The sequence below is a fragment of the Chryseobacterium flavum genome (assembly GCF_003385595.1).
In the GTDB taxonomy this organism is placed as follows: Bacteria; Bacteroidota; Bacteroidia; order Flavobacteriales; family Weeksellaceae; genus Chryseobacterium; species Chryseobacterium flavum.
In genome coordinates, this window is the sequence record NZ_QNUE01000022.1 from 1 (window position 1) to 54,892 (window position 54,892).

The following is a 54,892-nucleotide window of genomic DNA, read 5'->3' on the forward strand; positions in this document are numbered from 1 at the left end:
CTTAAACTGTAATCCTTCTGGGTACGTTTAATGTACGTGGATGTTAATGTTTCTGCCATAACGATTCTTTTTTGTGTATCGCTATTTCAGGACGAGACAGGATAAAGAATAAAAAAGCTGTCTCATTATGAGGCAGCTTTTTTATTTATTCTACGGAAATACTTTCAATACCTTTCTGTAATGCGGTTTCCTGGATACCCGGTACAGCAAGTCCTTCCGCCCGGACTACTGAGATATCTGTCATTCCCATAAATCCTAGTGTCTGTGTAAGGTAGGGAATTACAAAATCATAAGCCTGCCGTTCACCTTCTGAGTAAACTCCCCCGCTCGAAAAGGCAAGATACACTTTCTTGTTTTTGATCAGACCTTCAGGGCCGTTTTCACTGTAGCGAAAGGTAGCGCCTGCTCTTGCAATATGATCAAGCCAGGATTTCAGCGTAGAGGTTATACCAAAGTTATACAACGGAGCTTCAATCACAATGATATCTGCTTCCTTTAGTTCTGTAATAACCGTATCTGAAAGAACTACAGATTTTAATTGTTCAGGAGTACGGTGTTCAGCAGGAGTAAAAAATGCATGGATTTGTGCTTCTTCCAGGTGTGGGAAAAGGGGGTTCGTTAAATCACGCTTTTTCAATATACTTCCCGGGTATTTTGCTGTAATTTTCTCTACAACTGCATTTCCCAGCTGTTTGCTGACCGATGCTTCGCTTCTTGGACTTGAACTGATATGAAGTATCTGTTTCATTTTTTTATTTTTTTTAATTGGTGCTTCAAAATTATCTATATTTACTAAAAAAAAGATAGCAGTTACTAAAAGGTTAGTAATAACTTTTAGGTTAGTATCCTGAAAATAAGTACAATGAAAGAAGATAAATTAGCTTATTCACAGCCACAGTGTACCACTCATTTATCTGCCACTGAAGATGCTTTATATGTTCTCGGAGGAAGGTGGACCATACGGGTGATGATTGCCATTTTGGGAGGACATACCCGATTCAATGAATTACAGCGGACCATACAGGGAATTTCGGCAAGGGTATTATCCGGTGAGCTGAAAAAACTGGAGATGAATCATCTCGTAGAAAGAACCGTTCTGGCTGACCAGAAGCCGGTGCTGGTAGAATATATACCCACAGATTACAGTAAATCTTTAAAAGATGTTATTGCTGCCCTGGCTGAATGGGGGGCAAACCATAAAAAGAAAATTACAGCTTCATAAAGATATCAGATTTATATCATTTACAGGTGCATGGTTATTGCATTCGCCTGCATCTGTCAAAAGCTGTTTTTGTGGTATTTTATTAGTTGTATCATTTCCCATACTTTAACTATTTTTACTCAAAATTATAATGATAAGATGATCATATGCGAAGACCTGTTATTTTCTCACGGTGCTCAGGTGGAAAAATATAGTGCTGCAGACTATATTTTTGAAGAGGGTACATCCGCCAAATTTTATATGCAGATAAAGTATGGTACCGTAAAGCTGAATACCTTTCTAGAAGATGGAAAAGAATTTGTTCACGGATTTCCTTTTGAAGGTCATTGCATTGGAGAAAGTTATTTGTTTACCGGGCATCATTATGCTGTAAATGCCATAGCTGTTACAAGCTGTGAAATTATCAGGGTACCAAAAAATAAGCTGTTAAATATCTTACTTGAAAAGCCTTCACTGATGTTAGCCCTGAATAAATACACGGCTGACCGGTTGCATTTCAGATATCTGGTTTCCAGTTTTCTGGCTATTTCTGATCCTATGATCAAACTTGAAAAACTATTTGACCACATTAAGAGTTATTTCGGTTATGAAGAAGCATATTCCTTTTTAATTCCCTACACCAGGCAGCAGATCGCTACGTTAACAGGTCTGAGGGTGGAAACGGTCATCAGAAATATAAAAAAAATGCACAAGCATAAACTTGTTAAACTTGACAGTACCAGAATTTATTATTGATCTCGGGATATTGACTGATTTATTTAACCCGATGGCTGGCGTCTGCATTATTTCAATACCAGAACAGGCTGGGCTGTATTTTCATAGATAGCTTCAGAAATACTTTTGCTTGCCAGATAATAAAGGAAACTGTGTCTGCCGGGCAGTGCAATAATGAGATCAGTTTCATGTGAAGAAGCAAAAGACAGGATTCCGCTAATCACATTTTTATCATGTGAATAATGGATCTTGCTTGGAATTTCCGTTAAATGTCGGTGAATATATTCTTCAAGTTTTTCCTTTTTATCTGTACTGACCTTATCATCTTCCCCGGTATTGATATGCAGAAAGGATAAACGAACATCCTGCTTTTCAATAACCGATTTATGGTGAAATAATCTTTCCAGATTTTTTATTTCATTAATATCGCACGGAATAAGTATATTTTTAACCGTATGATAGTGATAGTTATGGGGAACAATTAATGTTTTAACAGGACTGGTTCTTGCAATACTGACAATATTATCTGAAACATAACTGTCATTGCCTGAAGAAGCATCGCTTCCTAAAATAATCAGTTCTATAGAAGGCTGGTTCTTTAAAATCTTATGGATACTCCGTGTAACCGCCCAGTCACTTAATACTTTTGAAACTTTAATTTCCGGGGATTTTTCAGTGATGCTGCTGCTTAGCTGATCCAGTAATAATTCTGTTCTCTCCAGAAGCTTGTTGACACTTTCTTCATTTACAAATGAATGACCTTCAGCAATATGGAGGAAGTCAAATTCTGATTCTCCGGCGGTTTTTAAAAGAATAATATGCTGATATTCATATTTGCCGGCCCATTCCACGGCAAATTTCACTGCATTTTCCGTTGTGGGAGTGAAGTCAACAGGTACAAGAATTGTTTTCATATTGCTATATTTTTAAATCCTGTTCATTAAGGTTTGCTGTCATTTTTTTTACCAGATGAAGTGCTTTCCGGATTTCTTCCTCAGAAAGATCGTCAGCTGCTTTTTCATAGAGTTCCAATGCCCACGGGTAAATGGTTTTTACCACCTGATTCCCTTTGGTAGTTAGAAAGATCTGTTTATTTCTCCGGTCATTTTCATTGGCTGTTCTTTCAACCAGCTCCCGCTTTACAAGGCTGTTAATAAGATAGGTAATACTGGATTTATCTTTGCTTATCGTATTACTGATTTCCTGTTGGTTAATACCGTTGTTACGGGATAAGAGACCCAAAATTTCAACCAGTTCGAAAGAAAGATCCGGATCATATTCATTAATTTTAGCCTGGATTTTTTGCCGTAAAGAAGTTTTCATTTCGTTCATTGCCAGACCTAATTCCAAAGCCAGTTCTGAAATATTATTTTTCCTTTTAGACATTTTATAAAATTATATCCGTAAACTACGACCTGCAAAAGGCCCTGTACTCTACACAAATATACGAAAAATTAGTTTTAATTAAAACTAATTTTTAGAAAAAAACAACTGAATGCGCTTGATAATTCTGGTGTTTCAATAAAAGTACAACTCTCAGTAGAAATGAAGACAGACTTTCCGGGATACTCAAAACATCAGGGAATGAAAAATAGAAATACACTGCAGCAGTTACAGTTTGCCTGAGTGTTACAAGATGAGTCTGTCCGACCTGTTGAAAAAGATAAAAAAAGAACTGTCAATGTAAACAGGATATGGAAGGGGTTATTTTCCGGCAATGCTTTCCAATACAACATTTTTAATAGCAGCTTCTTTGTAGCTCCAGTATTCCCTGTTTTCCGGCATCTGATTTTCAAGAATGATCAGACTGGTATCAACGGTAGGGAAATACACATTAAGACAGGTAAAACCATCTCCTAATCCGGTAACTCCAAAATAATCCAGGCCTTTCTCCTTAATAATCCGGACATTGTACCCAAATCCCGTTTTATCCTTTCCGAAAACATTATGCTGGGATTGTGCAGAAGCAGTCAGCATAGCTTTCTGAAACCGGGGAGACAGTAGTTTTCCTTTATACAGGGCCTGATTCCATTTTGCCAGATCTTCAGCAGTGGAAATAATTCCTGCAGCAGATAGTATAGAGTCGTCTAAGAACGAATCTTCCACTTTTGTAAAATGGTTTTCATTATTCATAAAACCGCAAACCAAGGCCTGATTATTTTGTTTGCTGTAACAGAAGGTTCTTTCCATTTTCAGCTTTTTAAAAAGGTTGCCGGCAAGTTCTGAAAAGCTTTTTCCGCTTGTATTCTGAAGAATTTTTCCCAGCAGTATGTAAGAAAGATTTCCATATTTGAAGTCTGATCCGGGTTTGAAAAGCAATGGCTTTTTCAAATCTGTAATACCGTGGGTATGGTTAAGCAGATAATGAATGGTAACCGTATCTGCCCAGGGTTGTGTCAATTCAGGGAGGTAGTTCCTGACAGGAGTCTGTAGATCCAGATTTCCCTTTTCTGCTTCCTGGAGGATCAAAACAGCAGTTATTTGTTTTGAATTGGACATAATTTCGAACTGATCATTGACTTTCAAAGGTATTTTGTGTTCAAAATCTTTATAGCCGTTTGCTTTTATATACTTTGTTTTTCCTCCCTGGGATATCAGGATGACTCCATTGAATGAAACCGGAGAAGATGCCGCTGCAATACTGTCTATCTTCTTTATATATGGATCAGCAGATTGCGCATTGATGATCATGGGGCACAGGACTGATATAACGGATAAAAAAAATGTTTTGAAAATCATGTTTCTGAGTGGATTAGTTTTTTATATATTCATAAATTTTCTGGGTCATAAATTTTCTTTCTTCATCATTGGCATCATTATCCATATTATTGTGATTAATACCAGTAATTTCCGCAGTGATTTCGTATTCCTTTTTTTCTTCGTCAGCAGGAAGATCGTTGGAACGAAGCGTGTAAATATGGGGTGTTTTTGTTCTGGGAAGTGGCATTATGCGATTATATGCTAATTTAATTAAAAAATAGGAAGGGCATTATATATTTATTGTATAAAACAAGAAATCCCCGGCAAAATCTGTCGGGGATCGTTTTTCTGCTATATGTCTTTATTTGTATTGTCCGGGTGCATAGTGTTTAGCTGATTTGGAACCTGTTACTTTTTTTACCTGCCCTGGAGGAAGTCCATGATTTCCGTTGGGTTTCAATCTCGGGGCACAAGAAATAACAAAGGATCCGAGGAGAACAATAAGGCCTAATTTTTTTATTGTATTCATAATGTATTTTTATAGTAATCAATAAAAAAGCATGCCAAACTGATCTGATAAAATAGTGTAAGGAATATATTCATTGTTTAAAGGATTTACCTCAATAGCCGGTCTTTTTTGAAGGAATGAATTTTGCAGTCATCATCACAATGATGTAAAATAATAGGTATCATGTCTGAAATAGCATTAAAACGAGTTTATGAATCTCCTTCTCCGGACGATGGATATCGTGTACTGGTGGACCGGCTGTGGCCAAGAGGACTTTCTAAGGAACATGCTGATATCAATGAATGGAATAAAGAACTTGCTCCGTCTGCTGAGCTCAGAAAATGGTTTCATCATGATCCCCGGTTATGGGATGAATTTTCTGAAAAGTATATGGAAGAACTTCAGGATGCCAGTCCGGGTAAAGATTTTCTTAAACGTCTTAAAGATCAGGAGAAAATTACATTGGTGTATGCTGCAAAAGATGAAGAGCATTGCCATCCTGTTATTTTAAAAAAATATCTGGAAAGCCTTATGTAATATAAAAAGCAGAGATTAACCCTCTGCTTTTTCTTTTTTGACAGCCTGATGCATAAGGAGAATGATTCCGAAAAGGATAAAAGCAATAATCAGATAACGCCAGGCAAGTCCTTTTTGCTCTGTTACGGTTCCGGTTACCGAAATAATAAAACTGGTAACTGAGGTGATCACATATACCAGACCTCCCATCAACCCTCCGGCTGTTCCTGCATTTTTAGGGAAATACAACATACTGGTTGTAAAGAAGGAGGTGAATAAAATCCCGGAGCAGATATGAATAAAAAATGCAAAAGGAACCATAATAAACAGGCTTTCTTCAAAACTGCTGGTGATAATCAATGCTGTAATAAGGATAAGCTGCAGTAAAATGGGTTGTAGGATACGCGATTTAAATCCTAATGTCAGTCTGCGTTTCCCGATAAATCCACCGATCATCCATGAGAACCCTAAAATCAATGTACAGTATCCGATGACTACAGGGGTAAAGTGAAACGTATTTTCAATAATAAAAGGCCCGGTGATGTTAAATACCATAACAATAGAGTAGCTTAACCCTAAAATAAAGATGCCCAGCATAAAAATCCTGTTTTTTAGCATCATTTTGTACAAACTGATATTTTCTGCCAGATCCAGTTTTTTCTTTTCAGGAAGGCTCTCCCCACTGAAAAACCATTCAAATAAAAACAGGAATCCCGCATAGAAGGCCAGGAAATAAAAATTCGCATGCCAGTTAAAAAGTTTTTCAAGATACCCTCCAAGAAAGGGAGCAAGAATAGGCCCGCAGGACCATACAATGGTAAAATAACTCAGATAATGCTTTACCCGCTCTGCGTCGTAAATATCCACAAATATAGCACGTGTAGCCACAACTAGCACCGATACGGCAGCGCCCTGAAGTATACGGAGCAGGCAGATCAGGAAGATGCTGCTGGTCATGGTAATCAAAATACTGCTGATTACCAATAAGAATAAAGCTACTAATTTAGGGCGGTAACGTCCTATACTGTCCAGGATTCCGCCTACAAACAGCTGGGATATACCATAACTTAATAAATAGGACGTTAAAGTGATCTGGATATCTTTTTCGGAGACCGTCATTTCCTTAGCCATAGAAGGGAATGATGGTAAATAAATATCTGTGACAAATCCCGAAAGGGGGATAGACACAAAGGCCATAATGGTTATTAATCTGATACGCTGTTCAGATGCTTCTCTCAACATATTCATTCTTTTTTTACCATACAAAAATAAGCCACGAGATGCAGAAATGAATTTTAAAAGACAAAGTAAAAATTACAAAATTCAAATATTAAACTGAGTTTTTAAATTTCAATGGAGAGGTTTGCGCGTGCTTCTTAAAGAAATTATTAAAGTGAGACGGCTGCTCAAATCCTAACGTATATCCTATTTCTGCAATATCCCAGTTGGTATACTTCAGGAGATTTTTAGATTCCTCAAACATTTTATCCTTAATGATCTGTGTGGTTGTAAGGTTGGTAACGGACTTTACTGAAGAGTTTAAATGATTGACATGTACATTAAGATGATTTGCAAAATCGGATGGTGTTTTCAGGGACAGAGGATAAGCCGGTGAATCTAATGGAAACTGTTTGTTAAGCAACTCATCAAATAAACGATACAGGCGGACGTTGGCAGGCAGCTCATCAAGGTTAATATCTTCTACACGGTTCTCCAGTGCCAGGTGAAGGATAGAAGCCAGATGACTTTTGATGCTGTTACAGCGGAACGGATACGTTGAATTGTTCATTTTGTAGATCTGGTCAAAATAAAGTGTTGCCAGCCGGGTCTGTTCTTCCGTTAAAAAAACAACCGGCTTGCTCCATTCCTTAAACAGGGAGGTCTTTTTAAACAAATTGAATTCTGTGTTTCCATTAAAAAATTCCTGATTAAACAGGCAGAAATAGCCATCCTGTAAATCACTTTCACATTCCCAGGAGTATGGAATACTTGGAGAAGGAAAAAACAACGCAGGACGATCTATATATAACTGATGGGAACCATAGTGGATGGTCCCTTTTCCAATAATGAAACTGATCTTATAATAATCACGGCGGTTATAAGGACTTTTAAAACTGCAATATTTCCTCATTGAAATATTAAAGTGTGATTTGCCTGTTTCAAATTCTTCAGAATCAAACATTTTGATCCGGTTATTCCGGATACGTCTGTAATAATCCTCGATGGTTTCTAGCTGATCACTCATAGTGCTTAAATTATAAAAATCAAAGATACGTAAACCAATATTAATTAAAAGTTATTGTCAGTAAGATGATCAGTATAGCTTCAATAGTTTTCTTCGATCACTTATCGGTTTTGAATGTTCCGGGATTAAAAAGCTGTTAGAAACTAATTCTTACCGGTTTCCATTTTCAGGATTTGTGACGGAAGCCGGAACGGTCCCGCGTGAGCTTCTGCAACTGATGTAAATCCCAGTTCTTTTAAAAATGCCAGCAGTGGATCATGGGACAGCATATTGATCCATATTTCATCAGTAAAATTTATGGCAGATCTGCACTTTTTCCATAGTGAGAGCCTTAGTTCGGGTGAATCAAATTCCGGAAGGATTACAAAGCTGATTTCTGTAGCTCTTTTTCCGTCAGCTATTCCAGGATATACGGAACCACTTTTGATAATGCTGTATCCTGCAGGACTTTGATCCGCGTAAGTCATAATCAGCTGATTGGAAAGATCGTTCAGTTCATTGATCATCTTTCTCGGATCTATCCCGTTTTTATAGGATTTAATATCTTCCTCTGAAACAAATGTTTTGTACAGGTTATCAGCTGAAGAATCGATAATCGTTATAAGATCAGAAATTCCCTTTTCAGAACCTATGGTAAATTTTGAAATGATCTCCATGACTTTTTTTATTCAAAATTAGAAGATTAATTTATTTAATAAGGATACAATCTGTTAAAATATTAGCGGTACAGATGTTTATTCTGTACAATTACCAGTACCGGTTCAGGTATTCTTATGAAGCTTAGTTACGGAAAATGATGAGTACAGATTTTTTTGATTTTTCAAGGCAATGCATATTTTATGGTCTTCTGTGGGTTGATTTTCAGCTGTGGAATCCCGTCGCTGTTGTTAAATTCAAAACCATCAATCCATTTTTCTTGGGTAAGATCAAAATCTTCACCAGAGATCACGTATTTCTGGAAGAAGTATGAAATATCTTTCTCCAGATATTTTTCAACGAAACTGAGGAAAAGTTCGTCTGTGAATTTTACTTTTTTATCAGTACAGGTTTTTAGCAGGTCTCTCATCAGGTCATCCAGAGATGCTTTACTGTTTGTTTTAAGAATGATCTGATTATCCAGCCAGAAGGCAAAGATAGCCCCCCGTCTATAGGGAACTTTTTCTACCTGACGGCTTTTCCAGAAGTCATCTTTTATCCTGTAATTGGGGATATTTCTTTTAGGATTTTTCCAATGGGCCTCAAGGACCTCACTGTTAAATAGTTTGGCCCATTCGTCCAGCGAAATATCTTTGATCCTAAGTCTGTTTTTATAGGTGTAATAATCTGTAAAACCTTCGCTGAACCAATATTGTAATTCTTCACTCTTATTCCGGATGGTGCTTCCTATCCATTCATGCATCAGCTCATGATGAAGAAGATATAGATAAGTGTTTTTATCATTAAAAGGATTATTGGTTCCCTGAATGATAAAAGCATTTTTGATGGCTGATCCCGTTGAGCTATAGCCTTTAAAGAGGCTGTCTTTTTGGGATACTGTGGGCGTCATTAATACGGTAAAATAATCCTTATCATAATCTTTCCAGAAATCTCTTTGGGACTGTACAGCCTTTTTTAAATTTGAAAATAGGAAGTTATCGGAGAGGCCGTTGTTCCATTGGTCCCTTATAGCGAAATAAACAGGTTTTTTATGAATGGTAAAACTGTATATTCTGTAATCTCCAGCGGCGAACAGAGAATTATAAAATCCTTCCCATAACGTTGCTTTTATTTTTTGCTTCTGACTTCGGGTAGCAAAACTATTATGAATTTTAAAATCTGGTGGGAAATTGATCCACTCAATATAAAATTCAAATTCCTTATTGTCCGGCATTTGGGTAAAAGATTGTGGAATTATGAACAGGTTCTTACCTAAAACGTGAAAGAATTTGTTATTGACTCTTGGGCGGTTGAATACCTTATAGTCTGGATCTTTAAAATCCTGCTTTATTCTGTATGTGAATGAAATTTTTTTATTTTTGGTCTTACGGATACTTATCTTATTATCTGACGGCAGCATTGTAAAACTGATTCCGGGATTATCTTCCTTTGAAATTGCCAGACTTCTGAAAAGATTGTTTTCGCCCCAGTTTTCATTGGCATAATAAAAAGACAGGGTGTCTGAAGGCTTTTTAAGAGTATAGTCTACCTGGACTTTTATACCATTTTGTCCAAAATGGTCGTCATAATAGACTTTATAACTGATTTTATCCTGTGCACGCATATACAAGGGTAAAATGAATAAGAACAGTAATAATTTTTTGATCATGGCTGATTGTTTTTCCAAATATAAATTAAATAATAAATAAATTTAATTTTTTGAGTTTCTACCATCCTCCGGAGGCTGTTCAAGGGCAGTTTAAGGTTATCGAAGAGGAAAAAATGGCTGTTATGGACAAAAAAAAGAAAATTTTGATCATTTATCTTAAACTTTTTTCATTGCAGTTAGGCTGGAATCACCATAAAACCTATATTTGCAGCCTAAATTTTTAAATAAATGAAAGAACTAATTGAAAAAATCAACGCGGAATTTGAAGCGTTCACTACTGAGGCAAACCAACAAGCGGAAAAAGGTAACAAGGCAGCTGGAACAAGAGCTCGTAAAGCAGCTTTAGAACTAAGCAAACTGTTCAAGGAATTCAGAAAAGTTTCTGTAGAAGAAGCTAAAAAATAATTCACCTTTAACCGGCTTTCGGAGCCGGTTTTTTTATGCCCTTTCGGAAACTGTTTTACTAAACCGTTAATGGTGATTAATTTTACATTAATCCGTTAAAATTGTTCATATAATTTGTATTTTAGGAGTGTCAAAGCACAGGTCAGATTATTATGAAATCGTATTATTTATTGTTTATTATATTTTTTGGACTTTTACCGGCACAAAAACTCAGGATCGTAGATTCAGAAAATGGAAATCCGGTTTCCAATGCGAGAGTTCTTCTTACCGGACAGATTGTTTATACCAATGAAGATGGTTTTGCTCCCGTAGATCAGAATGCTGCAGATTTTAGTATTTCAGCTTCCGGTTTCCAGAGTGTCAGGGTCCGGAAATTTCAACCTCAGATATCCCTGAAACGGACCTATAAAAATATTGATGAGGTAAAGCTGGCCAGTGTGGATATCCGGAGTATTTTTGAGGATGTCAATAAGCATTATAAGAAAAGATATTATAATGAACCATCTCTTTATAATGTTGTTTATAAAGAAAAACGAAGTGACAACAATAAACTTTACTTTCTGGCGATCGCAGAAACAAAACTTTGGAGCAGGGGCAATTACTACAATTATAAAGACGGTTTCCATAAAGACTATGACAAGATTCTTCAGATGCAGCTGAATAATGTAAAGTATCTTAAAAATGTAAAGTCAGACAGCGTTTTTACAGCAGGAACCAGTGAATTTTCCCATGAGTATATGGGGAATTATTTCTTTAATTTTGAGCTGAACCGGGTGTTGTTTCATATAAAAGACAAAGGTTCAAAATCTTCCGGATGGATGTATTTTGAAGAAGGAGATGAACAACTTGTCTCTTTTAAGATCAGGTCTGGAAAGGGGATAGAGATGGAAGGAGAATTCAGGTATAACAAAGCGGATAAAGTGATTACCTATTTTGAGATTCATTACTTACAGGATCATTATCCGATGATGAAACGGAAGACCGCAGAGGGAGAAGAGTATGATTATCAGCTTGGAAATGCAGTTCTTGTTTTTGATTTTTACAAAAATAACGGAGTTTATGTACCTGCATTGAGCAGGCTTGAAGGAAATAAATATGTGGCTTATTATAAAGGCGTAAAGCATGAAAGAAAAATCAGCAGGGAGCTGATTTATAATACTTTTAAAGAATCAGACGACAAAGGACTCAGTCCTAAAGTAGACTTCCGTAAAAATATCTGGGATAATATTCCGATCAGAGAAAATAAAAATAATACCATCCTGCTTTCTGATGATGAGCAGGCGTTTGTCAACAGAAGATTGCCGGATTTTGGATCGAAGTAAAAAGGAAATATTTAAATAAAATTGATTTTAGAGGCAGGAGCTGTATCTTTAAAAATGGAATTCATGTAAAAAAGTCTTTAAATGTTAGTGTTTAAAGGCTTTTTTACTTTTAAAGCTTTACTGTTTCCACAATTTCTGTTATCTTTAAACCAATCAATATATACTATGAGGATAAATAGATTTTTTGCGGTACCGGCTGTTGTGCTGGCCGCTCAGTTTTCATGGGCTCAGATTAAGGTAGATCCGAATGAAAAACTAGACCCTGTCGTAAAAAGTTTTGTAGATGAAGTAAACAGTAATTCCCAGCTTGAAAATATGGCTTATGAGCTGTTGGACGGGATAGGGCCACGTCTTGTGGGGACTCCTGAAATGCTTGCTGCCAATGAATGGAGTGCAGATAAACTTCGCTCATGGGGAGTAGAGGCTAATCTTCAGCAGTTCGGAACATGGAAGGGGTGGCAGAGAGGAACTACGCATGTTGATATGGTTCATCCACGTGTAAAGTCACTATCAGCAACCCAGCTGGCATGGAGTCCTGCTACAAAAAAAGCAGTGGAGGCAGAAGTGGTGATTCTTCCTAAAGTGTCTTCCAAAGCAGATTTCGATAAATGGCTTCCTGCAGTGAAAGGAAAAGTTGTACTGATGGCACAATACCAGAAGATCGGACGTTCTGACGAGCAGATCAAGGAGTTTGCAACACCGGAACTCTACGAAAAACTGAAAGCTGAAAAAGAAAAGGCTGCTAAAGATTTCACCGCATACGTCAAAAATATAGGGTATGATAATAATACGTTGCCGGAAGCTTTAGAAAAAGCAGGAGCTGCTGGAATTGCCATTTCAAACTGGACCGGAATCATGGGAGCAAACAGAATCTTCGGTGCCAAAACATCAAAAATTCCAATGATTGATATTGATGTGGAAGATTATGGAATGCTTTACAGAATGGCAGAAAAAGGGGCGAAGCCAAAAATTAAGATCGATGCCCAGTCCAAAATACTTCCTGAGGCCAAAAGTTTTAATACGATCGGAATGATCAAAGGAAAGGAAAAACCTGATGAATATGTGATCCTTTCTGCTCATCTTGATTCATGGGACGGAGCGCAGGGAGCAACAGATAATGGAACAGGAACACTTACAATGCTTGAAGCAATAAGGCTTCTTAAAAAATACTATCCCAACAATAAGAGAACAATTGTTATCGGACTGTGGGGAAGTGAGGAACAAGGCTTAAACGGCTCAAGAGGTTTTGTGGCTGATAATCCGCAAATTATCAAAGGAGTACAGGCGGCATTTAACCAGGATAACGGAACGGGACGTGTGGTGAATATCAGCGGACAGGGATTCGTAAAAGCATATGATTATGTAGGAAGATGGCTTGAAGGAGTTCCGAAATCAGTAAGAGGACATATTAAAACTGATTTTCCGGGAATGCCGGGAGGTGGCGGATCTGACCATGCTTCATTTGTAGCAGCAGGAGTACCGGGAATTTCTCTGGGATCTTTAAACTGGGGATATTTTGGATATACATGGCATACTACGAAAGATACCTATGATAAAATCGTTTTTGATGAGGTAAAAAATAATGTGGTATTAACGGCTGCACTGGCATACATGGCCTCTGAAGATCCGGAACTGGCAAGCAGGGAGAAGAGAGTGATGCCAAAGGATGATAAAGGGGAAACAGTGAAATGGCCGGAAGTAAAAGAACCGAAAAGAAGCTCCGCGGAGTATAAATAAATTAAATGATCATGATCAATATAAAAAGCTGTCTCTATGGACAGCTTTTATATTTTTAGCCCATATTATACTATTTTAAGAATAGTTGCTCAAGGTCCGGAAATTTTGAGATCCTTACTACTTCTTCAGAGGTATCCAGATGCCCAAAACCGTATTCACAGAAAATAAAAGGCAGGTTATTTAAGGATGAAGAATAGTAATCCAGCTGAGTATCTCCTATATAAACTGAATTCTCAGGAATAAGATGGTTCCTTTCCATAATAAGCCGGATGTTTTCTGATTTTGGCTTTTCAGTTCTTCCGTAATACTCAAAATCTTTAAATAAGGTATCGAGCTGGTAATATTCCAGAAACGCTTCAATATACCCTTTTTGACAGTTGCTTACGATAAAGAGGAGATGGTTTTCCCCTAGTTTTCTCAATGTATTTTCTACTCCTTTATATAAAACTCCACCTTCTGTTCGCAATATGTTTTCTTCGCGGTCCACAATTTCTGCAAGAATTTTCCGGATCTGCTGATCAGTAATTCCCGGCGAAATACTCCTGAGGATATCATCTGCCAACAGTCCCATATACTGGTTCATATCATCAGGAAGCAATTCTTTCGGTATCAGTTGATGACGGTTTAAAACCTCATTCCATATTTTAATGATCGTTGCTCTGGAATCCCATAAGGTACCATCCAGATCAAAAATTAAATTCTTCATTATTCAAAAGTCTGTATATTGATATATCATATGGACAGATACAAGGTCAGAGGATCATGCTCAGCTGAACTCTTTTCCTTGCTTCATCTACTTCGGTAACTTTCACACGGACATGCTGATGAAGCTTAACTACTTCATTCACATCTGACACAAACCCGTCTTTGAGCTGGGATATATGAACCAGGCCGCTTTCTTTAATTCCAAGATCTACAAAACATCCGAAAGCAGTAATGTTATTGACGATCCCCGGAAGGATCATACCTGCCTTTAAATCTCTGATGCTTTTTACATGAGGGTCAAATTCAAATACTTTAGCAGCTTTCCTGGGATCTAAGCCCGGTTTTTCAAGTTCCTTCAATATATCCCTGATCCCTAAAATTCCAATTTCTCCGGTAATGTAATTTTCAGGCTTTACCAGGGCGATTTTTTCTTTATTGGCGATCAGCTCATGGGTTTTAATGCCCAGGTCATGAGCCATTTTCTCTACAATTCCGTAAGCTTCAGGATGTACCGCTGAATTATCCAATGGATTTTTTGCATTTGCAATTCTTACAAAGGCAGCTGCCTGCTGAAAAGCTTTTTCTCCGAGCCGGGGAACTTTTTTAAGCTGCTTTCTGTCCTCAAAAGCTCCGTTCTCAGCACGGTAATTGACAATGTTTTCTGCCATTTTCTCCCCGATTCCTGAAACATAGCTTAAAAGTGATTTACTGGCTGTATTTAGATTGATTCCAACGGAATTTACACACTTCATTACAGTAGAATCCAATTCATTTTTCAGTTGGGTCTGATCGACATCGTGTTGGTATTGACCGACCCCAATAGATTTCGGATCAATTTTTACCAGCTCAGCCAAAGGATCGGAAAGTCTTCTTCCAATGGAGACAGCACCACGTACGGTCACATCGTAGGAAGGAAATTCATCCCTTGCAATTTTACTTGCAGAATAGACAGATGCACCTGCTTCCGAAACCACAAAAACCTGTAATGGTTTGTCAAAAGCAATCTTTTTGATGAAGAATTCGGTTTCGCGGCTTGCCGTTCCATTCCCGATAGAGATGGCTTCAATATTATAGGCATTTACCATGGAACGGATCTTTTTCATCGCCATTCCGCTTTCATTTTGCGGAGCGTGAGGGTAGAGGGTCTCATTGTGCAGTAAGTCTCCTTTTTCATCCAGGCATACTACTTTACAACCGCTCCGGTACCCCGGATCAATTGCTAAAATCCTTTTCTCTCCCAAAGGGGGAGCCAGAAGAAGTTGGCTTAAGTTCTCAGAGAAAATTTCAATCGCTTTTTTATCTGCTTTTTCTTTGGCTTCCTGCAGTGCTTCATTGGAGATTGCAGGTTCCAGAAGCCTTTTATAACTGTCTTTTATTGCCAGTGCAATTTGCTCTGAGCTTTCATTGCTGGATTTAATAATAGCTTTTTCAATAAAATCTATAGCTTCTTCCTTATCTATTCCTATATTCGTTTTGACAAAACCTTCAGCTTCAGCTCTTAACATAGCCAGAAGTCTGTGGGATGGTATTCTGCTGAGATTTTCTTCCCATTCAAAATACTGGGAGAATTTCTGTGCATCCTCTTCCTCTTTTTTAGCTTTTACCGCTTTGGAGGTAATAACTGCCTTACGCTGAAATAATCTGCGGAGATTTTTTCGGACATACATATTTTCATTGATCCACTCTGCCATAATATCTCTTGCTCCCTGAAGTGCTTCTTCTTCGGAAGAAACCTCACTGTTGAGATATTTTGATGCAAGAAACTGCACATCATTATTTTTCTGGCTCATGATGATTCTGGCTAAAGGTTCAAGTCCTTTTTCCTTAGCTGTATCGGCTTTGGTTTTCTTGCGCTTCTTGAAAGGTAAATAAAGATCTTCGAGTTCCTGGAGATCAAAACTTTCTTCTATTCTTTGCTGAAGTTCAGGTGTTAGGGAATCCTGTTCTTCTATTGACTTTAAAATAGATTCTTTTCTTTTAACAATTTCTTCAAACTGTCTGCTGATCTTTGAAATCTGCTCGATTTGTGTTTCATCAAGATTTCCGGTTTTATCTTTCCGGTAACGGGAAATAAATGGAATGGTACAGTCTTCTGCCAAAAGCTGAAGGGTATTATTGATGCTCTTTTCAGAAATATCGAGGTGTTTCTGTATAAATTCTACGGTCGTCATTGTTCTGTTTTCGGATGGCTAAAATAGGATTTTAAAACGAAAAAAGGCGAGTTGCCCCGCCTTGAATGTTTTCACAACGGAATAATCCTTATTGTGAATTGCTTTTCAAAATTTATACTACAAATATAGAAGAAAAAATCTTTGTTTGATTTACGGGAAACCTCATTTTTAATAATTTTTTTCTTTCTATTTTTATGTGGTATCAAAAAATTAATAATGATGACTAAAAATATACTTGGGCTGGATTTGGGAACAAACTCAATTGGTTGGGCGTTGGCAGAACAGGACTTTGAAAATAAGCATGGCAAAATTCTCGGAATGGGAAGCCGAATTATTCCGATGTCGCAGGATATTCTGGGAGATTTTGGAAAAGGAAATTCTGTTTCGCAAACCGCAGAACGTACAAAATACAGAAGTGTAAGAAGATTACGTGAACGATTTCTTTTAAGAAGAGAGAGGCTTCACAGGGTTTTAAATATTTTGAATTTTCTTCCGGAACATTATGCTTCCCAAATCGATTTTCAAAATCGATTTGGGAAGTTTAAGGTAGAGACTGAACCCAAGCTTGCATGGAAAAATATTGATGGACAGTTTTCATTTCTGTTTCAAACTTCTTTCAATGAAATGCTTGAAGAATTCAGGGCAAACGAACAGGATTTAAAAATACCTTATGACTGGACAATTTATTATCTCCGTAAAAAAGCACTTTCTCAAAAGATTGAAAAAGAGGAACTGGCTTGGATTCTTTTAAACTTTAACCAAAAGCGGGGATATTATCAGTTGCGTGGTGAAGAAGAAGAAGAGAATCCGAATAAGCTGGTTGAGTTTTATTCTTTAAAAGTTGTAGATGTTTTGGCGGATGAACCTCAAAAAGGGAAATCAGACATTTGGTATTCTTTGATTTTGGAGAATGGCTGGGTTTACAGACGTTCGAGTAAAACGCCTTTATTTGACTGGAAAGACAAAACAAGAGATTTTATTGTTACAACAGATTTGAATGATGATGGAAGTGTTAAAACAGACAAAGACGGAAATGAAAAAAGAAGTTTTCGTGCACCAGGCGAAAACGACTGGACTTTAGTAAAAAAGAAAACTGAACAGGAAATTAATCAATCCCATAAAACTGTTGGAAGCTATATCTATGAAGCTTTACTTCAGAATCCGAGACAAAAAATCAAAGGAAAGCTGGTCCGTACGATTGAAAGAAAATTTTACAAAGAAGAACTCAGACAAATTTTAGAAAAGCAGAAAAAATTTCATCAGGAATTAAAGAATGGTGATTTATACAACGACTGTATTCGTGAATTGTACAAAAATAATGAAACTCAACAACTGACTTTAAGTAATAAGGATTTGGTTCATCTTTTCATGGAAGATATTATTTTCTACCAAAGGCCATTGAGAAGCCAGAAGTCATCTGTTTCTAACTGTACTTTAGAGTTTAGAAAATATAAAGATGAAAATGGAGCAGAGCATACGCAATATTTAAAAGCAATTCCAAAATCTAATCCTTATTATCAGGAATTCCGGCTTTGGCAATGGATTTTTAATCTTAATATATATAAAAAAGATAATGATGAAAACGTTACTAAAGAATTTTTAAGCACTACCAGAGATTACGAAAATGTGTTTGAGTTTTTAAATAACAGAAAAGAGATTGATCAAAAGACTTTGCTGAAACATTTTAAGCTCAATGAGAAAACCCATCGTTGGAATTACGTTGAAGATAAAAAATATCCTTGCAACGAAACCAAATCCATGATTTCATCCAGACTGGAAAAAGTTAAAAGTATTTCTGAGGCTTTCCTGACGAGAGAAACTGAACAGAATATCTGGCATATCATCTATTCTGTGAATGATAAAATAGAATACGAAAAAGCCTTAAAGTCTTTTGCCAGAAAAAATAACCTGGATGAAAATTCTTTTTTTGAGGCTTTCAAAAAATTCCCGCCTTTTAAAAGCGAATATGGTTCCTTTTCGGAGAAAGCAATCAAAAAACTGTTGCCTCTTATGCGGTTGGGAAAATATTGGAATTATGTCAATATTGATAAATATTCAAAAGAAAGGATTCAGAAAATCATCAATGGAGAATATGACGAAAATATTAAAGATAAAGTAAGAGAAAAGGCAGTCCATCTTACGGCTGAAAATGATTTCCAGGGACTGCAACTGTGGCTGGCTCAATATATTGTTTACGGAAGACATTCGGAAGCATCAATCATTGGCAAATGGAATTCAGCCGATGATTTGGAACAATTTTTAAAAGATTTTAAACAGCATTCACTTCGCAACCCAATTGTAGAACAAGTGATTACAGAAACGCTTCGTGTTGTAAAAGATATTTGGTTAGAATATGGAAAGGGAGTGAAAGATTTCTTTAATGAAATTCATATAGAATTGGGACGGGAAATGAAGCTTCCTGCTGAAGAAAGAAAAAAGTTAACCAACCAGATTGCCGAAAACGAAAATACCAATCTTCGCATCAAAGCTCTATTGGCTGAAATGATGAATGATAGTTCTGTAGAAAATGTTCGTCCGTTTTCGCCAATGCAACAAGAGATTTTGAAAATCTATGAAGACGGAGTTTTAAATTCAGGTATTGAGGTTGAAGATGAATATTTGAAAATAAGCAAAACAGCACAACCTTCTTCTTCAGATTTAAAACGATATAAACTATGGCTGGAACAGAAATATAAATCGCCATATACAGGTCAAATTATTCCATTGAATAAACTGTTTACACCAGAATACGAAATTGAACACATCATTCCACAAAGCCGATATTTTGATGACAGTTTTAGCAATAAAATTATCTGTGAATCTGCGGTTAATAAATTGAAGGATAACCATATCGGGCTTGGATTTATTAAGCAATTTGGAGGAACTATCGTTGAACTTGGTTTCGGGAAAAGTGTAAAGGTTTTTGAAGTAAACGAATACGAAGATTTTGTAAAGAAACATTACGCCAATAACCGGGGGAAAAAAAATAAACTTTTGTTAGAAGATATTCCTGAAAAAATGATTGAGCGCCAGATAAATGATACTCGTCACATCAGTAAATATATTTCAGGTATACTTTCTAATATTGTTCGTGTGGAAGATGGTTCGGATGAAGGCATAAATTCTAAGAACATTGTTCCCGGAAACGGAAAAATTACAACACAACTAAAACAAGATTGGGGATTGAATGATGTTTGGAATGATTTGATTTTATTTCGTTTTGAAAGAATGAATCAGCTCACCAATTCTACAGATTTTACCACCTGGAATGCAAATTATCAAAAGTTTTTGCCAACTGTTCCGATTGAATATTCCAAAGGATTTTCAAAGAAAAGAATTGATCACCGTCATCACGCTTTGGATGCTCTGGTTATTGCCTGTGCTACGAGAGATCACGTGAATTTATTGAACAATCAATCGGCAAAATCAGATACCCGACGTTATGACTTGAAAAAAAAATTGATGAAGTTTGAAAAAGTTGTTTATCATCATACACAAACAGGAGAGAAAATCGAAAGGGAAATACCTAAACAATTTTTGAAACCCTGGGAAAGTTTTACGGTTGATGCTAAACATTATTTGGAATCTATTATTGTAAGTTTTAAACAAAACCTTCGTGTCATCAATAAAGCAACTAATTATTACGAAAAATATGTAGAGAAAGATGGCGCAAAAAATAAAGAAAGAGTAGAGCAGACCGGAATAAACTGGGCGATTAGAAAACCAATGCATAAGGACACGGTTTCCGGTAAAGTAGATTTATCTTGGGTAAAAGTTCCAAAAGGAAAAATTTTAACAGCAACAAGGAAAAGTCTGGATACATCGTTTGATCTAAAGTCAATAGATTCTATTACTGATACAGGAATTCAGAAAATTCTCAGAAATTATCTTGTATTCAAAGGCAATCCTGAACTTGCATTTTCACCGGAAGGAATTGAAGATATGAATAAGAACATTGAAAAATACAATGATGGAAAACCTCATCAACCCATCAATAAAGTAAGGGTTTTTGAATTGGGTAGTAAATTTCAGGTGGGACAAACCGGAAACAAAAAAAATAAATATGTAGAAGCTGCAAAAGGAACCAATCTGTTTTTTGCAGTATACGAAGATAAAAACGGTAAGAGAAGTTATGAAACAATTCCTTTAAACGAAGTAATCGAAAGACAAAAGCAAGGATTATCTGAAGTTGACCTAAAAGGAATTAATGATTTCTATTTATGTCCCAATGATTTGGTTTACATTCCATGTGGAGATGAACTGGATAATAAAAATAATATTGATTTTGAAAACTTAACTAAAATAAAAATAGATAATATTTATAAAGTGGTAAGTTTTTCAGGAAGCCAAATTTTCTTTATAAAACAAGATGTTGCTGTTTCTATCGTGAATAAAATGGAATTTTCGACATTAAATAAAATGGAACGTTCTATTAACGGTTCTATGATTAAAGAACATTGTATTAAATTAAACGTCAACCGCCTGGGAAAAATTTCAAAAACATAATTTATGATCACTCGTTCCATCTACATCGGCAACCCCGCTTATCTTAAACTCAAAGATGAGCAGATGAAAATCTTTTGCCCGGAAACCAAAACGGAAAAAGGAAGTGTTCCTGTGGAAGATTTGGGCTTGCTGATGCTGGATCATTACCAGATTACCATTTCCCATAATCTCATTCAGAAAATGATGGGAAATAATGTGGTGGTTATAAGTTGCGATGCCCATCATTTGCCACACGGGATAATGCTTCCTTTGTATGGTCATACTGAGCATTCCGACAGGATAAAAGATCAGCTGGAAGCAAGTGAACCGCTGAAAAAACAGCTTTGGAAACAAACGGTGGAATGTAAAATTGAAAATCAGAAAAATGTTTTGTTGAAGTTGGGAAACTATTATGAACCTATGATCGAATACCAAAGAAATGTCAAGTCCGGAGATTTGACCAATATGGAAGGGATTGCGGCCCAGCATTACTGGAAGTATCTGATCAGCCTGGATTTTCTGAGACAGCGTTTTGGAGATTCTCCTAATCAGTTTTTCAATTTCGGGTATGCTGTTCTCAGAAGCATTGTGGCAAGAGCCATTGTAGAAACCGGATTGCTGCCGGTTCTGGGAATTTTTCATAAAAATAAATACAATCCTTACTGTCTGGCTGATGACCTGATGGAACCTTACCGCCCGTTTATCGATCTGCTTGTAATGCAATGGTTAAAAATTCATCCCGATACAGAAGAATTGACGAAAGATTTTAAAGCTCATATTCTACAGATTGCCACCAAAGATGTGAGTATTGATGACAGAACAAGACCATTGTTAGTAGCTGTAAAAATAACAGCTTCGTCGCTTTATAAATGTTACACAGGAGAAAAACGGCTGATCTCTTATCCTCAACTGTTATGAATTCCGAAAGGTTTAATGCATACCGGATTATGTGGGTTTTAGTATTATATGATCTCCCGACCGAGACCAAAGCGAATATGAAAGATGCAAATCGATTTCGGAAGGCCCTTATTGATGATGGTTTTACGCTGTTTCAGTTTTCGATGTATGTACGTCATTGTCCAAGTCGTGAAAATGCTGAGGTTCATATTAAAAGAGTGAAATTTATGCTTCCGAAGGCCGGGAAAGTTGCCATTATGTGTATCACAGACAAACAATTTGGAGATATTGAAATCTTCTTTGCCAGGAATAAAGAAGAGCCACCTCCAACCTTTCAGCAGCTTGAATTATTCTAAATTTTAAATTCTAAATATAAAAATAATCTACTGGTTATCAGTAGATTATTTTTTGAGGCTGTGACTAATCACTAAGATAGTAAATTTTGAAAGCAATTCACAACAAACGTAGACGCGGTACTTATCGCAGCATCGCTGTGACTAATCACTAAGATAGTAAATTTTGAAAGCAATTCACAACTAAACTTGTTTCGTTTTAATATAGGTATTAGCTGTGACTAATCACTAAGATAGTAAATTTTGAAAGCAATTCACAACACATATCAAGCCGCTGCTAAAGCTCTTGCTGCTGTGACTAATCACTAAGATAGTAAATTTTGAAAGCAATTCACAACCTGATGGAAGATTCCCTTTAAATAGCCCTGGCTGTGACTAATCACTAAGATAGTAAATTTTGAAAGCAATTCACAACACGGATTGTCAACTACTTTTCGGAACAAAGGCTGTGACTAATCACTAAGATAGTAAATTTTGAAAGCAATTCACAACCCCGGATACTGTGATTCTTAAGCTCATCCCGCTGTGACTAATCACTAAGATAGTAAATTTTGAAAGCAATTCACAACTAGGTGTGGATAATTTAGAATGGCTTTTAGGCTGTGACTAATCACTAAGATAGTAAATTTTGAAAGCAATTCACAACTATTACGCCTCTGTAAATCAGGAAAATGTAGCTGTGACTAATCACTAAGATAGTAAATTTTGAAAGCAATTCACAACTAAGCTTTTTCACAGGTTCTAAAATATCAGGCTGTGACTAATCACTAAGATAGTAAATTTTGAAAGCAATTCACAACATTCTTTCTCAACTGCTTTATCTCCCGAAAGCTGTGACTAATCACTAAGATAGTAAATTTTGAAAGCAATTCACAACCATATCAATCTAATTTTCTAATGTAGTACTGCTGTGACTAATCACTAAGATAGTAAATTTTGAAAGCAATTCACAACGCGAATGACAGCAGGCTTAAAGGGAAATTCGCTGTGACTAATCACTAAGATAGTAAATTTTGAAAGCAATTCACAACATATATGGATAGGATTTATTAGCTTAAATCGCTGTGACTAATCACTAAGATAGTAAATTTTGAAAGCAATTCACAACAACCATTCGAGGGATTTAAGACCTTTTTATGCTGTGACTAATCACTAAGATAGTAAATTTTGAAAGCAATTCACAACCCATTAAATTAGCACATCTTCTTCCTGTTGGCTGTGACTAATCACTAAGATAGTAAATTTTGAAAGCAATTCACAACAGAAGTCTGTTTGTTCATTGAATCCCCGTTGCTGTGACTAATCACTAAGATAGTAAATTTTGAAAGCAATTCACAACAAGACAATTCGACGGCGACAATCGCTTGTTGCTGTGACTAATCACTAAGATAGTAAATTTTGAAAGCAATTCACAACAACTCGCAAGGTTATGAGTTAGTGGGTACGGCTGTGACTAATCACTAAGATAGTAAATTTTGAAAGCAATTCACAACAATTGTTTTCATCTACCTGAGATGGATTAAGCTGTGACTAATCACTAAGATAGTAAATTTTGAAAGCAATTCACAACAGCTTTATTATCAATAAAATTTTTATTAATGCTGTGACTAATCACTAAGATAGTAAATTTTGAAAGCAATTCACAACACGTACTTTTCTTTGTCCTTTACCCATTTAGCTGTGACTAATCACTAAGATAGTAAATTTTGAAAGCAATTCACAACATCACCAGTAACCATCCATGACCATGCGTTGCTGTGACTAATCACTAAGATAGTAAATTTTGAAAGCAATTCACAACCCTATCAATAGTATATATTCTCTGAATTGTGCTGTGACTAATCACTAAGATAGTAAATTTTGAAAGCAATTCACAACGGGCGTTGTGGATATCAAAGACGACGGCGCGCTGTGACTAATCACTAAGATAGTAAATTTTGAAAGCAATTCACAACCACAAAGAAAATAGTTATACTTCGTGCTACGCTGTGACTAATCACTAAGATAGTAAATTTTGAAAGCAATTCACAACTATGGCAGGGGTAAATGTTGAAATTAAAGAGCTGTGACTAATCACTAAGATAGTAAATTTTGAAAGCAATTCACAACGCAATACTTCCTCTGTAATTACCTTTCCATGCTGTGACTAATCACTAAGATAGTAAATTTTGAAAGCAATTCACAACGACTATATTCAGCTAACAGAGGTGGCTGGAGCTGTGACTAATCACTAAGATAGTAAATTTTGAAAGCAATTCACAACCCGGGTCAAATCCTGTTCGTCTGTACTAACGCTGTGACTAATCACTAAGATAGTAAATTTTGAAAGCAATTCACAACAACAATGGCCAGGACACATAATCAGAAAATAATAAATATGCAAAAAAGCTTCTTCAGAAAATATACAGCTACCACACAATAAAAACCGGAATTTTTCATTTCTTGATGTATGTTAAGGTCTCAGAAATAAAGTTTTTCTACTTTTGGGATCTTAAAATACAAACTTTTTTAAACATTTCAATATGAAAAAAATTAGCGTAATTGCATTAGTAGGCGTAGGATTGCTTGCAGCATCATGTAACGGTAACAAAGAAAAATCCACCACAGCTGTAGGAACAGAACAGGCTGTAGCAGAAAGCAAAGGAGAAGTACTGGCAGTAGATACAACAGCTTCCGTAGTGAACTGGAAAGCTTTCCATAAAGGAGGTTTTGCACCTCGTTGGGGAACTCTTAATGTAAAATCAGGAGATTTAAGTATTGAAGGAGGACAGGTTGCTGCCGGAAACTTTATCATCGATATGACTTCTATTAAAGTTGATCCTGCTTCAGTAACTGAAAAAGATAAAAAACCGGCAGATCTGGAAGCTCACCTTAAAAACCCTGATTTCTTTAACGTTGAGAAAAATCCAACTGCTGACTTTAAAATTACAAGTGTAGCTGATCTGAAGGATGCACCGAAAGATGCTGTTGCAGGAGCTAATAAAACAGTAAGCGGAAACCTTACATTACTTGGAAAAACAATGAATGTTACCTTCCCGGCTAAAGTAGATGTTGTAGATAACTCTGCAGCTATCCAGGCTAAATTTACGGTAAACAGAACAGATTGGGGGATCAAATTCGGGACTTCAGAAGCAGATCCTGCTGAGTGGATGATCAGTAAAGATATTGAGATCGCGATCGATGTAAAAGCTAAGAAATAAGTTGTACAACATATTATCAAAAAAAGACTGCTATTCTGGCAGTCTTTTTTTGATCTAACCCCTTTAACTTTTTTTAGCAGTTTATAAGATACAGGCGGCATTATTTTTTCACTTGAATGATTATAACACCTAAAATCTAATATTATGTCAAAAAAAATTGCAATTCTCGCCACCAATGGCTTTGAAGAAAGTGAACTTAAATCTCCGAAAGAATATTTGGAAGAGCAGGGCTGGACCGCCCATATTGTGAGCCCGGAATCCGGAACGATTAAAGCATGGGCAGAGAAGGACTGGGGAAAAGAATATCGTGTGGACAAAGCACTGGATGAAGTGAATGCCTCTGAATATGATGCTTTGGTTTTACCTGGTGGAGTCATTAATCCTGATCAGCTGCGAACCAATGGGCAGGCTTTATCTTTTGTAAAAGATTTCTTTATACAGAATAAACCGGTTGCTGCAATCTGCCACGGGCCACAGGTCTTAATTAATGCCGAAGTTGTAAACGGCAGACATATGACCTCTGTCAGTTCGATCAGCCAGGATCTGATCAATGCAGGGGCTCATTGGGAAGATCGGGAAGTAATAGTTGATAACGGATTGGTAACCAGCAGGACACCTGAAGATCTTCCGGCTTTTAATGCCAAAATGGTCGAAGAAATAAAAGAAGGAAAGCATATATGATAAAAATATAGAATTGTACCTAAATTGTTGCAGCCGCCCGGAATTTATCATTCCGGGCGGCTGTATAAGATAATGGAGCTATCCGGGATTATCTTTACTTTTGCAGCAAATTGACAAAGACATGATGTTTTTTCTACTGATTATAAATGTAATTACATTTGGCGTTTTCGGTTTTGATAAGCAGAAAGCCAGAAAACAACAGCGGAGAATCTCTGAAAATACTCTTTTGGGACTTTCCCTTATAGGAGGAATCATAGGAGCCGGTACCGGAATGGTTGTTTTTAATCATAAAGTCTCTAAAAAATCATTTCTGGTTAAATTTTTTCTGGTGGTTTTAATTGATCTTTTTGTATTATACCGTTTGATAAGACATTAAGGCTGTTTTATCTCTTCTAACCGTTAATAATTCCAAAAGGTTTCCATGTATTTATTCCGTCCGTAGTATTGATCCATCCGACAGGAGAATTTACAGAAGGCTGTATGTTAAAAATAATATCACCACGTTTCCATTGAGGGGAAGAAATGACCGGATAGGACTCACCATAAGCCATTTTCATTTTTCCCAGCTGAAGAGAATCAGTGAGGTTCTGATAATACACAATACCTGTATTGTCATTGGTAATGAAATTACCAACGATATTCGGCGTGATCTGGGATAAACATTTATTATGGGTGATGGTGGTCTTTAAGCCGGGATCAGCCTTAATATCATATACCTTAAAATTCTTAACAGAGTTTCCTCTCACATCATCATAAAGCGATCCTCTCCCGGTAATGTTAATTCCGATAGAAATGATATCCTCCTCAGTATGGTCATATATTAAGATGTCATTATCTACAATCTTATTTCCACGGGTGAATGATGATCCTTGTATATTGTTGGTTAAATAAATCCCGTATCCCGGCTGGCGTAAAGCAATATAATTACTGTTGATATTCCAGTTGTTGCAGTCTTCAGCAATAACAATTCCGATATGCCTGCAGAAATCAATCATGCTGTTCATGAAATTGACATGAGAGGTTTTTCCAGCATAGATACCCTCATACACATTATAGATCAGGGTGTCAATAATTCTCCAGCCCTCCTTGGAAGTACTCCCTTCAAACCAGATTCCCCTGCTGCCGGGAATATCATAATCACTGTTAATAGAAATGGAGGTATTATTGGAGATCTCATTATTGACAGACAGTCCCCTGATCAGGATGCCTACTTTACAGTTTTCAGTTTTTACCGTTTGAATCTGGGAAGACCAGAGGTAATTGACATCCAGTGCCGTATGAAAACCTCTTACCGTAAGGTCTTTTAAGATAATGTCATAAACATGATGATCCGGGTTTCCGTTGACTTTAATTCCTGTGTAGGAATTTTCAGAGGTTGTATACCAGATGATATTGTAAATTCCGAAACCTTCCAGAACAGCCCCGGAAGCATTGATGACTATGCCGTCGTTATTATGGGTAATCAGAAAAGGAGGAAAACTGATATTGCTTTTTGTAGAAGACCCTGTAATTTTAATTGCTTTACTGATTTGAAGCGGGTGATGGAGCATGTATCTTTTATTATCCAGATGCAAAACCTGGCCGATTTCCATTTCGTCAATTAATCGCTGGATTTCAACAGAATCATCAGTATTGCCATCTCCATGAACATCAGCAATTTTTATGGAAATATCATTGGTAACTATTCTTTTGTAATATGCCAGAGATTCATCATGATTGAATTTGGTCCGGTAAAGATAGCGCCCGTTGGAGGGAACAGGGATATTCTGTTTTTTAAAGTTGACAAGCTCTCCGCTATATTCATCGATCAATGTTACAATTTCTTTATCCAATACAGGATCTTGAGAATCAAAGAATTGATTTATGGTCGGTACATTTAAATTGTTTGTCATTGTCTGGTTTTTGAGTTGGTAATTAATCGTATTTATTTCTATGGTATCGGTATGGAAACAAAGGTAAAATCACACAGCGCCAGAACTTGACGTAACATATTTTTTCCGGAGATTATAAAGTGGAATTATCTAAAATTCTCATTATGAAATTGTTAAATATTGTATAAACTTTTTAATTAATTCATTAAAAATCACTATTTTTGCACCCGTAAAAATCTTATATGCAAAACATTAGAAATATTGCGATTATCGCACACGTTGACCACGGAAAAACCACCTTGGTTGACAAGATCATTCACGCTACCAACATTTTCAGAGAAAATCAGGAGAGTGGAGAATTAATTATGGATAACAATGATCTTGAAAGAGAAAGAGGGATCACAATCTTATCCAAGAATATTTCTGTTACCTATAAAGACACTAAAATTAATGTAATTGATACTCCAGGGCACGCGGATTTCGGTGGAGAAGTAGAGAGGGTATTAAAAATGGCTGATGGAGTTATTTTGTTGGTGGATGCATTTGAAGGACCGATGCCTCAGACAAGATTCGTACTTCAGAAAGCATTGGAATTAGGATTAAGACCATTAGTGGTTATCAATAAAGTAGATAAACCAAACTGCCGTCCTGACGAAGTTCATGACCAGGTATTTGATTTGTTCTTTAACCTTGAAGCTACAGAAGAGCAATTGGATTTCCCAACATTCTACGGATCTTCAAAACAAGGATGGTTCAATACTTCACTGGAACAGACTGAAGATATTTTACCATTATTGGATGGGATTCTGGAACATGTTCCTGCCCCGAAAGTAACAGAAGGAAACCTTCAGATGCAGATTACTTCGTTAGATTACTCTTCTTTCCTTGGAAGAATTGCGATCGGAAAAGTAACAAGAGGAGAGATCAAAGAATCTCAGTGGATTGGTCTTGCCCAGGCAGAAGGAAAAATTGTAAAGGGAAAAGTAAAAGAACTTTACGTTTTTGAAGGGTTAGGAAAGAAAAAAGTAACTGAAGTACAGGCAGGAGATATCTGTGCTGTAGTTGGTTTTGATGCATTCCAGATCGGAGACTCATTCGTAGATCTAGAAAATCCTGAACCATTGGAAAGAACGGCTATTGATGAACCTACCCTGAACATGACGTTCTCCATCAACAACTCACCATTCTTCGGAAAAGACGGTAAATATGTTACCTCTAACCACCTGAAAGAAAGATTAACCAAAGAATTAGAAAAAAACCTTGCGTTAAGAGTTCAGCAGACAGATGATGCCAATACGTTCCTTGTATTTGGTAGAGGTATTCTTCACTTATCAGTTTTGATTGAAACAATGAGAAGAGAAGGATATGAAATGACGATCGGTCAGCCTCAGGTAATCTTAAAAGAAATTGACGGAGTAAACTGTGAACCATATGAATCTTTGGTTGTTGACGTACCAGAAGAATATGCTTCAAGGGTTATCGACCTGGCAACCCAGAGAAAAGGTGATCTTCACATTATGGAAACCAAGGGAGAAATGCAGCATATGGAATTCGAGATTCCTTCAAGAGGTCTTATCGGATTGCGTTCCCAGATGCTGACAGCTACAGCAGGAGAAGCTATTATGGCACACCGTTTCACGGAATATAAACCTTTCAAAGGTGTGATCCCTGGAAGAAACAATGGAGTACTGATCAGCAAAACTACAGGTCCTGCTACAGAATACTCAATTAATAAACTACAGGACAGGGGTAAATTCTTCGTTGATCCGGGTGAGGAAATCTATACAGGGATGATCGTTGGTGAACAAAACAAACCGGGCGACCTTGTTGTAAATATTGTTGAAGCTAAACAGCTGAATAATATGCGTGCGGCCGGAAAAGATAAAGATACCGGTGTAGCTCCGAAAATTTTATTCTCACTTGAAGAATGTATGGAATATATCCAGGGGGATGAAGCTATTGAGGTAACCCCTAATTTCATCAGAATGAGAAAGAAGATTCTTTCAGAAGAAGAAAGAAAAAGAGTGGAAAGATCGGCGAAAGCTTAATTATAATCTTACTATATAAAATCAAAGCCTCGAAAATCGAGGCTTTTTTTCTAGCATAATCTGCTAAAATGCTTATTTTGGCACAATAATCTCAACAGATAAAAAAATCAGGTAGTTTCATGACTATGAGAATGAATCAATTAAAATTTATTGCTTTATTGGGAATTTCTGCATCTTACAGTATTTCATGTTCGGTACAGAATAATACCACAAAAGCCCCGCCAGTTAAAAATACAACAAAACCCAACAATACAATAACCCAGCCTAAAGAACCTGTAGCGGTTGTAAAGCCCGTAACTCCTCCAGCAGAGGAAAATTTCAGGACCACACTTCCTGAGATTAAAAGAGAATTCCGGGGAGCATGGGTTGCCAGTGTAGCCAATATCAACTGGCCGTCAAGAAATGACCTTACTGTAGAGCAGCAGAAAGCAGAAGCAATTAACATGCTTGATATGCTGAAAGATAACAACTTCAATGCGGTAATCTTCCAGATCAGGCCTTCAGCAGATGCTCTGTATACCAGTAATATCGAACCCTGGTCTTATTTCCTGACCGGAGAAACAGGTGCACCTCCTTATCCGAATTATGATCCGCTTCAGTTCTGGATAGAGGAATCACATAAAAGAGGACTGGAACTGCATGTATGGTTGAATCCTTATCGGGCCCATCATGCCAATGGGGGAGCAGTAAACAGCTTGTCAATGGTGAATAAGCTTTCTGATATTGTAGTACGGCTGAAGAACGGAATGTACTGGTTTGATCCTGCCAATCCTAAAACACAGGGACACGTCTCCAACGTGGTAAAAGATATTGTAAAAAGATATGATATTGATGCCGTTCATTTCGATGATTATTTTTATCCTTATGCCACTTACAACAGGGGAGCTGATTTTCCTGATAATGCTACCTGGAATGCGTATGTAAGCAGTGGAGGAACTTTATCCAGGGCAGATTGGAGGAGAGATAATGTCAATAAGTTTGTAGAACGTATCTATAAAGAAATTCATGCCGAAAAAAGCCATGTGAGATTCGGGATCAGCCCGTTTGGAATCTGGAAACCGGGATATCCGGCAGGCATTGTGGGGTCTTCCCAGTATGATGAACTGTATGCAGATGCCAAACTGTGGCTTAACAAAGGATGGGTAGATTATTTCTCTCCGCAGTTATACTGGCCCATTGACTCAAAGGGGCAGGGATTTGAAGCCCTGTTAAGCTGGTGGCAGTCTGAAAATACAATGAACCGTCATTTATGGCCCGGTTTAAACACAGTAGAGGTCAAAGTATCAGACCGGCCGGCAGAAATTAAAAGCCAGATTGAAATTTCAAGGAATATACTGAAAAAGGATGCAGGAGAAATTCACTGGAGTATTGCAGGACTTACTAAAAATCCAAATATGCTGCCTGTTCTGAAAAACGGACCGTACAGCGAAAAAGCATTAGTCCCTAAAACCCCTTGGCTCAAAACCGTACCATTACAGACTCCTACCTTATTCATTACGGATAATGGAAGCTTTGCCCGGACAAACTGGAGTACAAAGAATATCGGGGACGTTTTCCAGTGGGTTCTTTTTACCCAATATAATGGAGTATGGCAGACAGAAATTCTTACGCTGGATACCCTTTCAAGAGATATTCCTAAGTTTAAAGACGGTAAAACACTGAATGCCGTTGCTATCAAAGCAATCGACAGGCTTGGAAATGAAAGTGACTATATGGCAAAAAAAATAAAATAACTTTCAAAAAGCCAACTCTTTTTAAACATAATCCGGTCTTTTGAAGGCCGGTTTTTTTGTTTCCTGGAAGGGTTATTTTAGAATAACTATAAATTATCATTTTAAATCTATGAAAGTCAGTAAGCTATAATTGGGTTTATGTTCATTTCCGGTAATATAAAAATTTTATCGGAACCATTTTTGCATGATAAATCCCATAATCACCAAAATATAACATTATGAATACTAACAGACTTTCCGCAAACATGGAAAAAGCACTTAGTGATCAGATGAACAAGGAGATTCATGCATCACACGTTTTTTTATCTTATGGAATATGGGCAGATGACAAAGGCTATCAGGGGATTGCCAATTTCCTTTACAGACATGCCCAGGAAGAAAGGAACCATTCGATTAAATTCATGGAATATATATTAAACAGAGGCGGAAAGCCCAAAGTAGAGGCTATTCCGGCACCTCCGGCAGATCCGGAATCCCTGACAGCCTGTTTTGACGGGGTCTTTAAACATGAAGTAGATAATACCACTGCCATTTACAGGATTGTAGACCTGTCTATGGAAGAAAAGGACTGGGCAACCTGGAATTTTATGCAATGGTTCGTACAGGAGCAGATTGAAGAAGAAACCCTCGCTCAGAACCTGATTGATAAACTGAAAATAGCAGGAGGAGACAGGGCAACAGATGAATCTTTATTTACTTTAGATAAAACTTTACAGGAAGCTCCGAATGATGTGCCGCTGGCACAGGATGCTACCGGAGACAATCCGTAAGGTCGTTCGGTGAAATTAAAACTTTTGAAAATCTGTCAGAACACTGACAGATTTTTTTTGTAAACTAACTTTATCTATTTTTGAGTAAACTAATAAATATGAGTGATAAATTTGATTTAATTTTTCCAAATGCTAATGCTTTTTATTCATATTATAATGAAAATGAAGACGAACTAGTAAAGCTATATGATCTTTCTTTAATTAATATATTTACTGGAGCTAATAACAGTGGTAAAAGTAGACTTATAAGAACTTTTCTAGATTCTAATACTATTCATTATGAACATAAATCTTTATTAAAAGAATATCTTACAGAATTTAATGAATTAATTAATAGTAAAAAATTTGGTGGGGTTAATAGCAGTAACAATGTACTTTTTAATTCATTTCAAAATGATCGAGATGAAGTAGTGTTTAAAATTTTGAATTACTCTGAGTTACAGATAGATATATTGAGTGGAGTTGATTTTAACTTAAATGTTTTTAGGCTTTTAACAGAAAACTTTCATAGACTTTCTCTTAATTATTTTGGAAGTAATGGCTTTATCCAATTGCAAGGAGAGGATAAAGAAAGGATTAGTTTTTTGTTAATGCAAATAAAAAAAATGCTGCAACAAGATTTTTTTGAAGAAAAGAAAAAAATATTTATTCCAACTCTTAGAACAGCTCACTCTATTTTTCAAAAAAAAACCGATAAAAGCTTTTCAAAAATCTCAACGGATATTTTAAAAGAAACAATTGTAAAAAGTTATAATTTAAATGATGAAAAGGTAGAAATTTTTACAGGAATGGATTTGTATTATCAAATTGTAAATGTAAGAAATGATATAAAAGATAAAAGAGAAGGATTTGAAAAATTTGAAGAATTTTTATCTCAAAATTTTTTCCATGGTAAGCGTGTTGAAATTGTTGCAAAATTTAATATTTATGATAAACACAATGGCAAAGATGATTCTGAAATAATAAATGTTTTCATTGATGAGGAAAGTAAAGATTTACATGAACTAGGTGATGGTATTCAAGCCTTATTTATTTTAATGTACAAGATTTATACCTGCGATAATAAAAGTGTTATTTTTATTGATGAACCTGAGATTAACTTGCATCCTGGAATGCAACGGTTATTTTTAGAACAGATTACAAATAATAAATTTCTAAAAGAAAAGGAGATAACTTATTTCATCTCTACACATTCAAACCATTTCTTAGATTTAACAATTGAAAAAGATGATATTTCTATTTTTTTATTTAATAAAGTAAATAAAGATAAATTTATTGTCAAGAATGTTAACCATGGAGATAATTCAGCACTTCAATATCTTGGAGTAACTAATTCTTCTGTATTTCTAGCTAATTGTTCTATATGGGTTGAGGGAATTTCTGATAGAAACTATTTGAAAGCATTTTTAAAGGCATATTGTAAAGCTAACTCAAATAAAATATATCCTAAGGAAGATATTGAGTTTGCATTCATTGAATATGCTGGCAGTAATATTGATCATTATAATTTTGATGAAATCGAATTAAAAGAAAAAATAAATGCTTTTTCAATTAATAATAAAATATTCTTAATCTCTGATTATGACGGACCATATAAAAATGAAAAGCATTCTATTTATGAAGAAATAGAAAAAGAAAATAATAATTTTAAATATCAGACAACTAAGGATTATAGAGAAATAGAGAACTTATTACCATTTAGCGTTTGGGATAAAATTTTAATTAATTTTTGTGATAAGAGAAAAGTGAAAAAAGAAGAAGATTTTGAAAGAGTACAGGCAGAAATTTCAATATCTCTAAAAAAGAAAAAAATAGAAGCTTATAAAACAACGTATATTGGAAAATTATTAAAAAATATTAAAACTAACGTTCCTGAATTGAATAAAATTTGGGATAAAGCAGAAGGGACTTTAATGAACAAATCTGAAGTAAGTTTTAAAGTTTTAGAATTAACTGAACAAGGTAGAATAACTTGGGAAGATTTTAAAACAAACCCTAAAATAGTTTCCATAATACAGAATCTATATGATTTTATTCAAAAATCTAATTATAGGTAAATCATTTTTTATTACGGCTAAACTTCACTATCTTTGCACGCTGAAAGTTTAAGGTTCACAACCAAGGTAAGGATAATTCCTCCTTAAGTGCTGAACTTTAAACCCTAAACCTTAAACTTTGAATTTTACAATATGAAATGTGGAATCGTAGGCCTGCCGAATGTAGGTAAATCAACTCTTTTTAACTGTTTGAGTAATGCAAAAGCTCAGTCAGCAAACTATCCTTTCTGTACCATCGAACCGAACCTTGGAACGGTTTCCGTACCGGATCAGAGATTGTTTGAACTTGAGAAAATTGTAAAGCCTGAGAGGGTTTTACCGGCGGTAGTTGAAATCGTTGACATTGCAGGTCTTGTTAAAGGAGCCAGCAAAGGAGAAGGATTGGGTAACCAGTTCCTTGCGAATATCCGTGAGTGCGAAGCGATCATCCATGTTTTAAGATGCTTTGATAATGGAAATATCGTTCACGTTGAAGGATCTGTTGATCCGTTAAGAGATAAAGAAATTATTGATATCGAATTACAGTTAAAAGACCTTGAAACTGTAGGAAAAGCAGTTGAAAAAGCGAAAAAATTCATCAAATCAGGAAAAAAAGAAGATATTCTGACTTATGAAACGCTTCAAAATCTGCAGAAATTCCTTGAAGACGGGAAAAATGCGAGGGAATTTGCTGCCGATGATTTCGCAAAATCTGTAATCGGGGATGTTCAGCTGTTAACCAATAAGCCTGTACTTTACGTTTGTAATGTAGATGAAAACTCTATCAAAAACGGAAATGAATGGATTGGTAAGATTGAAGAGATGGCACAGAATGAAGGTGCTGAAGTGGTTGTTTTGGCTGCTCAGATCGAGGCGGATATCAATGAGCTGGAGACTTTTGAAGAAAGACAGATCTTCCTTGAAGAATTGGGCCTTGAAGAGCCGGGAGTGAACCGTCTGATCAGAAAAGCTTATGACTTATTAAAACTTCAGACCTATTTTACTGCAGGAGTAAAAGAAGTAAGGGCATGGACGATCGGAAAAGGATGGACAGCTCCGCAGGCAGCTGGAGTGATCCATACAGATTTTGAAAAAGGGTTTATCCGTGCAGAAGTGATCAAGTATAATGATTATATTACTTATGGCTCAGAAGTGAAAGTGAAAGAAGCCGGAAAACTTTCTGTAGAAGGTAAAGAATATGTGGTTCAGGATGGAGACATCATGCACTTCAGATTCAATGTATAGAAATATTAAAGTTAGTTATAATAAAAAAACGCTTCCATGAATTTGGGAGCGTTTTTTGCGTTATAAAAAAATTATTCAAGTTCAATAGGTCCCGGCTGGCATTGTGGTTCCGCACAGCTTAAGGAAATTTTGCTGCAGACAAGGGTAGGCAGCCAGCACATTTCTTTGCCTCCTGAAACTAATCTTAGCTCTTTTTTGTTTAATTTCTTTCCTTTGTTTAAAGTTTGGCTGTTCATTGCTTTTTATTTTATATGGTTATTACTGTAGCTTTTCAAACTAATCTAAAGGAGGATGCGTAATAAACTGGCATTTTCTTTCTGCACAAGCGGATCCGATTTCAGTACAGACACCTGTTGCCGGATCAATACACAATCTTAACCCCCCGGTGATTACTCTCAGCTCTTTTTTGTTCAATTTTTTAGCGTTGTTTAAAGTTTTGTTTTTCATATTGTTTGTTTTAAATGAGTTTAGTATGATATGGAAACGTTATGGTTGTGGTCTGCATACTTTCTGCGCACAGCTGACAGAGATTATAGTACAATTTCTTGGATCATCAGGAGGGTAGGTTTCACATGGCCATTCAGGGCATAATACCGCTTCCATACAGTCCAGTAAACCTCCTGTTATGGATTTCAGCTCTCTTTTATTCAGTTTTTTTCCTTTGATTACATTTTGCTTTTTCATAGTGCAATTTTTTATTGATGTGATGATTTTATAACTATGGTCTGCATTCTTTTTGCCCGCAGTATGGAGAAATTTTTATACAGCCATTGGCATCAGCCTGAGATTCGCAGGGATTGGTGTCAGGATACGGCGGACAGGGTTCGGCAGGCATACAATTGATCAAACCACCAGCAATGGTTTTTAGTTCTTTTTTACTTAGTTTTTTGCCGGGTTGTAAAATTTGATTTTTCATTGTTTTGATTTTTAGATAGTTAGTTTAAGACGAATGTAATAAAAATAAATGAACGTATATCACTTTTTTTTGAAAAAATATAAAATTATTTAACCACTGTGTTTTTTTTAATGCATATAATTCATTTGTTTAAGGGAATAATTAAGAAATTATAAAAAAAATACAATGTGTAAATATCCATGAGGTGAGAAAAAGGAATCAAATGAAATATCGTGCTGATAAAAATGACTTTCTGTTTCAGTTTTAAACATATTTGCCGGTGTACATTCTGTAACTTCGTATATTTGAATTTTACAAATCATTGAGTATGGAAAAAACATCCTATACATCCCTGGAGGATTTTTATAGGGAGATGACCGCTAAACTGGGGAAAGATCTGGAAAGTATTTTTCCAAAAGGACTTCATAAGGATATAGGCCATTTCAATGTATTTGATATTGCACAGACTATAGAAAGAGCAAAGATGACTTCTGAAATGCCTTATAACAGAAGAAAATATTACAAAATCAGTCTGATCCGGGGTAAAAACAGGGCAGAATATGCAGATAAGGTTATTTCAATACAACAAAATGCACTTTTATTTGCCACGCCTAAAGTTCCTTATCACTGGATTCCAGAATCTCCTGAACAATCCGGTAGTTTTTGTGTATTTACGGAAGACTTTTTCATCAAAGATAAATCGTATAATAATCTTGAATATCTGCCCATCTTTCAGCCGGGTGCAGTGCCGGTATTTGAGATTGATGATGATCTTGCGAATGAAATAGAACATCTTTTTACAAAAATTAAGAAAGAGATTGAATCCGACTATGTCTATAAATATGACCTGATCAGGAATTATGTGCTCGAACTGATTCATTATGGGCAAAAGCTTCAGCCTGCAGCAAGAATCTCTACTTCTAATGATGCATCAATGAGGGTGGTTTCTTTATTTATAGAATTGCTGGAAAGACAGTTTCCCATAGAATCTCCTGATCAGCGATTGCAGTTGAAAACAGCAAAAGATTATGCAGACAGGCTCGCTGTTCATGTTAATTATCTCAACAAAAAGCTAAAAGAGAATACAGGAAAAACAACCACGGAGTTTATTGCAGACCGGGTTATTCAGGAAGCTAAGATACTCTTAAGGCAAACCAAGTGGAATGTCTCCGAGATTTCCTATGCTTTGGGTTTTGAGGAAATTGCCCATTTTTCAAACTTCTTTAAAAGAAAGACAGCATTTGCACCGCTGGAATTTCGCTCATGATTTGAATTTTGCAAATTTCAGATTGATTCAAGCAAACTCTTCTGTCCGGAAAAATCCCAACTTTGTATCATCAAAATAATCAAAATACAATGAACACAAAAACAAATATCGCACTGGTAACCGGAGGGAGCCGTGGATTGGGGAAAAACTCAGCGCTTAAAATTGCTCAAAAAGGATTGGACGTTATTATTACGTACAGAAGCAACAGAGAAGAAGCGGAAGCTGTGGTAAATGAAATAAAATCAATGGGAAGGAATGCCATCGCATTTCAGCTTGATACGAAAGATATCAAAAGTTTTGATGCTTTTGTCAAAGACGTAACCAGTCATTTGCAGGAAAGTACAGGTGGTACACATATTGATTATCTTATCAATAATGCGGGAACAGCCTTATATTCACCCATTACGGAAGTAACGGAAGAAGAGTTGGATGATGTGGTGGATATTCACTTTAAAGGAGTGTTTTTCCTGACTCAAAAATTATTGCCGTTTATTAATGATGGAGGAGGGATTATCAATGTGTCTTCAGGACTGGCAAGATTTGCCACACCGGGATCTTCTATTTACGGATCAATAAAAGCAGGGGTAGAAATGCTGACGAAATATATGGCTAAAGAGCTGGGATCAAGAAAAATCAAGGCTAATGTTGTGGCTCCGGGCGCTATTGAAACTGATTTCGGAGGAGGAAGAGTGAGAGATAACGAAGAGGTGAATGCAATGGTAGCAGGAGCTACGGCTCTGGGAAGAGTTGGTCTTCCTGATGATATCGGTGGTGTAGTAGCTTTCCTATGTACAGAAGATGCAAGATGGATCAATGGACAAAGGATTGAAGTCTCAGGGGGAATGTTTTTATAAGCCCGATACTGATAAAAGAAAACCCAGCCGGGAAGGCTGGGTTTTCTTTTGTTCTTTATAATTAATGAATACATCAATTCCAGGGTTCCCGGGGTTGATCTTCTTTACATTTCGGTTCAGCACATCCGTTGCTATACCAGATGCAGTATCCATCAGGATTTACACACATTTCAAGTCCTCCTTTTACCATTCTCAGCTCTTTTTTGCCCAGCTTTTTTCCTTTTAATACAGTTCGGTTTTCCATAATATTGGTTTTTAAGATATTATACTGTTACGAATATAGATAAAAATGAATAATAAATCTCTATCCGGAGAATATAATTATGATGTTATACCCAGGATAATAGATTTATTTTTAATAAACGGATTTATAGAAGAGGTGAGACTTTTGTCAGATTCTCAATAGCTTTTTCAAGTGTTTCCTGCTTTTTGGCAAAGCAAAGCCGGATAACCTTTTCATCAATTTTATTTTTATAGAATGAAGAAAACGGAACACTGGCCACCTTGTATTGAACGGTAAGTTCAGTTGCAAAATCAAAATCGCCTTTATCTGAAATTTTATTGTATTTAACTGCCTGAAAATAGGTTCCTTCACAATCCAATATCTCAAACGAAGTTCCTGAAAGCCCTTTTCTGAGAAAATCTCTTTTTTCCTGGAAAAACTGATTCAAATGTGTATAATGCTCTTCATTCTTCATGTATTCTGCCAGAGCAAGCTGGATGGGAGTATTTACACAGAATACATTAAACTGATGAACCTTTCTGAATTCATCCGTTAAACTTTTAGGGGCTGCACAATATCCCACTTTCCAGCCCGTAACATGGAAAAGTTTCCCAAAAGAGGCAATGAGAAGACTCCTGTCTTTCAACTCCGGATATTTACAGATGCTTAGATGTTCTTTTCCGTCAAAAACAATATTTTCATACACTTCATCACTTAAAATAAGAATAGAAGTTCCTTTTACCAGCTCAGTCAGCTTCAGTATATCATGCTCTTTCAGGATTCTTCCGGAAGGATTGTTGGGATTATTAAGAATGATCATCCTGGTTTTTTCGCTGACAAGTTTTTTTATAGCAGTCCAGTCAATTTCATAATCCGGAGCTTTCATTTCAAAACGTTTTACTATACCCCCGAAAAGTTCTACCGTTGGTTCATAACAATCATAAGCCGGTTCAAAGATAATCACTTCATCATCCTTTTTAATAAAAGATGCAATAGCCGTGAAAATGGCCTGAGTTCCGCCTGCGGTAACGGTTATTTCAGTATCCGGATGATAGACTGCCTGGTGGCTGTTTTCGATTTTCCGTGCGATTTCTTCCTTTAATCCGATCATTCCGCCAAGAGGAGCATACTGGTTGAAGCCCTTTTTAATAAAGTGATCCACATGATTCAGCAGTTCCGGATCGGGCATAAAATCAGGAAAACCCTGTGACAGGTTGATGGCTTCATTTTCATTGGCAAGCTGAGTCATCTGGCTGAAAATAGTAGTTCCTACATTTGAAAGTTTAGATAAAGGAAGTTGTATCATAAAACAGTTTTGTTGATCGAATTTAATGAAATATTTAAAAAACCGGTTGAACTTATGAATAAAAAATAAAAAAATAAGTGTAAAACTGGTGTTCCGGGATTTTTATAGTTATTGAATTTCAGTTTACAATATGATTTTAAACATGTGTTTGAATTTTTCTTTTAAATCCACTGAAAGATAATTATATTTGTTTGATATACAACTATTAAAAACAATGACAATGAAGATTAAAAAGACAGAGTTTCCTGAAATATCCATTTTATCTCCGGGAAGAAAAGATTTTGACTATATAGATAGCTTTAAAGGTTATTTTTCGGATAGGAACCGGAATATTGAGATCTCAGAAATCGGAAAAGCTTTCTTTTCAAGCGGAACGAAATGGGGAAGCAAAATGTTTGCCATCAGAAATAAACTGGTGAGACTATTCGGACTGAAAACCGGATCTGAAACAGGAATGCAAACAGGGAAAGATTTTAAATGTGAAGTAGGAGAACGTGTTGGGATTTTTGAGATATTTGCTAAAACCGGCAACGAAATTGTTCTTGGAGAAAATGATAAACATCTGGATTTCAGAGTTTCTCTTTTAGTGGACAAGAGTAAGGAAAATCCGGAGGAAAATTCCCTTACCATATCCACTACCGTAATATATCATAACTGGCTGGGGCTTCTGTACTTTATACCTGTACGGCCTTTTCATAAACTGATTGTGCCTGCTATGCTGAAAAATATGATTAGCAATCTGGAAAGTAAAAAACAAAGTTTTTAAAAATGATTAAAATACAGAGAATGAGAGAAAAGTGAATAAATTTTTCACATGATGTTGATAATTTCTTAAATATATAATTTGATTGATAATGATACAATGGTTGTAGTGGAATATTGGAAAAAAACAAGCTGAAAAAATTCGGATAATTTTGGACAATTTTGTACTTTTGTATGTTTGCTGAAATCATATATGTCACAAGAAATAAATCCAACCTATTCCGAAGATAATATCAGAACCCTCGATTGGCAGGAACACATCCGTTTGCGCCCCGGTATGTATATCGGGAAGCTCGGTGATGGTTCTTCTGCTGATGACGGTATTTATATCCTGTTAAAAGAAATCCTTGATAACTCTATTGACGAGTTCAGGATGAAAGCCGGAAAAAGAATTGAAATAAAACTGGATGATGGTAAAGTTACGATCCGGGATTTTGGACGTGGAATTCCATTGGGGAAAGTAGTGGATGCTGTATCCAAAATGAATACCGGCGGTAAGTACGACAGTAAAGCGTTCAAGAAATCAGTCGGGCTGAACGGGGTGGGTACCAAAGCTGTAAATGCTCTTTCGGACTATTTCAGGGTACGTTCTTTCCGTGACGGAAAAATGAAGGCTGCAGAATTTTCCCGCGGTCTCATTAAAGAAAATTTTGATGAAAAGGATACTTCTGACAGAAATGGTACAGAAATTTCCTTTATTCCTGATGGAGAAATATTCCTGCATTTTAAGTACAGAAAAGAGTATATCGAGAGAATGCTCCGGAACTACGCTTATCTGAACCCCGGTTTGAAAATTATTTTCAACGGAGAAACATATTATTCTGAAAACGGTTTGAAGGACCTTTTGGAAGAAGAACTGGAAAGCGACATCCTTTATCCGATCGTCCATCTGAAAGATCATGATATTGAAGTTGCCATCACCCATTCCGATAAATCCCAGACCGAAACTTACTTTTCGTTTGTAAACGGACAAAATACCACACAAGGGGGAACCCATCTGAATGCTTTCCGTGAGGCATACGTTAAAACAATCCGTGAATTCTTCAATAAGAGCTTTGATGCTTCCGATATCAGAAAATCCATTATTGCAGCAATCTCAATCAATGTAGAAGAGCCGGTTTTTGAATCCCAGACCAAAACAAAGCTTGGATCTAATGATATGGGACCCAATGGCCCAACGGTAAGAACTTTTATCATTGATTTTCTGAAAAGTAAACTTGATAATTTCCTGCATAAGAATCCGGAAATTGCGGAAGCCATTCAGAGAAAAATCCTGATTTCTGAAAGAGAAAGAAAAGAACTTTCCGGAATTCAGAAACTGGCAAGGGAAAGAGCTAAAAAAGTTTCTCTCCATAATAAAAAGCTTCGTGACTGCAGACAGCATTACAATGATCAGAAGGCAGAAAGAAAAGGAGATACGCAGATTTTCATTACCGAGGGAGATTCAGCATCCGGATCCATTACAAAGTCAAGGGATGTTGAAACACAGGCCGTATTTTCGTTAAAAGGAAAACCTTTGAACTGTTATGGCCTTACTAAGAAAGTGGTGTATGAAAATGAAGAATTCAACCTGCTTCAGGCAGCCTTAAATATTGAAGAAAGTCTGGAGGATCTGAGATATAACCAGGTGATTATAGCAACTGATGCCGATGTAGACGGTATGCACATCCGTTTATTGATGATTACATTCTTTTTACAGTTTTTCCCTGATCTGATCAAAAACGGACACCTTTATATCCTACAGACCCCGTTATTCAGGGTAAGAAATAAAAAAGAAACAAGATACTGCTATACAGAAGCAGAAAGAATAAAAGCGTTAAATGAGCTTGGGAGAAATCCCGAAATTACCAGGTTTAAAGGGCTTGGAGAAATATCTCCCGATGAGTTTAAACATTTTATAGGAAAAGATATCCGGCTGGAGCCTGTAGTGGTAGGAAAAGATCAGACTATTGATCAGCTCCTTGAATTCTATATGGGAAAAAATACTCCGGACAGGCAGACTTTTATCCTTGAAAACCTGGTAGTAGAAGATGACACAGATATTGATAAAAAAGAAGTTTTGGATGAAGTGAAAAGCTAAGGATCAAGAAATAAAAAACTGACTATAAACATTAACCAATCAAATGAGACTAAGTAACCGTAACAAAGCTTCAGTTTATAACTTTGTCAATACGTTGCTGCTAATAGCTGTAGCATTAGGAATAGTAGTGTTTTTTGCCGACAGACACAGGCTTAAAGCATTGGGAGACGAAAGTTATTTACTGATTATTGTTCCTGTCGTAATCTTGTTGGCGTTTCACCTGAACGGCAGGCAGATCTTTGAATATGACAGTGACGGAGAAGCGTTAAACTTTAAAAACAGGAATATCATTCCTTTTTTGAATAAGCCGCTTTATGATGAATTTCCTAAATATAAACTGATAAAATATGAGGTAATCTGTATTTTTTTTATTAAACGATTATATGTCACCGTTTCAAGTAAGAATAATGGCTCTACTGTTTTAAAGTACCAGATTTCTTATTTGACTCAAAAAGAAGTAAACAATTTAAAATTCTCTCTGAATAAAGTAGTCAAAGCTAATAAAGAGAAAAAAGATTAAAAAACAGATGACAGAAGAATATTCGCATGAGGGAGAAAGCCTAAAGAAGGTTTCCGGACTTTATAAAGACTGGTTTCTGGATTATGCTTCCTATGTAATTCTGGATAGAGCTATCCCTTCGGTATATGACGGGCTGAAGCCGGTTCAGCGAAGAATTATGCACTCTATGAGAGAGCTGGAAGACGGCCGGTACAATAAGGTGGCCAATATCGTGGGAAATACCATGAAGTACCACCCGCACGGTGATGCTTCCATTACTGATGCCATGGTGCAGATCGGGCAAAAAGAACTGCTGATAGATACTCAGGGAAACTGGGGGAATATCTATACAGGAGATTCTGCTGCTGCTGCAAGGTATATTGAAGCGAGACTGACCCCTTTTGCATTGGAAGTAGTGTTCAACCCTAAAACAACTGAGTGGACAAAATCCTATGATGGCAGAAATAATGAACCGATTGACCTTCCGGTAAAGTTTCCATTACTATTAGCTCAGGGAGTGGAAGGAATCGGGGTAGGACTTTCTACTAAAATTCTTCCACATAACTTCAATGAACTGATCAATGCTTCCGTAGCTTATCTGAAAGGAAAGAAATTTGAACTTTATCCTGATTTCCTGACAGCCGGTTATCTGGATGTTTCCGAATATAATGACGGGCACAGGGGAGGAAAAGTGAGAGCCAGGGCAAAAATTACCCAGACAGATAAACATACGCTCGTTATTTCTGAACTTCCTTATTCAAAGACAACAAGTGACCTGATTGACTCTATTCTAAAAGCAAATGAGAAAGGGAAAATCAAGATCAAAAAGATTGAAGATAATACATCAGATAAAGTAGAGATCCTGATTCATCTCCATAATGACGTTTCACCGGATAAGACGATTGATGCTCTGTATGCATTTACCGATTGCCAGGTGACTATTTCTCCCAATGCATGTGTGATTGTAGGTGATAAGCCGATGTTTATGAATGTTTCTGAGATCCTGAAAATGAATACGGATCATACGGTTTCATTGCTTAAAAAAGAGCTTGAAATAGAACTTCACGAATTGCAGGAAAGCTGGCATTTCTCCTCACTGGAAAGAATTTTCATTGAAAACAGGATCTATCATGATATTGAAGAGGTGAAAACCTGGGAAGATGTGCTAAAGACCATTGACAAAGGATTGAAACCTCATACCAAACATCTTTTACGAGCAGTAACGGAAGAAGATATTTTAAAATTAACCGAGATCAGAATCAAGAGAATCTCAAGATTTGATTTAGATAAGTTTAAAGAAAACATAGCTGCTCTTGAAGGTAAAATAGAGCAGGTAAAACATCATCTGGCTAACCTGGTGGCATATGCTATTGAATACTATCTGAATATTCAGAAAAAGTATGGAAAAGACAGACAGAGAAGAACGGAACTTAGGATCTTTGATACGATTGATGCGACAAAAGTAGCCGTAGCCAATGAAAAGTTCTATGTGAATTTTGAAGAAGGGTTTGTCGGGACATCTTTGAAAAAAGATCAGTATATGTTCGACTGTTCAGATATAGACGATATCATTACTTTCAGGAAAGATGGAAGCATGAAAGTGGTCAAAGTGGAGGCCAAAACATTTATAGGGAAAGATATTCTTCATGTTGCAGTCTGGAAGAAAAACGATAAAAGAACGGTGTATAATATGATTTACCGCGAAGGCAGGGAAGGACCGTATTATATGAAACGTTTTTCAGTAACAGGGGTAACCAGAAATACAGATTATCCGTTGGCATCAGATAAAAAAGGTTCAGAAGTGCTTTATTTTTCAGCCAATCCGAATGGAGAAGCAGAAACAGTAACGGTGCTTTTAAAACCAAATCCAAGGATCAGGAAGAATAAAATGGAAATCAATTTTTCTGAACTGGCTATAAAGGGACGTGATTCCAAAGGAAATCTTGTAACCAAATATGCCGTGAAGAAAGTAGATTTGAAAGAAGAGGGAGTTTCTACACTGGCCCCGAGAAAGATCTGGTTTGATGATACTGTAAGAAGACTGAATGCAGATGCAAGAGGTACATTGCTGGGAAGCTTTAAAGGCGATGACAAAATATTGACAATCAATACAAATGGAGAAGTAAAACTGGTTTCATTTGATCTAGGGAACCGTTTTGACGATGAATACCTGGTGTTGGAAAAATGGAAACCTGAGCAGCCGATCACCTGCATTTATTATGACGGGGAAAAGGATATTTACTTTATCAAGAGATTCCTGCTGGAGAATACAGTAAATGTTCAGACCTTTATGCCATCCGACCACCCAAAATCATTCATTGAGAATGTTATTGTTGCGAATGATGCGACAGCAGAAATTATCTTTGCCAAAGATAAAGGAAAAGAACGTGATCCTGAAACCATCAATATTGATGAGTTCATTGCAGTAAAAGGAATAAAAGCAATAGGAAACCAGTTTACTAAATTTAAAGTAAAAGCAATCAATATTACAATTCCGGAGCCTGCAGAAGAAGAACCGGAAGTGTATGAAGAGCCGGAACAAACCGGGGATACGGATGATGACGGAGGAATAATCGGTGATTTGTTCCAAAGTGATGAAAATAACGAAAATGAATAAAAATAAAGGTATTTTTCACATTTTCAAATAAAGAAAAAAGATCAGATGAATATAGTTGTTTTAATCATTATTGCTGTTACATGTATCTTTAGTTACATGGGATTCAACAATACAGGCCTGTTTGAAAAATATAAATTTAATGTTGGAGCAATAGCGAACCGTAAAGAATATATAAGGCTGGTGAGTTCGGCATTTTTACATGCGGACTTTATGCATTTGTTCTTTAATATGCTTTCCCTGTATTTTTTTCAGGGAGTGGTTATTCATTTTTTTGGTGAAACAGGATTTCTGATTGTTTATTTCGGTTCAATGATTTTAGGAAACCTGTTCAGTTTGCAGATCTATAAAAAACAACCGTGGTATTCTGCTATTGGTGCATCCGGCGCTGTTTCGGGGATTATTTTTGCTTCCATAGCCATGGCTCCAAATGAAATCAGTGTCAATTTTTTACCTGGATGGTTATTTGGAACGCTGTATTTTGGTTATTCGGTATATATGATGCTGAATCCGAAACAATGGGACAACCTTGGGCATGCTGCCCATTTAGGAGGAGCTTTCTTCGGACTCGTTTATTCCATTGTGATGCATCCTCAGCTGGCAATGAGTAATATGCTGTTCCTGGGTATAATGTCACTTCCTTTAATCTATTTAGGGTATGAAATTTTTGTACGGAAACGAATAGGATAAAAGACTATTTTTACTGAAAATATCAAAACCAATGAACACATCAGAATTAAACAGTTTCATCGTGATACTTATCTATGGTTCATTGGTTTTGCTTTCCCTGCTGAAACTGACCAATCCTTTAAAGGTGAACAGAAAGGCAAATTTCTGGTTTGGAATCTTCTTATTCCTCTGGTCTACTTTCTGGATGGATGAAGTTCTGTTTCTCATTACCGATTCAACAGTGGAGTTCCATTCCCTGTTTTTGGTTAAGTTGATTCAGTTTTTCACCCCTATTGTTTTTTACTTTAGTGTATTATTCTACACCAACCCCTCTTTTACCTTTAAAGTTACCGATGTAAAGTTTTTATTACTTCCGGTAGCCTTTCTGATTTGTCTTGTGCTGATTAAACTGGGATTTTTTACACCGTTTGACTATCTGAGTATTATTCTCATCCTTATCCAGGCATTATTTTATACCGGATATTCTTATATTACGATCAGAAGACATCAGAAAAAGATCCAGCAATTTTCTTCCAATACGGAAGGGATCAACCTGAACTGGCTGGAATACATTATTGTGGTTCTTTTTATCGTTAATATTATTTATGTAATCTATAATCTGTTATATGATCCTAAATCTTTAAACTTTTTCATTAATACCGTTTTCCTGATGGTGATTTACTGGGTTGCCTATTACTCGCTGAAGCAGAAAGAAATTTATCCTCTGGAGGAAAAACAAAGACAGGAATTAATTTCCATGAATGAGAATCCTGATGAAGAAGAAGTAAAAAGAAAACTGATCACAGATGAAGAATTGATAAAAATTAAAACGCATCTGCAAAGTACAATGAACTCACAAAGACCTTATCTTGACAGTGAGCTTAACCTTATTAAGCTTGCAGAAATGCTGTCCGTTTCCACCCATCACTTATCATATGTGATCAATACCGGTTTCGGAAAGAACTTTTTCCAGTATGTCAATGAATACAGGATTGAATATGCTAAAAAGCTTTTGAAGGATACGGGCAGTAAATTTTCGATTCTTGGGATTGCCTATGAGTCGGGGTTCAATTCTAAAACGGCTTTTAATACAACCTTTAAAAAATTAACAGGACAAACCCCTTCAGAATTTAAAAAAATAAGTTCAGATTTATAAGTTTGAACGTTTGTTTATTTTTAAATATCTGAATTTCAGTGTGTTTTTTATTTTTTGTTCTTAAGATAAAAACCTGTTCGTTCAGATAATTCTGAACATTACAACAACGTTTTGACAATAGCTTTGCTCCATAAAATTTGTTTTATGGATATCAAAGAATCATATGCTGTAGTTACAGGAGCCAGCCAGGGTTTGGGAAAAGCATTTGCTGAAAATCTGGCAAAGAAAAAAATTAATCTTATCCTGGTAAGCCTTCCGGGGCAACATTTAAAAGAACTGACAAGAGAGCTTGAAATACACTATCATATTAAAGCCCATTATTATGAAGTAGATCTGTCCGTCAATGAAAATGTGATGAAGCTTACAGCATGGCTTAACGAATCTTTTGATGTTCATATTCTTATTAATAACGCAGGACTTGGAGGAACTAAAAAATTTACAGAAGCCACCTCAGATTATATCAATACAATTCTTCAGGTAAATGTTACCGCAACCTCACTGATTACCCATCAGCTGCTTCCCAACCTTTTGAGGCAGCCAAAAGCATATATTTTAAACGTTTCAAGTATGGCTGCCTTTTCTCCGATAGGATTTAAAACAGTATATCCTGCATCGAAAACATTTATTCATTCATTTTCAAGGGGACTTCATGAAGAACTGAAAGGAACAAATGTTTTTGTAAGTGTGGTGAATCCGGGAGCAATGAAAACCAATACCGATGTTTGTAAAAGAATTGAGAAACAGGGCTTTTTAGGTAAATTAACATTACTGAATCCTGATAAAGTGGCCTCCAGGTGTATCCAACAGCTATTTAAAAAAGATTCCGTAATTATGGTAAATCCAATAAGCTGGCTGGTGATGAAAGTTTTACCGATCTGGATAAAGCTTCCTTTGATGACCCAGGCGATAAAAAGAGAAATAGAAGCATGAAAAAAGTTTTTGTAACCGGAGCTACGGGGCTTCTGGGAACCAATGTTGTCATTAAATTATTAAAAGATGGTTATTTTGTTTTTGCTTTGGTGCGCCAGAAAAGCAGCTATTTGGGCCAAAAGAACGAAAATCTGAAACTCATAGAAGGGGATCTGAACAGCGACATTTCTTTATTGTTAAAAGAAGTATATTGTTTTATTCATATAGCAGCCGAAACGCGCCAGAATCTGCTTCGGTATGAAGAATACAGAAAAGTAAACTATAATATGGTAGTAAATTTATTTGAGCAGGCTAAAAACTGCGGAGTAAAAAAGTTTCTGTTTGTCAGTTCAGCCAATACGTTAGGATATGGAAATGCCTTACAGCCTGGAGATGAAAAAAACGGCTCCAGATACCCTTTTACAAGATCCTGGTATGCGCAAAGCAAACTGGAGGCTGAGAATTATCTCTTACAGGCTGATCATGAAATAGAACGGGTTATTTTGAATCCTACTTTTATGATCGGGGCTTATGACAGTAAACCAAGCTCAGGAAAAATAATTTTCTGGGCCTGGAAAAAGAAACTGGTCTTTTATCCAAAGGGAGGTAAAAATTTTGTTCATGTTGAAGATGTGGCAAACGGAATTATACAGGCTATAGAAAGGGGTAAAAGTGGGGAAAAATATTTGCTGGCAAATGAAAATATGAATTACAGGGATTTTTTTAAAAAGGTAAACAAAATAACAGGCCAGTACCCTGTTATGATTCCGATTCCGAATCTCATATTAACTTTTTTAGGCTGGACAGGAGATGTTTTCAGAAAACTGAATATACAAACTAATCTTTCTTCACCCAATATGAAAGCACTTCAGATTCATAATTATTATTCCAACCTGAAATCAATAGCAGATTTAAAGATACAATATCAATCAGTAGATAAAGCTATTGAAGATGCTATTGAATATTTTAAAGTTAAGCATCAGTAAAGCAATATCACTTATAACCTATTCTTAATTGCAGAAAAGTCTATTTTGAAAGCTGTTCCAGTGCCTCTTCCAGCACTTCAACAAAAATAACATGTCCGGTTTTATTACTTTCAAAGATAAAATCCTTCATACTCTTGCTTCCGTATTTGTCAAAATTGCCTACAATAGCCAATCCTATACGATAGTTTGAGAATTTCTGGAGGATTTCTCCTGCTATTTTGGTTTTTAAATCGAAGAATTCCGGGGTAATATTTTTTTCATAAAGAATAACTTTGTCAAACCCCTGATAATAGATATTTCCCATAAGATCCAGCCCATCCTGTGCAGATTGTACAATCATATTGTCAGAAATAATTTCTGCAATTTTTATATTGTTGATTTCGTGTGGTTGAATAGTCATATTATCGTACTGTTTTTCTGATGTCATGTAAAAAATTGCCTGGCGAAAATGAATCACCCTGATTGGTAAGTGCAATAATACAGCTGTTATGCTGCAGGTCTCTCCAGAATAAAGCTTTAAAACCGTTCAGTCCGCCTGTGTGCATTGCAGATTTTTCTCCGTTCTTATTTTCTATAAACCATGCGAATCCGTAATTTGATATCTCTCCGTCAGACAATGGAAAGGGAGAGTACATCGTACGGGTATTTTCTTTACTAATTAAAGTATATTTCCGTAAAGCCTGATAAAATTTATAGAGATCTTCGGGAGTAGAATAGATCCCGCCATCTCCTGTTGTTAAAATTGAGTAATTATCCGGTTGTTTCTGTTTATTATATCCTGATGCTATATTCTGGATCACTGTACCAGATTCATACACATGAGTATTGCTCATTTTTAAAGGAGTAATGATGTGGTCATTGATAAATGTGCCGTAAGATTTTCCGGAAACCTTTTCAATAATCCGGGAAAGAATTATATATCCGCTATTACAATACTTAAACTTGCTGTCGGGAACAAAATCAAGGCTTTTAAAATGATAAAGCCAGTTAATTACCTCCTGATTTGTTAATCCTTTTTTTGAAAGTATATTTTCATAATCTCTGATCCCTGAAGTATGATGCAACAGCTGCCTGATCGTAATATGTTTAGCATATCCGGGAAGTTCAACAAACCGGGAGGCTTTATCATCAAATTTTAATAACCCTTTTTGCTCTAGCATGATAATAGCTGTAGCAGTAAACGGTTTGCTGAGAGATGCAATATAAAACGAAGTATTTCTGTCTGCTTCCAAAGCTTTTTCAAAGTTGCGGAAACCAAGGGCAGTGTCACAGACGACCTGACCATTTTTCACGATCAGAACAGAACCGTTGAACTTTCCTTTATTGTAATATTCATTCACAACATCCTGAGGATGCTGTTTGCATGAGACCAGCTGCGTAATGAGTGAAATACCGACAAGGATATTCCATATCAAAGTTTTCATAGGAAATAGGTTTGGAAGTAAAATTACTTATTTCCTTCCATAAATAAACCGGTCATTTCCTGATAAGTCTTTTAATAATTGTACAATGGAAAAATCAGTATAAAGTTCCAGGGTTTCAAACCCTAATTTCTGATTGATTTCTAAAAACAACAGTCCACCATCTTTCAGGTACTTTTCAGCATCTTCCGCAATCTTCCTGTAAAAGATCAAGGCGTCAGCAGTAGGAGAGAAAAGAGCCATTTTAGGTTCAAATTCTTTCACTGAATCAGCAATTTCAGGTTCTTCTTCTATTCCAATATACGGAGGATTTGAAATAATGATGTCATAACTTTCAGTCAGTTCAAAATTAAGATAATCAGCGTGAATGAAATCTATATCCAATTGATGATAATCAGCATTTCTTTTGGCTGTTTCCAGCGCATTTGCAGAAAAATCTATAGAAGAGACTTCAGCCCCAGGGAAATGTTTTTTTAAAACCAGCGGAATGATACCGCTTCCGGTACCGATATCCAGGATTCTTAAAGTCTGAATATTTATTGATGAGCTCTGAATCTCACGAATAGCCATTTCAAGAAGTTCTTCCGTTTCCGGACGGGGAATCAAAACATTTTCATCAACGAAGAATTTCATACCATAGAATTCTGTTTCACCTATGATCTGCTGATAGGGTCTTCCGGTTTTTAATTCCAGAATAAAATCCTGAAGCTGCTTTTCGTCATCCGCTAAAAGTTCCTGTCCGGAAGATCTTCTTTGCTGAAAATTATCAAAACCTACAATTTTTTGAATCAGTAAAGAAGACAGGAAAGAACTCTCCGACTCGGTATAAAGGCCGGAAAGTTCTGCTTTAAAGTATTTTTTAAATGCTGAGATTGTCATCTATCTTGTAAAAACCAGTTTTGTATCGGTAGACTTCTCTTCATCAATTCGGTAACCTTCATAATTGAAAGCTTTTACATCATTCAGGGTTTTGGCATTTGTTTCTGCACAAAATCTGACAACCAGACCCCTTGCATGTTTGGTATAGACAACGATGGTCTTTAGTTTCCCGTCTTTCAATTCATAAAAATCGAAATCAATCACCTTATGATTCAGTTTTTTCCTGTCGATCACCTTTCCATATTCATTGCTGGCAAGATGAAGGAGGATTTCACCTTTTTTCATTTCAGCATTCAGCTGTTCCGTAATTTTTTCTCTCCAGAATTCGTACAGGTTTTTATATTGGTCAAATTCAAAAGGTCTTCCCATTTCCAGCCTGTAAAGCATCACTTTGTCCGATGGCTTCAGCAGGCCATATAACCCGGAAAGCATTCTGTAGTTTTTCTGCAGATAATCTACAGCGTCCTTACCAAGGGTCTTGGCATCCAGCCCCCGGTATACTTCTCCGGTAAAGGCAAACATGGCGGGAGCAGATTCTTTCGCTGTTGGTCTGGATTTCCATTTTTGATTTCTTTCCCAGTTTTCATCAGCCAGTTTGGGTGAAATTTCCATTAATTCGGAAAGATATTTCGGAGATTTTTCTTTTAAATACGATTGTATAAATGCTGCCTCTTCAATGAATTTTGGAGTGGTGGATCTCAACAGGTCCGTTGAATTTTCCACATTCATCAATTTTGCAGGTGAGGTTACAATTTTCATAATGTTAAAATACAGATAAGTGTTTAAAATCAATAAAATTCATGATCATCAGAGAAATAAAATCAATTAAAAAATGACATAAGATCAGAACTTTAATATTTGAATATAATTTATAAAACATGGCAAAAATGATTCCGATAAAGGAAGTCACCATAACCTGGCCTATTGTGCCGTAAGTACTATGAAGAATACCAAATAACAATGCGGATCCAATGATTCCTGTATGAGGACTGTTGTATATTTTTTCAAGTCTGGGTTGTATATATCCGCGCATCAGCAGTTCTTCCATAATACCCGCCGTAAAGCATGTAAAAATAATTAAAAAATAATTGTTCTTCAATACAGAAGAAAACTGAATAAGTTTATCGCTGGTTTCTTCATAAGCCACGATGTGAAGTAAAAAATTAAGGAAAGCAGCACCTGCGACACAAATCAAATATAAGCAGCTGACGGCCTTACCATAAAAAGCTGCCGGATACTCTTTTTCTTTTTTAAGAAGAAACGGCCCTTTTTCAATAAAAAAGCTGTATAATAATATAATAATCAGAATGATCCACAATATAATCCTGCTCAGAAAGAAACTATAGGCTGAAAAGCCTTTGATTCCGGTAAAGAAACTGACCACAGGAAAAGCATATAACATCACCAGTGCCAGAAGGACAAAAGCGAGCAGGACTCCGAAAGAATATTTTCCGCTAAGACTCATATAGCTGTCAGCTGTCAACCTTAAACTAGATAATCCCTTTTCCCTGTCGGATAATCTCAGGTTCTCCTGAAGTAAGATCTACAATGGTGGAAGCAATGTTATCTCCATATCCTGAGTCAATAACAATATCTACAAGATGATCGTATTTTTCTGCGATAAGTTCGGGATCTGTGGAGTATTCTATAATTTCATCTTCATCCTTAATGGAAGTTGAAGCAATTGGATGTCCTAATTTTTCAACAATAAGCTGCGGAATAGAGTGATCCGGTACACGAATACCAATTGTTTTATGTCCTTTATAAGCCAAAGGTAAATTTTTATTAGCTTCAAGGATAAAAGTAAAAGGTCCCGGCAGATGACTTTTTAAAAATCTGAATACCGAGGTTTCAATAGGCCTTGTGAAATCGGAAAGATGGCTCAGATCATTACATATGATTGAAAATTTTGCCTTTTCCAGCTTTAATTTTTTAAGCTGTGCTAACTTTTCCATGGCTTTGATGTCAAAAATATTACATCCCAACGCATAAATAGTATCTGACGGATAGATGATCAAACCACCATTATTTAATGTTTTAATTACCTCATTGATAAGATTTTCCTGAGGGTTTTCCGGGTAAATTTTCAATATTTTTGCCATAAAACAAAGATACAAATAATAAAATAGTTTTTATAAAAGTCCTTTATTTAAAAGAAAAATTAGGAATTTTAAAAAAATGTCGTACATTTGCAATCCAATATCGCGGGATGGAGCAGTAGGTAGCTCGTCGGGCTCATAACCCGAAGGTCATCGGTTCGAGTCCGGTTCCCGCTACTAAGTCAGTGCTTTCGGTAAGCACTTTAAAAATACACCGCGGGGTGGAGCAGTAGGTAGCTCGTCGGGCTCATAACCCGAAGGTCGCACGTTCGAGTCGTGTCCCCGCTACTAAGCCAGTGCTTCCGGTAAGCACTCTAAAAATACACCGCGGGATGGAGCAGTAGGTAGCTCGTCGGGCTCATAACCCGAAGGTCATCGGTTCGAGTCCGGTTCCCGCTACTAAG

The 54,892-nt window shown here is 36.3% G+C and carries 52 protein-coding genes, 3 tRNA genes and 1 CRISPR repeat array; of the genes, 30 read left to right on the plus strand and 25 right to left on the minus strand.

Annotated features, from left to right (window positions below):
• Nucleotides 1–145 precede the first annotated feature (145 nt).
• Nucleotides 146–748: an FMN-dependent NADH-azoreductase gene (locus DRF59_RS18500; protein ID WP_115963708.1), complete on the minus strand. Its 603-nt coding sequence runs from the start codon at nucleotides 746–748 to the stop codon at nucleotides 146–148.
• A 114-nt stretch (nucleotides 749–862) separates the two neighbouring features.
• Here DRF59_RS18500 and DRF59_RS18505 point away from each other — a divergent pair, with 114 nt between their 5' ends.
• Together DRF59_RS18505 and DRF59_RS18510 are read left to right on the plus strand one after the other, a co-directional pair.
• Nucleotides 863–1,222, plus strand: coding sequence for a winged helix-turn-helix transcriptional regulator (locus DRF59_RS18505; RefSeq protein WP_115963710.1), 360 nt, complete (start codon nucleotides 863–865; stop codon nucleotides 1,220–1,222).
• Between the two features lie 138 nt (nucleotides 1,223–1,360).
• Nucleotides 1,361–1,957 (plus strand): Crp/Fnr family transcriptional regulator, encoded by a 597-nt coding sequence (locus tag DRF59_RS18510; protein WP_167456702.1) that lies wholly within the window; start codon nucleotides 1,361–1,363, stop codon nucleotides 1,955–1,957.
• A 47-nt stretch (nucleotides 1,958–2,004) separates the two neighbouring features.
• Here the strand turns inward: DRF59_RS18510 and DRF59_RS18515 are convergent, their stop codons facing one another.
• From DRF59_RS18515 to DRF59_RS20955, 5 genes are all read right to left on the minus strand, one after another.
• Nucleotides 2,005–2,850, minus strand: a complete 846-nt coding sequence (locus DRF59_RS18515; RefSeq protein WP_115963714.1) for a universal stress protein — start codon at nucleotides 2,848–2,850, stop codon at nucleotides 2,005–2,007.
• Nucleotides 2,851–2,854: 4 nt separating this feature from the next.
• Nucleotides 2,855–3,322 (minus strand): MarR family winged helix-turn-helix transcriptional regulator, encoded by a 468-nt coding sequence (locus tag DRF59_RS18520; protein WP_115963716.1) that lies wholly within the window; start codon nucleotides 3,320–3,322, stop codon nucleotides 2,855–2,857.
• Between the two features lie 318 nt (nucleotides 3,323–3,640).
• Nucleotides 3,641–4,627 (minus strand): serine hydrolase domain-containing protein, encoded by a 987-nt coding sequence (locus DRF59_RS18525; RefSeq protein WP_241505633.1) that lies wholly within the window; start codon nucleotides 4,625–4,627, stop codon nucleotides 3,641–3,643.
• A gap of 61 nt (nucleotides 4,628–4,688) precedes the next feature.
• Nucleotides 4,689–4,883, minus strand: a complete 195-nt coding sequence (locus DRF59_RS18530; RefSeq protein ID WP_115963720.1) for a hypothetical protein — start codon at nucleotides 4,881–4,883, stop codon at nucleotides 4,689–4,691.
• Nucleotides 4,884–4,997: 114 nt separating this feature from the next.
• Entirely contained in the window at nucleotides 4,998–5,165 is a 168-nt protein-coding gene (locus DRF59_RS20955) for a hypothetical protein (protein ID WP_167456703.1), read from the minus strand.
• Between the two features lie 162 nt (nucleotides 5,166–5,327).
• Here DRF59_RS20955 and DRF59_RS18535 point away from each other — a divergent pair, with 162 nt between their 5' ends.
• A complete protein-coding gene (locus DRF59_RS18535) occupies nucleotides 5,328–5,681 on the plus strand; it encodes a DUF488 domain-containing protein (protein WP_115963722.1) in 354 nt (117 codons plus the stop codon).
• 15 nt (nucleotides 5,682–5,696) lie between these two features.
• Here DRF59_RS18535 and DRF59_RS18540 read toward each other — a convergent pair whose 3' ends face one another.
• From DRF59_RS18540 to DRF59_RS18555, 4 genes are all read right to left on the minus strand, one after another.
• The gene (locus DRF59_RS18540; RefSeq protein ID WP_241505634.1) at nucleotides 5,697–6,902 is read right to left on the minus strand and encodes an MFS transporter; all 1,206 of its coding nucleotides are present in this window, start codon (nucleotides 6,900–6,902) and stop codon (nucleotides 5,697–5,699) included.
• 88 nt (nucleotides 6,903–6,990) lie between these two features.
• Nucleotides 6,991–7,905: a helix-turn-helix domain-containing protein gene (locus DRF59_RS18545; RefSeq protein WP_115963726.1), complete on the minus strand. Its 915-nt coding sequence runs from the start codon at nucleotides 7,903–7,905 to the stop codon at nucleotides 6,991–6,993.
• 143 nt (nucleotides 7,906–8,048) lie between these two features.
• Nucleotides 8,049–8,561: a hypothetical protein gene (locus tag DRF59_RS18550; RefSeq protein ID WP_115963728.1), complete on the minus strand. Its 513-nt coding sequence runs from the start codon at nucleotides 8,559–8,561 to the stop codon at nucleotides 8,049–8,051.
• Nucleotides 8,562–8,725: 164 nt separating this feature from the next.
• On the minus strand, nucleotides 8,726–10,210 hold the full coding sequence (locus tag DRF59_RS18555) for a M1 family aminopeptidase (protein WP_115963730.1): 1,485 nt from the start codon (nucleotides 10,208–10,210) through the stop codon (nucleotides 8,726–8,728).
• Nucleotides 10,211–10,438: 228 nt separating this feature from the next.
• Between DRF59_RS18555 and DRF59_RS18560 the strand changes: the two genes are divergently transcribed.
• From DRF59_RS18560 to DRF59_RS18570, 3 genes are all read left to right on the plus strand, one after another.
• On the plus strand, nucleotides 10,439–10,615 hold the full coding sequence (locus DRF59_RS18560) for a histone H1 (protein WP_002978882.1): 177 nt from the start codon (nucleotides 10,439–10,441) through the stop codon (nucleotides 10,613–10,615).
• A gap of 152 nt (nucleotides 10,616–10,767) precedes the next feature.
• Nucleotides 10,768–11,937, plus strand: coding sequence for a carboxypeptidase-like regulatory domain-containing protein (locus DRF59_RS18565; protein WP_115963733.1), 1,170 nt, complete (start codon nucleotides 10,768–10,770; stop codon nucleotides 11,935–11,937).
• Between the two features lie 165 nt (nucleotides 11,938–12,102).
• Nucleotides 12,103–13,674 (plus strand): M20/M25/M40 family metallo-hydrolase, encoded by a 1,572-nt coding sequence (locus tag DRF59_RS18570; RefSeq protein WP_115963797.1) that lies wholly within the window; start codon nucleotides 12,103–12,105, stop codon nucleotides 13,672–13,674.
• Between the two features lie 70 nt (nucleotides 13,675–13,744).
• On the opposite strand, the gene DRF59_RS18575 is transcribed toward DRF59_RS18570, so the two are convergent.
• Together DRF59_RS18575 and DRF59_RS18580 are read right to left on the minus strand one after the other, a co-directional pair.
• Nucleotides 13,745–14,380: an HAD family hydrolase gene (locus DRF59_RS18575; protein WP_115963735.1), complete on the minus strand. Its 636-nt coding sequence runs from the start codon at nucleotides 14,378–14,380 to the stop codon at nucleotides 13,745–13,747.
• Nucleotides 14,381–14,426: 46 nt separating this feature from the next.
• On the minus strand, nucleotides 14,427–16,550 hold the full coding sequence (locus DRF59_RS18580; protein WP_115963737.1) for a Tex family protein: 2,124 nt from the start codon (nucleotides 16,548–16,550) through the stop codon (nucleotides 14,427–14,429).
• A gap of 216 nt (nucleotides 16,551–16,766) precedes the next feature.
• Here DRF59_RS18580 and cas9 point away from each other — a divergent pair, with 216 nt between their 5' ends.
• From cas9 to DRF59_RS18610, 6 genes are all read left to right on the plus strand, one after another.
• Nucleotides 16,767–21,056 (plus strand): type II CRISPR RNA-guided endonuclease Cas9, encoded by a 4,290-nt coding sequence (gene cas9 / locus DRF59_RS18585; RefSeq protein ID WP_115963739.1) that lies wholly within the window; start codon nucleotides 16,767–16,769, stop codon nucleotides 21,054–21,056.
• Nucleotides 21,057–21,059: 3 nt separating this feature from the next.
• Nucleotides 21,060–21,953 (plus strand): type II CRISPR-associated endonuclease Cas1, encoded by an 894-nt coding sequence (gene cas1, locus DRF59_RS18590; RefSeq protein ID WP_115963741.1) that lies wholly within the window; start codon nucleotides 21,060–21,062, stop codon nucleotides 21,951–21,953.
• On the plus strand, nucleotides 21,950–22,288 hold the full coding sequence (gene cas2, locus DRF59_RS18595) for a CRISPR-associated endonuclease Cas2 (RefSeq protein ID WP_115963743.1): 339 nt from the start codon (nucleotides 21,950–21,952) through the stop codon (nucleotides 22,286–22,288). Before cas1 ends, cas2 begins: the two co-directional genes overlap by 4 nt.
• A 57-nt stretch (nucleotides 22,289–22,345) precedes the next feature.
• Nucleotides 22,346–24,625: direct repeats of the CRISPR family, unit length 47 nt; unit sequence GCTGTGACTAATCACTAAGATAGTAAATTTTGAAAGCAATTCACAAC.
• Between the two features lie 182 nt (nucleotides 24,626–24,807).
• Nucleotides 24,808–25,485: a YceI family protein gene (locus DRF59_RS18600; protein WP_115963745.1), complete on the plus strand. Its 678-nt coding sequence runs from the start codon at nucleotides 24,808–24,810 to the stop codon at nucleotides 25,483–25,485.
• 144 nt (nucleotides 25,486–25,629) lie between these two features.
• Nucleotides 25,630–26,166, plus strand: coding sequence for a type 1 glutamine amidotransferase domain-containing protein (locus DRF59_RS18605; protein ID WP_115963747.1), 537 nt, complete (start codon nucleotides 25,630–25,632; stop codon nucleotides 26,164–26,166).
• Between the two features lie 121 nt (nucleotides 26,167–26,287).
• Entirely contained in the window at nucleotides 26,288–26,542 is a 255-nt protein-coding gene (locus tag DRF59_RS18610; protein WP_115963749.1) for a DUF1294 domain-containing protein, read from the plus strand.
• 16 nt (nucleotides 26,543–26,558) lie between these two features.
• On the opposite strand, the gene DRF59_RS18615 is transcribed toward DRF59_RS18610, so the two are convergent.
• On the minus strand, nucleotides 26,559–28,058 hold the full coding sequence (locus DRF59_RS18615; protein WP_115963751.1) for a right-handed parallel beta-helix repeat-containing protein: 1,500 nt from the start codon (nucleotides 28,056–28,058) through the stop codon (nucleotides 26,559–26,561).
• Nucleotides 28,059–28,279: 221 nt separating this feature from the next.
• Between DRF59_RS18615 and typA the strand changes: the two genes are divergently transcribed.
• The 5 genes from typA (at nucleotide 28,280) to ychF (ending at nucleotide 35,869) form a co-directional block, all read left to right on the plus strand.
• Nucleotides 28,280–30,085 carry a translational GTPase TypA gene (gene typA / locus DRF59_RS18620; RefSeq protein WP_115963753.1) on the plus strand — a complete coding sequence of 602 codons (1,806 nt, stop codon included), beginning with the start codon at nucleotides 28,280–28,282 and terminating at the stop codon, nucleotides 30,083–30,085.
• Between the two features lie 131 nt (nucleotides 30,086–30,216).
• On the plus strand, nucleotides 30,217–31,818 hold the full coding sequence (locus DRF59_RS18625) for a glycoside hydrolase family 10 protein (protein ID WP_407643396.1): 1,602 nt from the start codon (nucleotides 30,217–30,219) through the stop codon (nucleotides 31,816–31,818).
• Nucleotides 31,819–32,036: 218 nt separating this feature from the next.
• On the plus strand, nucleotides 32,037–32,588 hold the full coding sequence (locus DRF59_RS18630) for a ferritin (RefSeq protein WP_115963757.1): 552 nt from the start codon (nucleotides 32,037–32,039) through the stop codon (nucleotides 32,586–32,588).
• A 98-nt stretch (nucleotides 32,589–32,686) separates the two neighbouring features.
• Nucleotides 32,687–34,645, plus strand: a complete 1,959-nt coding sequence (locus DRF59_RS18635) for an AAA family ATPase (RefSeq protein ID WP_115963759.1) — start codon at nucleotides 32,687–32,689, stop codon at nucleotides 34,643–34,645.
• A 132-nt stretch (nucleotides 34,646–34,777) separates the two neighbouring features.
• Nucleotides 34,778–35,869, plus strand: a complete 1,092-nt coding sequence (gene ychF / locus DRF59_RS18640) for a redox-regulated ATPase YchF (RefSeq protein ID WP_115963761.1) — start codon at nucleotides 34,778–34,780, stop codon at nucleotides 35,867–35,869.
• A 71-nt stretch (nucleotides 35,870–35,940) separates the two neighbouring features.
• On the opposite strand, the gene DRF59_RS20960 is transcribed toward ychF, so the two are convergent.
• From DRF59_RS20960 to DRF59_RS18650, 4 genes are read right to left on the minus strand one after another with little or no spacing between them, the layout of a single operon-like run.
• Complete coding sequence (locus DRF59_RS20960; protein ID WP_167456704.1) at nucleotides 35,941–36,105, minus strand: hypothetical protein; 165 nt, start codon at nucleotides 36,103–36,105, stop codon at nucleotides 35,941–35,943.
• A gap of 40 nt (nucleotides 36,106–36,145) precedes the next feature.
• A complete protein-coding gene (locus DRF59_RS20965) occupies nucleotides 36,146–36,316 on the minus strand; it encodes a hypothetical protein (RefSeq protein ID WP_167456705.1) in 171 nt (56 codons plus the stop codon).
• Between the two features lie 39 nt (nucleotides 36,317–36,355).
• Nucleotides 36,356–36,553, minus strand: a complete 198-nt coding sequence (locus tag DRF59_RS18645; protein ID WP_115963763.1) for a hypothetical protein — start codon at nucleotides 36,551–36,553, stop codon at nucleotides 36,356–36,358.
• Nucleotides 36,554–36,587: 34 nt separating this feature from the next.
• A complete protein-coding gene (locus DRF59_RS18650; protein WP_115963765.1) occupies nucleotides 36,588–36,785 on the minus strand; it encodes a bacteriocin in 198 nt (65 codons plus the stop codon).
• A gap of 307 nt (nucleotides 36,786–37,092) precedes the next feature.
• Between DRF59_RS18650 and DRF59_RS18655 the strand changes: the two genes are divergently transcribed.
• Both DRF59_RS18655 and DRF59_RS18660 read left to right on the plus strand, forming a co-directional pair.
• Nucleotides 37,093–38,031: a helix-turn-helix domain-containing protein gene (locus tag DRF59_RS18655; RefSeq protein WP_115963767.1), complete on the plus strand. Its 939-nt coding sequence runs from the start codon at nucleotides 37,093–37,095 to the stop codon at nucleotides 38,029–38,031.
• Between the two features lie 89 nt (nucleotides 38,032–38,120).
• On the plus strand, nucleotides 38,121–38,885 hold the full coding sequence (locus tag DRF59_RS18660) for an SDR family NAD(P)-dependent oxidoreductase (protein ID WP_115963769.1): 765 nt from the start codon (nucleotides 38,121–38,123) through the stop codon (nucleotides 38,883–38,885).
• Between the two features lie 73 nt (nucleotides 38,886–38,958).
• Here the strand turns inward: DRF59_RS18660 and DRF59_RS20970 are convergent, their stop codons facing one another.
• Nucleotides 38,959–39,129: a hypothetical protein gene (locus tag DRF59_RS20970; RefSeq protein WP_167456706.1), complete on the minus strand. Its 171-nt coding sequence runs from the start codon at nucleotides 39,127–39,129 to the stop codon at nucleotides 38,959–38,961.
• 124 nt (nucleotides 39,130–39,253) lie between these two features.
• Nucleotides 39,254–40,414: a methionine aminotransferase gene (locus DRF59_RS18665; RefSeq protein ID WP_115963771.1), complete on the minus strand. Its 1,161-nt coding sequence runs from the start codon at nucleotides 40,412–40,414 to the stop codon at nucleotides 39,254–39,256.
• A 220-nt stretch (nucleotides 40,415–40,634) separates the two neighbouring features.
• Between DRF59_RS18665 and DRF59_RS18670 the strand changes: the two genes are divergently transcribed.
• The 8 genes from DRF59_RS18670 to DRF59_RS18705 all read left to right on the plus strand — a co-directional run bounded on the left by DRF59_RS18670 (nucleotide 40,635) and on the right by DRF59_RS18705 (nucleotide 50,089).
• Nucleotides 40,635–41,180, plus strand: coding sequence for a DUF2867 domain-containing protein (locus DRF59_RS18670; RefSeq protein ID WP_157967474.1), 546 nt, complete (start codon nucleotides 40,635–40,637; stop codon nucleotides 41,178–41,180).
• Nucleotides 41,181–41,369: 189 nt separating this feature from the next.
• Nucleotides 41,370–43,256 carry a DNA topoisomerase IV subunit B gene (locus DRF59_RS18675; RefSeq protein WP_115963775.1) on the plus strand — a complete coding sequence of 629 codons (1,887 nt, stop codon included), beginning with the start codon at nucleotides 41,370–41,372 and terminating at the stop codon, nucleotides 43,254–43,256.
• Between the two features lie 43 nt (nucleotides 43,257–43,299).
• Nucleotides 43,300–43,776, plus strand: coding sequence for a hypothetical protein (locus tag DRF59_RS18680; protein ID WP_115963777.1), 477 nt, complete (start codon nucleotides 43,300–43,302; stop codon nucleotides 43,774–43,776).
• 7 nt (nucleotides 43,777–43,783) lie between these two features.
• The gene (locus DRF59_RS18685; RefSeq protein WP_115963779.1) at nucleotides 43,784–46,372 is read left to right on the plus strand and encodes a DNA gyrase/topoisomerase IV subunit A; all 2,589 of its coding nucleotides are present in this window, start codon (nucleotides 43,784–43,786) and stop codon (nucleotides 46,370–46,372) included.
• A 45-nt stretch (nucleotides 46,373–46,417) separates the two neighbouring features.
• On the plus strand, nucleotides 46,418–47,059 hold the full coding sequence (locus DRF59_RS18690; RefSeq protein ID WP_115963781.1) for a rhomboid family intramembrane serine protease: 642 nt from the start codon (nucleotides 46,418–46,420) through the stop codon (nucleotides 47,057–47,059).
• A gap of 31 nt (nucleotides 47,060–47,090) precedes the next feature.
• Nucleotides 47,091–48,194 carry a helix-turn-helix domain-containing protein gene (locus DRF59_RS18695; protein WP_115963783.1) on the plus strand — a complete coding sequence of 368 codons (1,104 nt, stop codon included), beginning with the start codon at nucleotides 47,091–47,093 and terminating at the stop codon, nucleotides 48,192–48,194.
• 144 nt (nucleotides 48,195–48,338) lie between these two features.
• Nucleotides 48,339–49,124 carry an SDR family NAD(P)-dependent oxidoreductase gene (locus DRF59_RS18700; RefSeq protein ID WP_115963785.1) on the plus strand — a complete coding sequence of 262 codons (786 nt, stop codon included), beginning with the start codon at nucleotides 48,339–48,341 and terminating at the stop codon, nucleotides 49,122–49,124.
• Nucleotides 49,121–50,089: an NAD-dependent epimerase/dehydratase family protein gene (locus tag DRF59_RS18705; RefSeq protein WP_115963787.1), complete on the plus strand. Its 969-nt coding sequence runs from the start codon at nucleotides 49,121–49,123 to the stop codon at nucleotides 50,087–50,089. Before DRF59_RS18700 ends, DRF59_RS18705 begins: the two co-directional genes overlap by 4 nt.
• 40 nt (nucleotides 50,090–50,129) lie before the next feature.
• Here DRF59_RS18705 and DRF59_RS18710 read toward each other — a convergent pair whose 3' ends face one another.
• From DRF59_RS18710 to DRF59_RS18735, 6 genes are read right to left on the minus strand one after another with little or no spacing between them, the layout of a single operon-like run.
• Nucleotides 50,130–50,489 (minus strand): DUF4180 domain-containing protein, encoded by a 360-nt coding sequence (locus DRF59_RS18710; RefSeq protein WP_115963799.1) that lies wholly within the window; start codon nucleotides 50,487–50,489, stop codon nucleotides 50,130–50,132.
• A gap of 1 nt (nucleotide 50,490) precedes the next feature.
• Nucleotides 50,491–51,513 carry a serine hydrolase domain-containing protein gene (locus DRF59_RS18715; protein ID WP_115963789.1) on the minus strand — a complete coding sequence of 341 codons (1,023 nt, stop codon included), beginning with the start codon at nucleotides 51,511–51,513 and terminating at the stop codon, nucleotides 50,491–50,493.
• Between the two features lie 27 nt (nucleotides 51,514–51,540).
• Entirely contained in the window at nucleotides 51,541–52,389 is an 849-nt protein-coding gene (gene prmC, locus DRF59_RS18720) for a peptide chain release factor N(5)-glutamine methyltransferase (protein ID WP_115963791.1), read from the minus strand.
• Nucleotides 52,390–53,148 carry a peroxide stress protein YaaA gene (gene yaaA / locus DRF59_RS18725; RefSeq protein ID WP_115963801.1) on the minus strand — a complete coding sequence of 253 codons (759 nt, stop codon included), beginning with the start codon at nucleotides 53,146–53,148 and terminating at the stop codon, nucleotides 52,390–52,392. It abuts the gene before it with no gap.
• Nucleotides 53,149–53,152: 4 nt separating this feature from the next.
• On the minus strand, nucleotides 53,153–53,854 hold the full coding sequence (locus DRF59_RS18730; RefSeq protein WP_115963793.1) for a CPBP family intramembrane glutamic endopeptidase: 702 nt from the start codon (nucleotides 53,852–53,854) through the stop codon (nucleotides 53,153–53,155).
• Between the two features lie 25 nt (nucleotides 53,855–53,879).
• Nucleotides 53,880–54,491 carry an L-threonylcarbamoyladenylate synthase gene (locus DRF59_RS18735; RefSeq protein WP_115963795.1) on the minus strand — a complete coding sequence of 204 codons (612 nt, stop codon included), beginning with the start codon at nucleotides 54,489–54,491 and terminating at the stop codon, nucleotides 53,880–53,882.
• 101 nt (nucleotides 54,492–54,592) lie between these two features.
• Between DRF59_RS18735 and DRF59_RS18740 the strand changes: the two genes are divergently transcribed.
• The 3 genes from DRF59_RS18740 (at nucleotide 54,593) to DRF59_RS18750 (ending at nucleotide 54,887) form a co-directional block, all read left to right on the plus strand.
• Nucleotides 54,593–54,665: transfer RNA gene (locus DRF59_RS18740), tRNA-Met, on the plus strand.
• A gap of 38 nt (nucleotides 54,666–54,703) precedes the next feature.
• A tRNA-Met gene (locus DRF59_RS18745) sits at nucleotides 54,704–54,776 on the plus strand.
• A gap of 38 nt (nucleotides 54,777–54,814) precedes the next feature.
• Nucleotides 54,815–54,887: transfer RNA gene (locus DRF59_RS18750), tRNA-Met, on the plus strand.
• Nucleotides 54,888–54,892: the final 5 nt, after the last annotated feature.

Excerpts from the sequence above, each read along its gene's own strand:
- DRF59_RS20965 (WP_167456705.1), bottom strand. The coding sequence starts at position 36,316 with ATGAAAAACAAAACTTTAAACAACGCTAAAAAATTGAACAAAAAAGAG.
- DRF59_RS18610 (WP_115963749.1), top strand. The coding sequence starts at position 26,288 with ATGATGTTTTTTCTACTGATTATAAATGTAATTACATTTGGCGTTTTC.
- DRF59_RS18540 (WP_241505634.1), bottom strand. The coding sequence starts at position 6,902 with ATGTTGAGAGAAGCATCTGAACAGCGTATCAGATTAATAACCATTATG.
- DRF59_RS18615 (WP_115963751.1), bottom strand. The coding sequence starts at position 28,058 with ATGACAAACAATTTAAATGTACCGACCATAAATCAATTCTTTGATTCT.
- DRF59_RS18605 (WP_115963747.1), top strand. The coding sequence starts at position 25,630 with ATGTCAAAAAAAATTGCAATTCTCGCCACCAATGGCTTTGAAGAAAGT.
- prmC (WP_115963791.1), bottom strand. The coding sequence starts at position 52,389 with ATGACAATCTCAGCATTTAAAAAATACTTTAAAGCAGAACTTTCCGGC.
- DRF59_RS18560 (WP_002978882.1), top strand. The coding sequence starts at position 10,439 with ATGAAAGAACTAATTGAAAAAATCAACGCGGAATTTGAAGCGTTCACT.
- DRF59_RS18715 (WP_115963789.1), bottom strand. The coding sequence starts at position 51,513 with ATGAAAACTTTGATATGGAATATCCTTGTCGGTATTTCACTCATTACG.
- DRF59_RS18600 (WP_115963745.1), top strand. The coding sequence starts at position 24,808 with ATGAAAAAAATTAGCGTAATTGCATTAGTAGGCGTAGGATTGCTTGCA.
- DRF59_RS18690 (WP_115963781.1), top strand. The coding sequence starts at position 46,418 with ATGAATATAGTTGTTTTAATCATTATTGCTGTTACATGTATCTTTAGT.
- DRF59_RS18530 (WP_115963720.1), bottom strand. The coding sequence starts at position 4,883 with ATGCCACTTCCCAGAACAAAAACACCCCATATTTACACGCTTCGTTCC.
- DRF59_RS18645 (WP_115963763.1), bottom strand. The coding sequence starts at position 36,553 with ATGAAAAAGCAAAATGTAATCAAAGGAAAAAAACTGAATAAAAGAGAG.
- DRF59_RS18515 (WP_115963714.1), bottom strand. The coding sequence starts at position 2,850 with ATGAAAACAATTCTTGTACCTGTTGACTTCACTCCCACAACGGAAAAT.
- DRF59_RS18650 (WP_115963765.1), bottom strand. The coding sequence starts at position 36,785 with ATGAAAAATCAAATTTTACAACCCGGCAAAAAACTAAGTAAAAAAGAA.
- DRF59_RS18555 (WP_115963730.1), bottom strand. The coding sequence starts at position 10,210 with ATGATCAAAAAATTATTACTGTTCTTATTCATTTTACCCTTGTATATG.
- DRF59_RS18635 (WP_115963759.1), top strand. The coding sequence starts at position 32,687 with ATGAGTGATAAATTTGATTTAATTTTTCCAAATGCTAATGCTTTTTAT.
- DRF59_RS20955 (WP_167456703.1), bottom strand. The coding sequence starts at position 5,165 with ATGAATACAATAAAAAAATTAGGCCTTATTGTTCTCCTCGGATCCTTT.
- yaaA (WP_115963801.1), bottom strand. The coding sequence starts at position 53,148 with ATGAAAATTGTAACCTCACCTGCAAAATTGATGAATGTGGAAAATTCA.
- DRF59_RS18565 (WP_115963733.1), top strand. The coding sequence starts at position 10,768 with ATGAAATCGTATTATTTATTGTTTATTATATTTTTTGGACTTTTACCG.
- DRF59_RS20960 (WP_167456704.1), bottom strand. The coding sequence starts at position 36,105 with ATGAACAGCCAAACTTTAAACAAAGGAAAGAAATTAAACAAAAAAGAG.
- DRF59_RS18665 (WP_115963771.1), bottom strand. The coding sequence starts at position 40,414 with ATGATACAACTTCCTTTATCTAAACTTTCAAATGTAGGAACTACTATT.
- DRF59_RS18630 (WP_115963757.1), top strand. The coding sequence starts at position 32,037 with ATGAATACTAACAGACTTTCCGCAAACATGGAAAAAGCACTTAGTGAT.
- DRF59_RS18505 (WP_115963710.1), top strand. The coding sequence starts at position 863 with ATGAAAGAAGATAAATTAGCTTATTCACAGCCACAGTGTACCACTCAT.
- cas1 (WP_115963741.1), top strand. The coding sequence starts at position 21,060 with ATGATCACTCGTTCCATCTACATCGGCAACCCCGCTTATCTTAAACTC.
- DRF59_RS18705 (WP_115963787.1), top strand. The coding sequence starts at position 49,121 with ATGAAAAAAGTTTTTGTAACCGGAGCTACGGGGCTTCTGGGAACCAAT.
- DRF59_RS18735 (WP_115963795.1), bottom strand. The coding sequence starts at position 54,491 with ATGGCAAAAATATTGAAAATTTACCCGGAAAACCCTCAGGAAAATCTT.
- DRF59_RS18575 (WP_115963735.1), bottom strand. The coding sequence starts at position 14,380 with ATGAAGAATTTAATTTTTGATCTGGATGGTACCTTATGGGATTCCAGA.
- DRF59_RS18730 (WP_115963793.1), bottom strand. The coding sequence starts at position 53,854 with ATGAGTCTTAGCGGAAAATATTCTTTCGGAGTCCTGCTCGCTTTTGTC.
- DRF59_RS18660 (WP_115963769.1), top strand. The coding sequence starts at position 38,121 with ATGAACACAAAAACAAATATCGCACTGGTAACCGGAGGGAGCCGTGGA.
- DRF59_RS18710 (WP_115963799.1), bottom strand. The coding sequence starts at position 50,489 with ATGACTATTCAACCACACGAAATCAACAATATAAAAATTGCAGAAATT.
- ychF (WP_115963761.1), top strand. The coding sequence starts at position 34,778 with ATGAAATGTGGAATCGTAGGCCTGCCGAATGTAGGTAAATCAACTCTT.
- DRF59_RS18520 (WP_115963716.1), bottom strand. The coding sequence starts at position 3,322 with ATGTCTAAAAGGAAAAATAATATTTCAGAACTGGCTTTGGAATTAGGT.
- DRF59_RS18685 (WP_115963779.1), top strand. The coding sequence starts at position 43,784 with ATGACAGAAGAATATTCGCATGAGGGAGAAAGCCTAAAGAAGGTTTCC.
- DRF59_RS18695 (WP_115963783.1), top strand. The coding sequence starts at position 47,091 with ATGAACACATCAGAATTAAACAGTTTCATCGTGATACTTATCTATGGT.
- DRF59_RS18525 (WP_241505633.1), bottom strand. The coding sequence starts at position 4,627 with ATGATCATCAATGCGCAATCTGCTGATCCATATATAAAGAAGATAGAC.
- DRF59_RS18500 (WP_115963708.1), bottom strand. The coding sequence starts at position 748 with ATGAAACAGATACTTCATATCAGTTCAAGTCCAAGAAGCGAAGCATCG.
- DRF59_RS18625 (WP_407643396.1), top strand. The coding sequence starts at position 30,217 with ATGAATCAATTAAAATTTATTGCTTTATTGGGAATTTCTGCATCTTAC.
- cas9 (WP_115963739.1), top strand. The coding sequence starts at position 16,767 with ATGATGACTAAAAATATACTTGGGCTGGATTTGGGAACAAACTCAATT.
- DRF59_RS18545 (WP_115963726.1), bottom strand. The coding sequence starts at position 7,905 with ATGAGTGATCAGCTAGAAACCATCGAGGATTATTACAGACGTATCCGG.
- DRF59_RS18535 (WP_115963722.1), top strand. The coding sequence starts at position 5,328 with ATGTCTGAAATAGCATTAAAACGAGTTTATGAATCTCCTTCTCCGGAC.
- DRF59_RS18570 (WP_115963797.1), top strand. The coding sequence starts at position 12,103 with ATGAGGATAAATAGATTTTTTGCGGTACCGGCTGTTGTGCTGGCCGCT.
- DRF59_RS18700 (WP_115963785.1), top strand. The coding sequence starts at position 48,339 with ATGGATATCAAAGAATCATATGCTGTAGTTACAGGAGCCAGCCAGGGT.
- DRF59_RS18680 (WP_115963777.1), top strand. The coding sequence starts at position 43,300 with ATGAGACTAAGTAACCGTAACAAAGCTTCAGTTTATAACTTTGTCAAT.
- cas2 (WP_115963743.1), top strand. The coding sequence starts at position 21,950 with ATGAATTCCGAAAGGTTTAATGCATACCGGATTATGTGGGTTTTAGTA.
- DRF59_RS18510 (WP_167456702.1), top strand. The coding sequence starts at position 1,361 with ATGATCATATGCGAAGACCTGTTATTTTCTCACGGTGCTCAGGTGGAA.
- DRF59_RS18655 (WP_115963767.1), top strand. The coding sequence starts at position 37,093 with ATGGAAAAAACATCCTATACATCCCTGGAGGATTTTTATAGGGAGATG.
- DRF59_RS18550 (WP_115963728.1), bottom strand. The coding sequence starts at position 8,561 with ATGGAGATCATTTCAAAATTTACCATAGGTTCTGAAAAGGGAATTTCT.
- DRF59_RS18580 (WP_115963737.1), bottom strand. The coding sequence starts at position 16,550 with ATGACGACCGTAGAATTTATACAGAAACACCTCGATATTTCTGAAAAG.
- typA (WP_115963753.1), top strand. The coding sequence starts at position 28,280 with ATGCAAAACATTAGAAATATTGCGATTATCGCACACGTTGACCACGGA.
- DRF59_RS18675 (WP_115963775.1), top strand. The coding sequence starts at position 41,370 with ATGTCACAAGAAATAAATCCAACCTATTCCGAAGATAATATCAGAACC.
- DRF59_RS20970 (WP_167456706.1), bottom strand. The coding sequence starts at position 39,129 with ATGGAAAACCGAACTGTATTAAAAGGAAAAAAGCTGGGCAAAAAAGAG.
- DRF59_RS18670 (WP_157967474.1), top strand. The coding sequence starts at position 40,635 with ATGAAGATTAAAAAGACAGAGTTTCCTGAAATATCCATTTTATCTCCG.